Genomic DNA, 57671 nt, shown 5'->3' with positions numbered 1-57671 from the left:
TCGTTTGGCCGAACTGTTGCCCATCTCATTAGCACAACGTCAAGAATTATTGGAATTGCCAGACCCAACCCGACGTTTAGCTATTTTAAAACAAAGCTTTAGGGACTAAATGGAGGTATAGAATGTATAAGTTATTTGCTTATATGCTACTACTGACCACATTGAATACAGTACATGCTAATCCAGAAACACATCGTTTATACATTGATGTATTTCCAGAAGAAGCTCATGCTAAAATTTTTATATGGAATATTAAACCGAAATTTCGTCAAGGTATTGAACTGAAAACAGGTGTCTATGATTTGCGGGTAAAAGCAAAAGGTTATCATACTTTACGCAAGTGGATAAATTTAAAAAATGCTGATATTTTTGAACAAGTTGATTTAGTCCCTTTAGACCAGCCTAAACCTACTAGTGCCAATATTAGCGATGACACGGACACTCCCCCAATAAATCAGGCCGATCCATCAAGTGCCAATCCCACTGCTGATATTCAAATTAGTTTACATCCAAATGATGAACTGTTACCAGATGAATATAGTTTGAGCATTGAGACCATTCCAAGTAATGCAAAAATCAAGTTTCTAAATAGCAAATATATGTTTGAACAAGATATGTTATTAGCCCCCGGTAAATATAAATTATTAGTGAGCCACAGCGGCTATATAAGCCAAGAACATGATGTGAACATCACTAACGATGACATAGAACTCAAAGTGATCCTACCGCCTGTGATAGCTTCAGCGTCCTCATTTTCACCTCAAACTAGAGCTAAACCACTTGCTGTACCTACACTAAAGAATCAATTTATTTTAGATTTAGAAGTCAAACCTGCTGATGCAGTGGTTAAAATTTTGACTACTAATCAACTTTATAGCCCTAATATGGTATTAGCAGCGGGGAAATATGTGATTCGAGTGGAAAAACAAGGTTATATTACACGCCGAGAATTGGTAGAAATAACCAATCAAAACCTCAAAAAGACCATTGAATTATCACAACCTCCAATGTGTTTTTATGGACAATCTCATAAAACAGCATCTAATGGAGAAAAACTTTATTATTTTTATAGTGTTAGGCTTAGTTTTTATCAAAACTTTGTTGAAGTTCACTATTATATCCAAACCATGCCATCAGGCGTAACCAGTCATTATGAGTTCAAAGGGATTCGACGTGGTGATGATTTGGAATTAATCGGATTGCTAAAATATGGCAGTGATACACAAGAAGAACTGAAAACACACATGTCATTGCAAGATGGCAAACTGATTGAAGCCATTAATGGTAATCGACAAGTTTTACAGCCCACTGGTTGTAATTAAGATAGCGATGCATAGCCTATCAAAGGGAGCAGATGATTTTGAAAGCGGTTCTGCTTCTGTAGCCGCTTTTCTATTTGTTCTTTTAGTCCGTTTATTTCTTGGTTAACACCTTTCTAGTCTATTATTTTTGCTTGTTTTTTTCTATTAGAATAATTGAATTAGGTAGTTACAATTTTTCTATAGTTAAATATTATCATGGGTTAATGAGTGCTTATGATTCGATATTTGAGATATAGCTAGAAAGTAATGTGTATTTTTATGAATCAATAATAGATGCAACTCTAATTATCTATTTAAAATAACAGCAAAAAGTTGATTTTATGCTTTGTTACCGCTAAACTTTTCCAGCTCTATTCATAACAATCTTGCAACCATACTATGCTACCCACAATTGCCATTGTTGGCCGTCCAAATGTTGGAAAATCGACTTTATTTAATGTCTTAACTCGTACTCGGGATGCGCTGGTTGCAAATCAATCTGGTTTAACACGAGATCGCCAATTTGGGCGTGGGCGGGTTGGCGATAGAGATTATTGGGTTATTGATACAGGAGGCTTGACTGATGATGCCGATCACATGGCTGAACATATCAGCAGTCAAGTGATGCAAGCCGTTGATGAGGCAGATAGTATTTTATTTCTCGTAGATGGTCGAAATGGTCTTACCGCCGCCGATGAAATGATTGCGCAACAGCTCCGAGTGATTAATAAACCCACTTTTCTAGTGGTCAATAAGACCGATGGCTTGCAAAGCAGCATTGCGATGGCAGAATTTTATGCTTTAGGTTGGGGCAAAACTTACCCTATTTCTTCTACGCATAAACATGGCATTGATGACTTGATGGATCACGTGTTTACAAAGTTGAATTGGCCTGAAGCTGAAGAACTTGAACAAGATGATAGTATTAAAGTGGCGATTGTTGGCCGCCCCAATGTTGGAAAATCAACTTTAGTGAACCGGATTTTAGGCGAAGAACGAGTGATTGCTTACGATCAACCGGGAACAACACGCGACAGTATTTTTATTCCCTTTGAACGCGATGGACAAGATTACACTTTAATTGATACTGCTGGTGTTCGGCGTAAATCAAAAATGTCAGAAACCATTGAAAAATTCAGTGTGCTTAAAACATTAAAAGCCATTGAACAAGCTAATGTTGTCGTTTTGGTTTTAGACGCGCATGAAGGGCCTACTGAGCAAGATGCCAGTTTACTGGGTCATGTGTTAGATATGGGGCGTTCACTGGTGATTGCAGTGAATAAGTGGGATGGATTGGAAAAAGATGAGCGTGAGTGGGTTAAAGTAACTTTAGGCCGAAAATTGCATTTTGTTGATTTTGCAAAGATTCATTTTATTTCTGCTTTGCATGGTACGGGTGTCGGCAATTTGTATAAAACTATTAAACAAGCCTACCAAGCCGCATTTTTAGAAGTCAGCACTTCCCGTTTAAATGTTATCTTGCAAGATGCGGTTGAAGCTCATCAACCACCATCAGTTCGAGGTCGTCGGATTAAATTACGCTTTATGCATCAAGGTGGCAGTAACCCGCCCAAATTTGTGATTCATGGTAATCAAGTGGAATCGTTACCACCTGCTTATAAACGTTATATTATGAATTGCTTACGGCAAAAATTTGATTTTGCAGGCACCCCGATTAGGCTGGAAATGCGTCAGGGGGAAAATCCTTTTGCAGGCAAACGCAATGAGCTCACACCACGCCAAGAACAAAAACGCCGTAGATTGGTCAAACATGTTAAAAAATCAAAGTAAGGCCTAATTTATTCAAGACTGTCTGTTCTGTGATTAAGGCAGTCAAGCGATTATGACTATAAGGATTGGTCAAAAAATCTGCCATCGAAAAAACGGTGTTCAATTCATTTTTAATCGTATTGTAAGTTTTGCTATATTCTAAATCAATGGTTCAGACTTCTGTACTTGACAACAATTGGTGGATTCCAAGTTAAAGCCTCAAGACTTCAAATTAGCTGAAAGTTTCAATATTCCAGCATCATTTATAGGCTTTATATGATATTGGTATTGTTTGCAGACAACACAATAATATAGTTATTGTTTCTAGGCTTTTTAGCTTCAATATTAACAACATACCCCCATGCAGTGACATTCTTTAAACTTCGCATTTTATTTTCTGGATAACCTTGCAATATTTTTCTAATTGACTTGGATTCATTATCCTTTTCAATCAGGGTGTCTTTCTTAATCCTTAAATCAGGGGTTATTTTGTGCTCCATTAACCACCATAACCATTGTTCACTAGGCCAACTGTCAAGAAACTATTCCTGAATTGGAGAAGTATTAAGTCACAGCTAAAAGTGGTTCTGAAGGCCTGCAATTGGTGCATAACGTATAAACGGAGTGATTCATGTAGATACTCTGTTTCAAGTCAAATGAAAAAGTATCGCATTCCATATTTATTTTTCTTTTAGCATGATGAAAGCAGTATTGAGAGCACCGTTTAATTCTTAGAACATGTCTATTTGAAGTCAGGTTAGCAAGAAAAAATGGCTCAAGTTTATAAGTTAATACCTTAATGCTAAATTTAGAAATAGGGAATTCAAAAAATTGATTCTTATCTTTGATTATTAAATATAATTAAATAGATAGCATTATCTTTAATAGTATCCTGATTTATTCAAGCCCAAGCATTACCAAATTAAAATAGTTTGAAAAAGCTGAGTTGTTAATTAGTAACTGTCTCGTTAAAATGTTTGTTTAAAAACCGATAACAATAGAATTGACGAGGGAGACAACCAATGTCAGCCATTCAACGCGCTTTGATTAGCGTGTCAGACAAGACAGGTATTGTGGAATTTGCCCAAGCTTTAGCGAAGCAAAATATTGAAATTTTATCCACAGGTGGCACGGCTAAGTTATTAGCTGATAGCGGTGTCGCTGTCACGGAAGTATCTGATTATACAGGTTTCCCAGAAATGATGGCGGGTCGTGTGAAAACCTTGCATCCTAAAATTCATGGCGGTTTATTGGGACGACGTGGTACAGATGAAGCGGTCATGGCTGAACATGGGATTGATCCAATCGATTTAGTGGTGGTGAATTTATATCCCTTTGGACAAACTATTGCTAAGCCTGATTGTGATTTAGCGACCGCTATCGAAAATATTGATATTGGTGGGCCTGCAATGTTGCGTTCAGCAGCGAAGAATCATGCCGCAGTGACGGTAGTGGTTGATAGCAGTGATTATGCCATTGTCTTAGGTGAAATGCAGGCAAATCAAGGTAGTGTGACTGAAGCAAGCCGTCGTTTGTTAGCACGAAAAGTCTATGCACACACAGCCCGTTATGATGGCGCAATTGCCAATTATTTGGGTGGTTTGGAAAGTGATGATGCACAATTCCCACCTGATTTATCAATGCAGTTTGAAAAACGCCAAACTATGCGTTACGGTGAAAATCCTCATCAAAAAGCCGCTTTTTATGCTGAATTAAATCCAGCTCCCGCCAGCTTATCTACGGCCACTCAATTACAAGGTAAAGCCTTATCTTACAATAATGTAACAGATGCTGATGCCGCGTTAGAATGTGTGAAATCATTCAATGCCAAACCTGCTTGTGTGATTGTAAAACATGCCAATCCATGCGGTGTGGCGGAAGCGGATAATATTATGACTGCGTATGATAAGGCATTCAAAACTGATCCGACTTCAGCATTTGGTGGCATTATCGCGTTTAATCGCCCGTTGGATGCAGAAACAGCAACCGCAATTGTTGAGCGTCAATTTGTCGAGGTGATTATTGCACCGAGTATTGATGAGGCGGCATTGCCTATTTTAGAAAAGAAAAAGAATGTACGTGTGATGACTTGTGGCGAATGGGATACAAGTCCAGCGCAGAGTTTTGACTTTAAACGGGTTTCAGGCGGCTTATTAGTTCAAGAGCGTGACATGGGCATGGTGGGTTTAGATGATTTGAAAGTGGTTACAGAGCGTCAACCGACTGAGCAAGAATTGAAAGATTTATTGTTTGCGTGGAAAGTAGGCAAGTTTGTTAAATCAAATGCGATTGTCTATGTCAAAGAGGGTATGACTATTGGTGTCGGTGCAGGTCAAATGAGTCGTGTTTATAGTGCACGGATTGCAGCGATTAAAGCGGGCGATGAAAATTTAACTGTAAAAGGGGCTGTGATGGCATCTGATGCGTTTTTCCCATTCCGTGATGGTATTGATTCTGCGGCAGAAGTGGGTATTGAAGCGGTGATTCAACCCGGTGGTTCAATGCGAGATAAAGAGGTGATCGCGGCTGCTAATGAGCATGGTATGGCGATGGTATTTACTGGAATGCGTCATTTCCGCCATTAATCGCTGATAAAATCCTTCAAGACACTACACTGGTAATCCTAAGTTTTAAACTGAAGTATCTTAGTTAATTCATAGGGCTACCAGTCCTGATTTGAGAAATCGGTTCAGAGCATTATTAAAACAAACAGGGATTGGATTTTAAAGGATGACATCATGCGTATTTTTAAAACCCCACCCGACATTTTAGATAAAATCCAGCAATGTGCAGAAAAGCAAGACAAGTCTTTGGATTTAACAAATCATGGTGACTTGTATTTACCGATAATCCCGCCCGAAGTTTATCAGCTTAGTCATTTAGAACAACTCATTTTAACCAATAATGCGATTCAAATTGTCCCTGATGAAATTCAGCAATTAACTCATTTAAAACGGCTTGATTTGCGTGGTAATCCATTGCGGCAGGTGGCAGATGTATCGGGTTTGATTGTGCATTATGCGGATTTTAAAAAGTTAGATTTACCGCCTGAAAACATTGTTGGTTTAAAATTGACCTTATTTTCTTATGATGCACCAGATGGGATTTTTGATTTTCCTCATTTAGAACTTTTGGATATTAGCAATCATCGACTTGATAGCATTCCTGACTGGGTTTTGAAATTAAAAAATCTGAGCCGTTTAAATTTGAGCCGTAATAGATTGCAAAGCGTAGAAGGATTAGAACAACTTGAGCATCTGAGCTGTTTAGATTTGGGTCGTAATAGATTACAAAGCGTGAAGGAATTAGGGCAGCTTAAGCATCTGAGCCGTTTAGATTTAAGAAATAACTTGTTACAAAGCATAGAAGGATTAGAACAGCTTAAGTATCTGAGCCATTTATATTTGAGAAATAGTGAGTTACAAAGTGTGGAAGGATTAGAACAACTTAAGCATCTGAGCTATTTAGATTTGAGAAATAACTTGTTACAAAGCGTGGAAGGATTAGGGCAGCTTGAGAATCTGAGCTATTTAGATTTAAGCTTTAATCAATTGAAAAGCGTGGAAGGATTAAGGACGCTTGAGAATCTGAGCAGTTTAGATTTGAAAAATAACTCGTTACAAAGCGTGGAAGGATTAGGGCAGCTTAAGAATCTGAGCCGTTTAGATTTGAGCTCTAACTCGTTACAAAGCGTGGAAGGATTGGGGCAACTTGAGCATCTAAGCCGTTTAGATTTGGGCTCTAACTCGTTACAAAGTGTGGAAGAATTAGAGCAGCTTGAGAATCTGAACAGTTTAGATTTGAGCGATAACTTGTTACAAAGCGTGGAAGGATTAGGACAGCTTGAGAATCTGAGCAGTTTAGATTTGAGCGATAATTCGTTAAAAAGCGTGGAAGAATTAGGGCAGCTTGAGAATTTGAGCAGTTTATATTTAAGTTCTAATCTGTTGCAAAGTACGAAGGGATTAGGACAGCTTAAGCATCTGGGCAACTTATATTTGAGCTTTAATCAATTAAAAAGCGCGAAAGGATTAGGGCAACTTCAGAATCTGAGCAATTTAGATTTGAGCAATAACTCGTTACAAAGCATGGAAGGATTGGGGCAACTTCAAAATCTGAGTAATTTAGATTTGAGCGATAACTCGTTACAAAGCGTGGAAGGATTAGGGCAGCTTCAGAATCTAAGTAGTTTATACTTGAGCGATAATAAGTTACAAAGTGTGGAAGGATTAGGACAGCTTCAGAATCTGAGCAGTTTAGATTTGAGAAATAACTTGTTACAAAGCGTAGAAGGATTAACGCAGCTTGAGTGTCTGAGCAGTTTGTATTTAAGTTTTAATTCATTGAAAAGCGTGGAGGGATTAGAGCAACTTCAGAATCTGAGCCGTTTATATTTGAGAAATAGTGAGTTACAAAGTGCGGAGGGATTAGGGCAACTTCAGAATCTGAGCCATTTAGATTTGAGAAGTAACTCATTACAAAGCGTGGAAGGATTAGGGCAGCTTGAAAACCTAAGCAGTTTAGATTTGAGAAATAATAAGTTACAAAGCGTGGAAGGATTAGGTCAACTTGCGAATCTGAGCAGTTTATATTTGAGCTTTAATCAATTGGAAAGCGTGGAAGGATTGGGGCAGCTTGAGAGTCTGAGCAGCTTATATTTGAGAAATAACTTGTTACAAAGCCTGCCAGAAGAACTATTTTTATTACCAAAACTAGAATGTTTAGACATTGAAGATAATAAAATTACAGAGCCATCCATTGAACAATTAGAACCTGATGATAAATGGGGTTATGTACATTTACTCCGAGTACGCAACTATTTACATCAATTAAAACTGGAACAAACTGATTATTTATATGAAGCAAAACTATTAATTGTTGGCGAAGGCGGCGCGGGCAAAACTACTTTAGCCAATAAAATCCAAAACCCTGATTATCAACTACAAGCGATAAAAAGCACCGAAGGCATTGATGTTATTCCGTGGTCATTTCCATACAACGAACAACAAGATTATCAAGTCAATATCTGGGACTTTGGCGGCCAAGAAATCTATCACGCCACCCATCAATTTTTCCTCAGCAAACGCGCCTTATACATCCTCGTTACCGACAGCCGCAAAGAAGACACAAACTTTTATTATTGGCTCAATATTGTCGAATTACTCGGCGAAGACAGCCCCGTATTTATCGTCAAAAATGAACGCGACAACTGCCAACAGAAAATTGACGAACCCAGTTTAAGATGCACGTTTCAATATTTAAAAGAAATCTACGCCACCAATCTAAAACTCAATAACAAAGATTTTGACAAACTGCTTATAGATTTACCACACCGCTTAAAACAATTACCCCATATCGGTACACCTGTTCCCAAATCATGGAAAACCATCCGCGATATTTTACAAGACGATGAACGCAACCATATTGATCTTAAAGAATTTTTAACTCTATGCGACCAACATGGCTTTAAACACAAACAAGACAAACTCCAACTCAGCGAAACCCTACACGACTTAGGCAGCGTCCTGCATTTTCAACACGATCCATTGCTACAAAAAACCATATTCCTCAAACCCCAATGGGTCACACAAACCATTTACCGCGTACTGAAAAATTCCACTGTTGAACAACAATTTGGTAAATTCACCAAAGCCGATTTAAAAACCATCTGGCATCAATCCGAATACGACTTTATGCACGATGACTTACTGCAATTGATGCTCAAATTCAAACTATGCTATCCACTCAAATATTGTGAAAATACCTACATCGCACCGCAATTATTAGCTGAACAAAAACCCGATTATAAGTGGAATTCAAAAAACAACGTCACCGTCTTATATCAAAACTATGCTTTCATGCCCAAAGGGATTATCACCCAACTGATTGTGACACTTCACGAAGACATTGCAGACCAACAACAATGCGTATGGCGCACAGGCGTTGTATTTGAAAAAGACCAAACCCATGCCGAAGTCATCGAAAGCTATGGTAAACGCAAAATATCCATCAAAGTTGAAGGGCAACACTGCCGCGATTTGATGACCATCGTTAACTACGAACTACAAAAAATTCATAATAGCTATAAAAAGCCATTGGATTATGAAGTCAGCGTGCCTTGTAATTGTGAAGAGCCTGAATATTTTAAATTTGATACTTTAAAAGAATATGCAGGCGTTCAAGCTGATTTTCGATGCCCTAAATTAAGCTGTCGCAAAGATTTCTCAGCTCATCAATTACTAGACGGTATTTTTGATTTACGTAAATTAGAAGAAAAAGAAAGAAAAACTATCAACTACAATTATGGCGGAAATCATTATGATAGCTCCCTTCATGCCAGAGATATAAAAGATAGCAATACCAATACAGGTGATAATGTCACCCAAACATTCAACCAAGGCATTCAAATAGATTTACAAACTTTAATTGATGTGATTTTGACATTGGATTTAGGCGAAAACCAGAAGAAAGTCATAAAATTACTAAATGAAGCCAAAGAAGAAATCAATACGCCTAATCCTGATAAAGAAGACATTGGCAGTGCTTTAGATCGTGTGATTAAACTGGTGAACAAAACAGGTCAATTGGCAGATAGCGTTAAACAACAACTGATTCCTGTAGCCCAAAATATCGGACAATGGCTAGGTGAACATGGCGACACAATCAAACAATTCTTCACAAACACGTAAAGCGATGAATTTTTGTAAATCAATAGTTTAACTAAAAACGGGAATAAATAATCTAAAACTGCCAGCGCAATGTAGCAGCCAACGCAGGGGCATGGGCACGATAATCACCATAAGAATTAAACCCAAACAAGCGTTTATTATAAGTTTTATCAACCCAACCTAAAACATTGTACGCATCTAAACGTAATTTCAATCTGTCATTAAGCTGATGCTGAATCCCTAAATTAACAAAAATCGACGCGCCATAAGGATCATCATTTTCGGGGTCTCGGTTATATGGCGTATTTTGAGCATTGTTATAATCTGAAAAAGCTTGTGCGCCATCAAATCCCCAATAAATCCGTGCTGAACCATCCAATTGCCAACGCGGACTTAAATGATATGAACCCGTTAATTTACTAATATGGCTACTCCACACCGCTAATTGATTACCATAACCATAAGGCTCAGCAGTCAATGCAGTATTGGTATCTGGCGATAAATTAAAATCCAACAACTTATGATACGCATGTGAAAACGTGATTTGTGTCTGCTCAGTGTGATACGCTAATTCAAGCTCAATCCCTGTTTGAGTTAAATTACCGATGCTGCGTGTCCCTGCATCAAAATCCACTCCATACTCACCCGAATCCCAACTGATTAAATCTAAATCCTGATAATAAGTGCTGACTGCCCAAAATAATGCTGAATCATGCTGTGCTTCATAACGTAACTCCAGACTTTTTAACTCTTCTGGATCACTCTTTTCACCTGTTTGCTCAAATGTCCATTGCCGCTCTTCTGCAAACGTCATCCGCACCGACTCTGAATACATCAACTTCCAAGTATCCTTATCATTTGGGGTATAAATAAAAGCGGCTCGGGGAGAATATAACAGCTCCGTATTATCATTTTTATCAATCCGTCCCCCATAAAATAATGTCCAATCCGCTGAAAACTGCCATTGATGTTCCGCCAATAAAGAATAGGTATTAGTAGACCACTCAGGTGAATCACCGCTATAAGGAGGCTGTACCCAAGGCGACAAAACTGCTTGAGAATCATCAGGAAACCCTAAATTATTTTTACCAAACCATTCATGTGACCATGCTACACCCATTGCAATGTGATGTTTATCATTCAACTGCCAGTGCGCTGTTACTTTGGCTAATAATTCATCTTCCCGATGGTTCAATGTCCAATTATCCAATTCAGAACTAAAATCAGCACGTTCATAGTCAGTTAAATCATAGCTCAGGGTATAATCAATTGAAAATATATCGCTAATATGTTGTTTATATTCTGATAATAAAGTGAGTTGCTGATAGCCTGAACCCGGTTGCTCAAAAGATTCATAATTGGGATAAGTATCAACTGCCCAATCATCCAACCAACCATAAGGCCAGCGAGCTGTGGAACTCGGATCAGTCACATATTGTTGGCCACCGCGTGTGTAACGCATCCAAAGACTTAATGAACCATGGGTGTATTCCGTATGCAATTTAATCCGTGGTTTATCTCGCCATGCTGCCCCATCTCGATTAATCGAATATTGTGTATAAGCCTGTTGACCTGCAACCGTATTGCCCCAAAAATCGGTATAACTTGTGCCCAATACATACGGTGCATCGTGTTGATCTGCGCCCACATATTTATCCAAACCCAAATAAATAAAATAGCCTGAATCCTCTGTGAGTTTTTTGCCATGTTTCAACTCAATCCCATAAAATTCATCGATGACACCTGCTCGCGCAATCATTTCCGTGCCTTCAAAACTCAGCCCACTTTCGGTTTCAATACTAATCACCATTGATACAGCACCTGCACCATGAATTGCCGAGCCTGAACCACGAACAATATCAATATGCCGAATATCACCCAACATAGACAAATCTCGCTCACTGATAACACCATAATGTGTATGCTCATTCATCACACGGCCATTCACTAACAGTAAATATTTTTCCTCTCGATCATTCAATATGCCACGCAACCCCAGATGACTGATTTCCCAATGATGTCGCATCATTTGCAAGTTCGGCACATAGATTTCCAATAATTCATTCAGACTACGTGCACCACTGTTTTCAATTTGCTGTTTTGTAATCGTCGTGATCGCTGCGGGGGTTAAGCGTTGAGACGTTTTTGTCAAAGAGGCAAGAGGCGCATCAATCCTAATATTCATCAATTCTTCAAGTGATAAACCAAGTAATGATTTAATTTGAAGGGATTCTTGTAAAACGGGTGGCATTCCGTATTCGTTAGCCATTAACTTGCTGTAATATAATGAAAATAAAATGAATATTGTGTTAACAAATAAATTTAAATTTAATCTTAGCATCAGATACATCTCCCCCATCTTAATAACTTTAAATATCATCCTCTTATTGTTGTTTAGAGTATTATTTAAAGTCAGAGATATTATATTGAATATTGGGCTAAATTATAAAAACTTCTTAATTTAAAGCCAATTATTAATATTTATCAAAACAAAATCAATGATGATTTAAAAATGAATTTATACGTCTATAGATGCTGGCATAATTCAAAGCATCAATCATAGATTTTCTTGAAAGAATGGAGTGTTTTTAAGTGCTTAATAAAACTCCTCAACTCTAGTACCTCAATACTGTGGCCAGTTCTTACAAAATACAAAATATTTCAATCAATTACAAATATATCAACTTTGATAACAGATTGATTTTAAGATGTATTTTAAAGATTCTCGAACCACTGATATTTTAGAGCGAGGAAAAAATATTATTCGGTTTTGACTTCACGAGACAATAAAGAATGTACCGCTTGTTTTGGTGTCATTTGTTGGGTTAATACTTGCTGTACATGGTCAACAATCGGCATTTCAACTTGATATTTTTGGGCTAAATGATGCACTTCACGTGCGGCATGAACTCCCTCAACTACTTGACCAATCTCAGTTAAAATCTCATCATGGTTTTTTTGACCTTGTGCCAAAGCAAAACCAAATCGTCGATTACGTGATTGATTATCAGTACACGTGAGCACCAGATCACCCATACCCGCCAAACCCATGAAGGTTTCGGCTTGACCACCCATCGCAATACCTAAACGTAGCATTTCAGCCAAGCCGCGTGTAATTAAAGCCGCTCGAGTATTTGCGCCAAAACCCAAACCATCTGCAATGCCTGCTGCAATCGCCATCACGTTTTTCACCGCACCACCAATCTGCACCCCAATTAAATCTGAACTGAGATAAGGACGAAAATAGGGGTCATGGAACGCATTAACCCAAAATTGGGCATGATTTTGAACATCTGAGGCAATGGTAACGGCTGTGGGTAATTGCTTAGCCACTTCTTTCGCAAATGAAGGCCCTGATAACACTGAAAAGGCTTGCTGGCCTAATACATTGTGCGCCACTTCATGTAACAATAAACCCGTTTTATATTCAAAACCTTTCGTCGCCCAGCATAAATGGGTATCGGGCTGTAAATAGGGTTTGATTTGGCTTAATGTGCTATGAAACGCATGACTGGGTACAACGATTAAAATTTGTTTGGTTTTGGCCACAAGGACTAAATCATCAACAATTTTAATATGTTCGGGAAAAGGATAATCAGGTAAATATTGACTATTTTGCTGTTCTGTACGCATTTGCGCGACGTGAGCTTGTTCATGACTCCACAGCCAAATGGAATGGCCGTTACGGGCTAACACCAATGCTAGCGCAGTCCCCCAAGAGCCTGCGCCTAACACGAGAATAGGTGAGTCTGCAGACATTTTTACTGTGCAGAAGGAGATTGCATATTTTCAGGTACTTGCAACTTACCATCTTGCTGCAATTTTTGCACGTACATGCCTTCAAAATTCATTAACGGCAAGTAAAGAGGCGTGAATCCACCACGTGTAATCAACTCAGAAACAGTTTCACGAGCATAAGGGAATAAGACGTTAGGGCAAACACCATTAATCATATAAGCCAATTTATCTTTAGGCATATTGGATAAAGTAAACACGCCTGCTTGCTTGATTTCAACTAAAAATGCAGTTTGGTCACCAAGCATTACAGTCACTGTGACATTAAGCACCACTTCATACATTCCAGCTTGTATTTCTTTAGATTCATAAGCCACTTCATATTTTGGACTGGGCTGTTGATCTTGAACTATAAAAATGTTTGGTGCATTGGGCACTTCAAACGAGCAATCTTTTAAATAAATCTTTTGGATGTCAAATTGTTCGCTCTTCTGTCCTTGTGCATTTGCTTCTGCCACAATATTTCCCCTTGTGTTTAAATTATTTACGACCCTTGGTCAATGGTAAACCCGCTGTTTCCCAAGCGATAACGCCACCTTTTAAATTAAAAACCTGTTCAAACTCATTCTTTTTCAAAATATTGCAAGCATGGCTAGAACGGTTACCACTGCGGCAACTGACGATAATCGGGTGTTGGCGGTATTTTTCTAAGTTCTTTATTTTAGCAGATAATGAACCCAAAGGAATGTGCATTGCGTCGAGAATGTGACCTTCCACAAACTCGTTGTCTTCACGCACATCAAGCACAATGGCATCATCATGATTAATTTTGAGAGTGGCTATTTGGGCGGTAATGTTATTAATACCCTGAATAGAATCGCCTAGGATATTCCAAACTAACAGCCCTAATACGCCAGCAAAGGAGGCAAATAAAAGTGGGTGGTTACCTACAAACTCTACAAACTGTTCCATCAAAATTACTCTATCAGTAGCGAGACATCAAAAAGCGTAAGTATAGGCAATGTCGAGGTTAACTACAATAAATCTTTTAAGCTTCGCCACACACGATCAACTGATAAATCTTGGTAACAAGGTGGCAAAGGTGCGGTTTTATACGAACATTGTTTTTTAAGACAAGGCGCGCATGGAAATTGGGCATTTAAATGGATTTGTTGTTGTCCCATCGTACCTGTTAAGCCTGCTTTAGTTGCACCGTACAGTGTCACGCTTGGAATATCTAGTGCTGCGGCCAAATGAGCCAATCCCGTATCAACCCCAACAACCGCTTTTGCTTGAGCTAATTCAGAGGCAAGTTGCTGTAAATTGCCTTTTTCAATGATCTGGATATTGTCATGGCTGGTGGCTATTTTTTCCGCACGTTGCTTTTCAATCTCATTTCCCCAAGGAATACGCACTTGATAGCCTCGATTGGTTACCAATTTTGCTAAATCACTCCAGTTTTCATCATACCAATGTTTGGTTTTCCATGTCGTACCGTGTAGAAAGATGATATAAGGCTGTTTTTCAACTTGAAAGCTGTTTTTAATCCCATAAATAGGTTCAGCCGTGGGTAATTCATAGTTGAGTAAACTGGCAAACAGTAAACGAGTCCGCATCACCGCATGTTGGGCTTTGGAAACAGTAATTTTTTTATGATAAAACCAGCTTGCAATCGGTTCGCGGGCAGAGTTACCATCTAAGCCACAACGAATGCCTCGGGCTTGGGCGGTCAATACGGCACTTTTGAATAGACCTTGTGCATCAATAATATAGTCATATTTTTCTTGTTGAATCACTTGCTTGCATTGTTGCCATTCTTTATTTTTCCACATTTGCCATGGATTTTGTCGCCAGCGGCGGATTGCCACAGGGATCACCCGAGTGATAGCAGGATGCCAAGTAGGAATTTCACTAAAGGCTTCTTCTACAACCCAATCGCAGTGCAAAGTTTGATAGTGTTTTGCCATATCGCTTAGGGCTGGCAAAGTATGAATAATATCGCCAAGTGATGAGGTTTTTATAATTAGGATTCGCATGGGATTAATGAGTCATTAAACGGTAGCACTACTTGTGTTTTGTGCAGCTAAAATATAAGCTTTTTTGATAGGAATACCAGAGAAAACAGTATCTGATAATGTCACAATATTATCTTTCATAATCGTCATTTGGTTTGTAGTATTTAAAATAGAATCATACTCATCTAAAACGACAATTTTTGAAAGCAGAAGTATTTCTTTATCACTGAGTTCTTTACGCAAATATTCTATTAACAAGTTAATGGCTGCAGCCTCGTCTTCCTTTGCCCAGTCTGCCGAAATGAGCAAATCCCATCTATTGGGTGCTTCTTCTCGTAGAAATAAGCCAAATAAATCAAAGCTACCTTTCAAGTCTGATACTTGTTGTGCTGCTTTTTGAAATTTTTTTAGTAATTCTTTCATAATACCTCTAAAAAGGCTTTGGTTGCATCGAACATTTTTGTTGCTTGGATTTGAGTGACAGTACCTACTGCACTATATCTTGTCTCTGGATTCCACTTTGAAACAATTGACCATTCAGTAAACATTTCGTGCTTTACTCTATTTTCTTGTCCCGTTAAATGTAACAGTATATCAAGGTCATGCGTTTTAAATGTTTGATAGCCTTTTGTCGTTGGATATTCATCCCATTGCAAGGTTTTACAAATACACGCTTTCAAACCTAGTTCCACAGCATATCCACATAAATAAACAGAGCCATCAAACCTTGAGGCATCTAATAACACTTTAGCATCTTGCAGACGGGCTTGGATGATTTGTTCAATATCTAATTTTTTCATCGATGATAAATACTTGTGTTTAAAAAAATGATATGAATATACTGCTTTGATAAATCTAAATATATTGATGTTTAAGCAAGCTGAATCAACGATGATAGAGCTTCATTAAACAGATTAGAACTGTTGGAGATATTTTTTTGTTATAACCCCAGAGTCCTGTTAAAAATACTCACACTTCTCGAACCAATCTTGTACCTGAAGCCAAGTCTTGCCACATTCTACGCTGCATATCGAACCAAGGGCTTACTGTATTTAAAAAGAAAATAAGCCATAAGACTGAAGCTAACCACATAATTGGTTCTGAAGAAAATGACCAATAGCAGGCTAAAATAAAACTTAAATAAACCACACTGGCCACGACAAAACGTCTGACAGCTTGCCACCAACTGATTTTAGTCCCCGCATCCCTATCATCTTGAATCAAACGTACCTTCCATGTTGACATCGCTAAAGTTTGTCCTGAACGTCGCCATTGCCATGCAAAATAGACAAAACTAACTATTCCAAGATATAAAGCATAAATTGGGCTATTTTCTGCATGTGAAAGTGGCAATACTAAAATACCTGCAAAAAATAATACGGCAAATAACAGCAGGCTTTCATACAAAACCATGGTGTAATAACGCCATAAACCTAAAGGTAAAAAAGTTTTTTCTTGATACTGATTATCTTGTGTCATACTTGAAATATCCAAAATTATCCACCATGCTGTTAAGCAACGTTTTTATACTATATTTATTTATAAGTTTACAATAAAAGCCTTGAAATACTGTGTTTTTAGCTCAAACTAAACTGTTTTTATAACTTGAAATAAAAAAATTCACTAGGGATTGTCAAAAACACATGAACATTATAACCTTAGCAATAATAGCTTCTAAATAGTGAAAGCATAAATTTTTAAGGTACGGCTGTAACGATGGCAGATTCCCCCAATAGCACCCCAGATTATGATGATAACTTTGTTGTAGAAGAAGCGCGGCCAAAACTAAAAAAACCGCCTCTATACAAAGTGATACTGATGAATGATGACTATACGCCTATGGACTTTGTTGTGCATATTTTAGAAGTGTTTTTTGGTATGCCCAGCGAAGCCGCCAGTCGCGTTATGTGGCAAATTCACACACAAGGAAAAGGGATTTGTGGCACTTATTCGCGTGAAGTCGCAGAAACAAAAGTCGCACAAGTCAATACTTACGCTCGAGAAAATCAACATCCACTCTTATGTACGATGGAGCAAATATGAATCACAGATGGCAGGTTAAAGCGACGAATGAATACCTGTCTATCTTAAAAAGTGAGGTTAGTTATGAGCATGTTAAGTAAAGAATTAGAGCTCACATTAAGTGATGCTTTTAATTCAGCGAAGCAAAAACGGCATGAGTTTATGACAGTCGAACATTTACTCTTAGCCTTGACAGAAAATCCAACTGCGGCTGATGTATTGCGTGCATGTGGTGTGAATTTAGACACATTACGCAAAGATTTAGTGGAGTTTTTAGAAACCACTACGCCAAAATTATCACGCCGTGATGAACGAGAGACCCAACCCACGTTGGGCTTTCAGCGAGTATTACAACGCGCGGTATTCCATGTGCAATCTTCAGGCAAAAAGGAAGTGACAGGCGCAAATGTGCTGGTTTCTATCTTTGGTGAACGAGAATCACAAGCAGTTTACTTTTTAGACAAACAAGATATTGCCCGTTTAGATGTGGTTAATTTCATTTCGCATGGCATATCTAAGGTTGATAACGATAATACGGATATTCCAATTTCGCAAGATGAGGAAGTTGGGGCAGAGTCTGCACCTGCAAAAAATCCGCTAGAAGTCTATACCGTCAACCTGAATGAACAAGCTGTTTTGGGTAAAATTGATCCGTTAATCGGTCGCCAATACGAAGTGGAACGCACATTACAGATTTTATGCCGCCGCCGTAAAAATAATCCATTATATGTGGGTGAAGCTGGCGTGGGTAAAACGGCAATTGCTGAAGGCTTAGCCAAAATGATAGTTGAGGGCAAAGTGCCTGAAATATTGAAAGAAAGTGTTATTTATTCGCTGGATATGGGTTCATTATTGGCGGGGACAAAATATCGCGGCGATTTTGAAAAACGCTTAAAATCCGTGATTGCCCAATTACGCAAACAACCTGATTCAGTATTATTTATTGATGAAATCCACACCATTATCGGAGCAGGTGCGGCTTCAGGTGGTGCGATGGATGCGTCAAATTTGATTAAACCTGTATTGGCTTCAGGGGAACTAAAATGTATCGGTTCGACAACTTATCAGGAATATCGTGGTATTTTTGAGAAAGATCGGGCTTTATCACGTCGGTTTCAGAAAATTGATGTAATTGAACCCAGTGTTGAAGAAACGGTGCAGATTCTAAAAGGTTTGAAATCTCGGTTTGAAGAACATCATGAAATCAAATTTGCTCAACCTGCATTGCGGGCTGCGGCTGAATTATCCAATAAATATATTCATGATCGCCATTTGCCAGATAAAGCAATTGATGTGATTGATGAGGCAGGTGCAAAACAACGCTTATTGCCGCCATCAAAACGCAAAAAAACCATCAATGTGACTGATGTTGAAAGCATTGTAGCCAAGATTGCTCGGATTCCACCAAAAACAGTTTCTCTATCTGATAAAGATGTATTGCGTAATTTAGAGCGTGATTTGAAAATGGTGGTGTTTGGCCAAGACATGGCAATTTCAACTTTAGCCACTGCGATTAAGATGAGTCGTTCGGGCTTAGGTAATCAAGAAAAACCGATTGGTTCATTCCTGTTTGCAGGGCCTACGGGTGTAGGTAAAACGGAAGTGACACGCCAGCTTGCTAAGATTCTTGGTATTGAATTAATTCGATTTGATATGTCGGAATATATGGAGCGTCATACTGTTTCGCGTTTGATTGGTGCGCCTCCAGGTTATGTTGGATTTGACCAAGGTGGTTTATTGACCGAGGCAATTAACAAAACTCCTCATGCGGTCTTATTGTTAGACGAAGTTGAAAAAGCCCATCCCGATGTATTTAACTTGTTATTGCAAGTGATGGATCACGGTAAATTGACTGATACTAATGGCCGTAAAACCGATTTCCGTAATATTATTTTAGTCATGACGACCAATGCTGGGGCAGAAGACTTAAACCGCTCTTCTATGGGCTTTAGTCCACAAGACCATACCAGTGATGCAATGGAAACCATTAAACGTTTGTTTACCCCTGAATTCCGCAATCGTTTAGATGCTATTGTACAATTTGATTCGTTGCCATTAGACATTGTGGCGCATGTGGTTGATAAATTTGTGATTGAATTGGAAGCACAATTAGAAGCGAAAAATGTCACGCTACAAGTGGATGAAGAAGCCCGTCACTGGCTAGCGAAAAAAGGCTATGATCCGAAAATGGGTGCACGCCCAATGGCTCGCTTAATTCAAGACAAAGTGAAACGTGCATTGGCTAATGAGTTGTTATTTGGGCATTTGGAAAAAGGTGGACATGTAACAGTTCAAGTCAAAGATGATGATTTGTTAATTGAATCAACAGAAGGTCAAGATAGTAAGCTAGAAGCATCTGAAGTCTAATTATAATCGTTTTATTTTAAAGTAATACAGGGCTGGCAGTCCTAGATTTCAAAAGTGATTGATATTTAAAGTATAAAAGGACTGCCAGTCCTAACATACAAATCGAAATTGACTATACAAGCTCCTAGTTGTTGTAAAATGACTAGGAGTTCCACTTATTGTTGTTGGCAAAGCAGTGTCGTAGGCTGACAGCAGTCCCTATGTAACCATAACCCATTCTCTCATTTAGATAGATGTGGCTGATTTTTTATCAAACACACATACTTATCCTACTTCCAATCCCTCTTGTAATGGCACATTATCTAGTGACCAGTTATCAATTGCCCAATCCCAAAAAATCTGTATATTCTCATTGATTAAATCTGCGGGTGGGAATTGCCCAAGCATCGCTAGTGCTTGATACAACAATGGTAGAATAGGCTGTTCATCAATGGTGGGTGCATGGTTTTGTTTACTCAGTTTGAGGCCTTTAGCATTGAGCATCACAGGTAAATGAGTGTAATTCGGGCGTGGAAAATCGAGTAATTGCTGTAAATATAACTGCCGTGTGGTCGTATCCAACAAATCACAACCACGTACTACATCTGTCACCCCTTGTTCGGCATCATCAACCACAACCGCTAGCTGATAAGCAAACAAACCATCTTTACGTTTGACAATAAAATCACCAATCTCCGTTAGCATATTTTGGCTGATTTCACCCTGTACATTATCAAAAAAGTGCAATAAGAGCGTATTTACTTTGACACGTAACGCATGAGGCTGATTGGGGATAGAGCTGCTTTGCCTACAGTGGCCATCATACATTTGGCCTTTCAAACGTTGACGGCTACAAGTGCAAGGGTAGATGAGTTGCAGAGATGTGAGAGCGTCAAGGGCATGTTGGTAAGCTAGTTGACGTTGGCTTTGATACATAATATCGCCATCCCAATCCATGCCGAAACGGTGGAGCGTGCTTAAAATTGCTTTATCTGCACCTTTAACAACACGTGGTGAGTCCAAATCTTCAATGCGCACTAACCAACGGCCATTTTGCTGTCGGGCGTGTAGATAACTACCTACAGCCGTGACCAATGAGCCAAAATGTAGTGAGCCCGTAGGTGATGGGGCAAATCTTCCGATGTACAATTTAAAAAAAGCAGTGTTTAAATAATATTAGGCCAATTGTTTTTCACGGATTTCATCTAGTGTTTTGCAATCAATACATTTGGTTGCGGTTGGGCGTGCTTCTAAACGACGTAAACCAATTTCAACGCCACACGCTTCACAATAGCCATATTCACCAATGCCGATTTGATGTAAGGCTTCATCAATTTTCTTAATCAATTTGCGTTCACGATCACGAGTCCGAAGCTCTAAAGCAAACTCTTCTTCTTGACTTGCTCTATCATTCGGATCAGGGAAGTTTGACGCATCATCTTTCATGTGATCGACAGTACGTTTTACTTCATTTACAAGTTCTTGCTTCCAAGCTAACAACATTTGGCTAAAATGCTCAAGTTGTTTGTCACTCATATAATCTTCATTCGACGCAGGTTGATACGGTTTAAAATCAGTAATAGATTGACTGACTTGTTTCATTTGTTCTGCTGCAACAGACATGAGTGTTCTCCTTCATAAAAATAAGCTGCACACCTATACCAAAAAAGAAATCTAATTGCAAGCAAGTATTGTGCGCATTCCCTAAAGAAACTAAATGTATTAACTAACTTAAATTTGTCAAGTCCTGTGTAGGATTAATTCAAGCACTAATTTACTACCAAAATAAGCTAACATAAGAATGAAAAAACCGAGTAAATGCCAACGAATAACCATCCGTCCACGCCATCCATATTGCCAATGTCCCCATAATAAAACAGCAAATAACCACCATGCTGCAATGGATAGAATCGTTTTATGAACCAAGTGTTGTGCAAAAATATCTTGTAAAAATACAAAACCACTAATGAGGCTCAAGGTTAAAAACAGCAAGCCTAAGCCAATCATTTGAAACAACAAACTTTCCATCAACTGTAATGGCGGCAACTGACGCATGACAAAACCAAGACGTTTGTGACGTAACTGATAATCTTGTATGGATAAAAATATCGCTTGTAGTGCTGAAATTGTTAACACACTGTATGCCAAGACTGAATAAAAAATATGAATTTGTACGCCAAATGGAATATTGCTAATCAGCAGAACTGTTGAGTGAAAATAGAGTTCTAATCCAATCGAGAACGCCGCCAAAGGAAATAAAACCACAATAAGGCTTTCAATCGGTTTTGAAGTCAGTGTCAGCATCAATAGCAATGCAATAACCCATGAGACCAATGAGACTGCATTGAAAAACCCTAAATTCAATCCTTCTGGCATCACCATTGTTTGGCGTAGCACCAATGCGTGTAATATGATGGCAATCAGACTTAATGCAAGTACAGCTTGACGACGTAGTGTGTTGGAATGTGAAACAAATAAACCTGAGGAAGTTGCCAGTAAATAAGCCAATATGGCAGAAAAGCCTAGAATATGGTTGCTCACTATATTTTGTCCTGAAAGCTAAAAATCTGCAAAGCGTACAAAATTAACCTTGTTTTGGTAAAACTGCAATAGATTTAGATATATTTGTTTGACAGCTCATCAATCAGATTTTGAAAAATATAAAATACTTCAATAATTTATAAGTATAAAATGCTTTTAAAGTATGGGTTTTATTGTATTTGTTAAAAAATATCTAGGCCATTATTGTTTGAGAGAATTGAATTAAAAGGTAAATTACTCACTGTTGCAGAGAGTCCAGTGTTGGATAAATTGGTTTATACTGAACTACGTCTAAAAATGAATTTTAACTTGTGACAACGCGGTGCATCGCCATCAAAAAATATCAAGACGCAAGTGCGTCTATGGAACATTCCACGCATTGCGTGGAACGAGAAAAAAACAAATTGCAACAGTGTGAAGTATAGGACTGACAATTTTTAAAAGATTAGCAGCCCTGACCTGTGGTATTTCGCTATTTACAAAAAATTAAGGTGCGGTGAATAAGAAAATATCCCAAAAATCGGGTTTAATTTCACCAATATGCTCATAACCCTCGTCAGTAGGTTTAAAGATATGCACTACACCTTCAGGCTTTGGTAAAATCCCTGTCGCTTCTTGTAAATTCACTGAATGTGACACTATGACTGTATTTTTACCTTCTTCAGGTGCAATACTTAGTAATTGTAACAAGGTGTCAGAATATTCAGCACGCTCTTCTTCGGTTTCTAAAGCGGCAGCATAAGTTAGCTCAGGGCGAGAATTCGCTTGACCAAATACTAACTGTGCAGTATCTACACAACGGCAATAAGGGCTGGTATGTACCTCACCAATCGGAATACCTAATTTTTTCACCGCACTACCAATTGTTTTAGCCTGCTTTTTACCTTTTTCAGATAAATTCCGCTGGGTTTTACAATTTTCTAAATCCACTTCATACTCATCATTTTCTTCTTCACTCAAAGCATGACGCATAAAAATCACATAACCACCAGACTTTAACTCCTTAATCAATTGCGAACCTGTTAACTTAGGTGCTGCTTTAGGTTGGCTTAATGCTTCAATTACGGTTTGAACTTCATTGGTTGTTGATGGGGTTGCATCATCATCAGCTTGCACCGTAAAGTTTAGAGCAAAGAGGGGAAGTATAAGCCAATAAGATAAAAGGCCAGTGTAACGCATGATATTCTCCTTATGAAAATCGGTCTCAAATTCTGAGAGTATTAGGGCAATCCAATATTTAAACCAATCGCTATGAGTAGATTTTCTGCTTTGACCTCAATACAATTGTAAACTGCCTCAGATATAATAAATTAAATAACAATATTTTGGAAACCACCATGAAGAATTCAATAACACAAACTGAGATTTGGAAACAATTACAACAACATCAAATCAGCCTGTCATCGATCCATTTACACGATTTATTTCAGCAAAACCCTCAGCGTTTTTCCCAATTTTCATTAGAATCATGTGGCTTATTATTAGATTACTCGCGTAATCACCTCTCTCAAGAAACCGTGGATTTATTGTGTAAACTTGCAGAGCAAACGCAATTAGAAACTTGGATTGAACGCATGTTTCGTGGTGAAAAAATTAATCATACTGAAAATCGAGCTGTTTTACACACCGCGTTACGGAATCGTAGTAATACACCGATTTATATTGATGGCGAAGATGTCATGCCTAAAGTCAACACGGTGTTAAATCAAATGCAACAATTTGCGGAATCGGTACGCAATGGAATTTGGCGTGGTTTTACTGAAAAACCGATTGAAACCATTGTTAATATTGGGATTGGCGGTTCTGATTTAGGCCCTGCAATGGTGGTGCGTGCATTAAAACCTTATCATCATGAGCGTTTAAAATGCCATTTTATTTCCAACGTTGATGCCACCCATTTATCAGAAATATTGGCTGACCTGAATCCAGAAACAACCTTATTTATCATTGCCTCAAAAACGTTTACGACCCAAGAAACAATGCTTAATGCACACAGTGCTAGAAATTGGTTTTTAAATAAGACCGATAATAATGAAATCGCCATTGCTCGACATTTCGTAGCCGTCAGCACTAATCGTGAGAAAGTGATTGAATTTGGTATTAACCCCAATGATATGTTTGAATTTTGGGATTGGGTTGGCGGGCGTTATTCTTTATGGTCAGCCATTGGCTTGTCCATCAGCGTTATGATTGGGATGGATAATTTTAAAAAGTTATTGGCAGGGGCGCATGAAATGGATAAACACTTTCAAAACGCGCCACTAGAACAAAATATGCCTGTATTGTTAGGTTTAATTGGGATTTGGTATAACAACTTTTTTGAGAATGCCCAAACTCATGCTGTATTGCCGTATGATTTTGCGTTGGAATTATTACCACCTTATTTACAACAATTGGTGATGGAAAGTTTAGGTAAGCAGATATCACGTGATGGTGAGACCGTGGATTATGCTACTTGTCCGATTGTGTGGGGTGCACCGGGAAATAATGGCCAACATGCGTTTTATCAATTATTGCATCAAGGAACCCATATTGTGCCTGCTGATTTCATCATTGCCGTTGAAAATGTGTATGACAAAGATTCGCATGAAGCGGCTACTTTATCCAATGCACTGGCGCAAACTGATGCCTTGATGAATGGTCGTTCGGCTGGAATAACGGAAAAGATGCTGGAAGATAAAGGCGAAACCTTAGAGGAAATTGCATTACAACTGCCACACCGTACTTTTATCGGCAACAAACCGAGTAATGTGCTGGTTTATCAACGTTTAAACCCTGAAACACTGGGCGCGTTATTGGCACTGTATGAACATAAAACTTTTGTGCAGGGTGTTTGCTGGAATTTAAACCCGTTTGACCAATGGGGCGTTGAATTAGGTAAGCAAGTTGCAAATACTTTATTGCCTGATTTAGAAGGAAAAACTCATCATATCAATGCTGATGATGCAGTTAGTGGTTTGCTCAATTATATTAAAGCCAAACGATAAAATAACCTGAACTGGCAACCCTTTAGTAAGGGCTGCCAGTCTTACAAATCATGTAAGTGAGCCGTTTTAACCAATCGGGCACACATTATATAAATTGCACATGCCACGCAATACAATATCAGTGAAGCTGACCACGCCAATCACTTCATCATTTTCAACAACGAGACTACGAGACACTTTAAATCGGTTAAACAAACGCGCACAGTAGCGAATATCCATTCTAGGCGATACTGTAATAACAGGTTTGACCATAATTTCATAGACATTGACTCGCTCAGGCGAACGGTCTTTTGCTAACACTTCACGCGCAATTTCAGATAATAACAGCATCCCAAATTCGTCATCTTCATCACGTTTATTCACTACAAATAAGCGCACTTCTGGATGTTGCATCGAAGTCAATGCTTCCGAAACCGTGGTAGTGCCATCAATGCGGTCAAATTCCGTTTTCATGACATCACGTACACGAACAATGCTTTGTTCATCGCTCATATTTCATCCCCTACAACTTGAGTCAATTTACGCATTTGATGTGATATGCCAATCGCATCTTCAACATCAACCTGAAAAGCAATCCCTGCTCCAGCATCTTCTTCAAAGCCGCCAGTTTCAGCGATACTTTCTAAAATCTTACGTGACAAATGCTCTTCAACCAGAAACAGGACAACATCACGTTGGGTTTCCAAACTTAAGCCAAAAAAGGTCTTGGTTGGTTTCAACCCTTCGCCACGAGCGTGATTAATCACAGTCGCACCTGTTGCACCACGTTCTCGTGCAGTTTTTAACACCTTATCCGTCTTATCTTCAGATATAAAAGCAATAATTAATTTAAAGTGCATGGTTTCATCTCTAATCGTCTGATTCTGATAATTTACCACGATATTTTGCTATCGCGAGTCCCATTTGTGCATAGCCCATGACGGTCATCATAGGAAATAAGCTCGCAAAGGCAATTAATCCAAATCCATCGAGTAAAGCACTACGTCCCGGTACGGTTTCCGCTAAACCTAGACCCAAAGCCGCAACTAATGGCACTGTCACAGTTGAGGTAGTGACACCACCTGAGTCAAAAGCCAAGGGAATAATGGAACGTGGTGCATAGAATGTTTGTATCACAACAATAACATAGCCTGCGATAATATAATAATGCAGCGGTGTGCCCGTTACAATCCGAAATGTACCCAGTGCAATCCCAATCGCAACCCCAATCGCCACTGCAATCCGTAAACCCCACAAGGTCACTGTACCACCCGATACTTCTGAAGCTTTCATCGCCACAGCAAGTAATGAAGGTTCTGCAATTGTAGTCGCAAACCCAATCGCAGCAGCAAAGATATAGACCCAAAAATAATCTGGCCAATGCACTATATACTCTTCACCTTCAACCAAATTGGGGACGATAAAGGCAGGATTAGTGAGTTGTTCTGCCATCAGTTTACCCAATGGAAATAAGGCTTGTTCTAATCCTTGTAAAAATAAGGCTAAGCCAAGAATCACATATACAAAGCCCAGCATCACCCGTCCAAAATTAGGAATGCTTTTGCGAATCACAAAAAATTGGAAGCCTAAAATAATCCCAATAATTGGTAATACATCTTTTAAAGTATTAAGGATATTGAAGAAAAAATGGTATAAGAATTCGGTAAGTAATGTCATCAGCTTGTTATCACTCCGTACAACATCACAAAAATCATCGGGGTTAATGAGGCAAAAGCAATTAAGCCAAACCCATCGACCATCGGATTTCGTCCTTTAATACTAGAGGCTAAACCCACACCTAATGCAGTGACCAGTGGCACAGTAATGGTTGAGGTGGTCACACCGCCTGAGTCATAAGCAATACCAATAATCCACTCGGGCGCAAAACCTGTCATCACCACCACGCCAAGATACCCGATGATAATCAGATAATGAATAGGCCAACCTTTAATAATTCTGATAACCCCAATCAGGATTGCAAACCCCACCGATAAGGCAACTGTAAAACGCAGTCCATTTGCATAGTCTGCTTTGGCTTGCTCGGTTTTGCCTATAACGCCACCTGTTGCAGCAACATCAGCCGCTTCAGCCGAGACCGCAATCAATGCGGGTTCGGCAATGGTTGTTCCAAATCCAAGTAAAAAAGCAAATATCAGTAGCCACACCACGCTTCCCTTACGTGCAAAGGCATAGGCCATAGTTTCACCTATCGGGAATAGCCCCATTTCCAATCCTTGTACAAATAAAGTCAGCCCTAGCATGACCAGTGCTACACCCGCAAGAATATTGGCTAAATCAGGAATCGGTTGGCGGAGAATTACGAGTTGAAAAAATGCAATAACGATGATGATGGGGGCTAAGTCTCGAATGCTACCAAGTAATGATTGAATAAATGCACGTACTTGTTTCACAGGCTTTTAGGCTCACTCTGATTAGGAACAATCGGTGCGTAATATAACATAATTTTTATGAAAGTGCTTTTAAGCTATATAATGGATCAAAGATTCACAATTGAACAGAAATTGATAAATAATGAATTATCTTGATTACAAATAAACTTTTAAAAATCAATGAAAACAATGTTTTGATAAAAGTGGTTAGTTTCTCTAAATTTTATTTAATCTATTATTTCACGGCTTTTGGTTTGGGTTCAATTTAGGATAACGATTGTATTTTAACCAAGATAGGCGAAAATAATCTAAAATACCCAATTGGGACATTCACACACAAAAAGGTCAATTGTTTATTATGCAAGCTTATCAGCATAGTTTTTTAAAATTTGCAATTCAACAGCAGGTTTTACGCTTCGGTAAATTTACTTTAAAATCAGGACGTAAAAGCCCTTACTTTTTCAATGCTGGGTTATTTAATACAGGCGATACCATGGCACAGCTGGGCAAATTCTATGCTGATGCGATTGTCGATGCAGGTGTTGAATTTGATGTGTTATTTGGCCCTGCTTATAAAGGTATTCCATTAGTAACCGCGACCGCGATCGCCTTGGCTGAACACCACAATCGAGATTATCCACTCTGCTTTAATCGCAAAGAAGTCAAAGATCATGGTGAAGGCGGTGTAATAGTCGGTGCTGAATTAAAAGGCCGTATTTTATTGATTGATGATGTCATCAGTGCGGGTACAGCGATTCGCGAGTCTATGCACATTATTCAAAATGCAGAAGCGGAATTAGCTGGGGTCATGATTTCACTCAACCGTCAGGAAAAAGGCCAAGGCGATGTGTCTGCAATTACCGAAGTTGAACAGACGTTTAATACACAGGTGATGAGTATTATTAATTTACAGGATGTTGTCGATTATTTAACCGAGCATGGTGAAAATGACGTGCTATTACAAGCAATTGCTGCTTACCGTGAACAATATGGGGTATGAAATGGTTGAAATAGTATGCATATTCTAAAAATTATTTGAACTGTTATAGATTGCATCCTAATTTGTTATCAATATATCTCACTTTCAGATTTTCAGAACTGCCAATTCTTGAAGGGCTGGCAGTCCTAATCTATAAAAACGGCTCAAAATATCACTTTGACTAACGCTCAAATAATGCCATGGACTCCACATGGGCTGTATGTGGAAACATATCCATCACACCCGCTTGCACTAATTTAAAGCCTTTCTCATTCACTAAAATACCCGCATCACGCGCTAGCGTTGCAGGATTGCAAGATACATAAACAATGCTTTTAGTTTGCTTAAGGTCTAAAGCTTGAATAATTTCCATTGCCCCACTACGAGGTGGATCAAGCAATATTTTATCGTAGCTTCGTTGCATCCAAATATGCTCAAGAGGCTGTTCTGCTAAATTCGCCACGTAATATTCCGTATTAAAAATACCTTGAGAGAGTGCATTGTCTTTGGCACGCTTGACTAAACTATCACTGCCTTCAACTCCAATCACATGTTTAGCCCGTTTGGCTAATGGCAACGTAAAATTACCTAAGCCACAAAACAAATCCAATATTTCATCATCAGCTTGTGGTTGCAACCAGTTCATGGCTTGCTGCACCATCATCCGATTAATTGCCATATTTACTTGGGTAAAATCATGAGTTGCAAACTGGAATGAAACATTTTCATCTGGCAACGAATAGGACAAGCTTTCTAATGGCAAATTATGTGGATAAAGTGGATAAACTGAATTAAGGCCTTTAGGTTGCAAATAAATCAGCAAATCATGCACTTCACCAAAGTCACATAGTAATTTTTCATCTTCAGCGGTCAAAGGCTCTAAATTCCGAAACACCAATGCGGTTTTATCATCACCCACCGCCACTTCAATTTGAGCAATTTTATCTTTCACCGTAAGCTGAGTTAACATTTCCCGTAAAGCTATAATCCGTTCACCAACGGAAGGGTGTAGCACTTTACATTGGTTTAATTCTGCAAGAAATCCACTTTGCTGCTCTCTGAACCCAACTAAAACTGATTGTTTTTTAGACACATAACGTACACCTAAACGTGCTTTACGCCGATAGCCTAAGCTATCAGCTTGTAATGGTGACATGATATTTTCAGGTGTAACCTTACCCAAATGCTCAAATTGCTCTAGCAACATATCTTGTTTTAATTGAATTTGGTCAGCAGGTGATAAATGCTGCAAACTACAGCCGCCACAAATTCCAAAATGCTCACAAGGTGGCTCAACCCGTTCTGGTGCAGGTTTTAACACCTCAAGTGTCATACCTTCATCAAAATTCTTTTGCTTATTGGTGTAGCGAAATAAAACCGTTTCATTAGGTAATGCACCAGAAATAAAAATTGTTTTGCCATCAATTTGCGCAATCCCTCTTCCATCATGCGATAAACGCTGTACTTCTGTTTCGACAGGGTCTTTGGGTAATTTTTTTCTATGATAACGCGCCATAAATAGTGTTTAACCTCTTAAAGACGCATCCGCGTCCTATATATTGTAAAATTCCGCCGTTATGGTCACATATTCCAAATAAAAATCAAGTCTTGTATTTATTCTGATTTCAATGAATCTTTTTTTTGAATTCGATGCCACTAAAGAATAAGGCTATATCAATAAACAAGGTTTGCCATTTTTATTTAAATAGGGGAAATACAGAAAAGTTCTATAATAATTATTTGAATTATAGACAGGATTGCAAAAGCATGAATCCTGTTCTGTCAGAGCTGATTCAAAAGCGAGCAGGATTTATCATGATGTTCAATCGCTCACTTTCAAAATAGCACCGCATTAAACAAATTTTGCTAAAAACATCATGGCTAAAATAAAGAATATTGTCACCCAAGTCACCCTATCTTTTAAGGCAAATAATACGGGATCATCTTGTAAACTACGCCGATTAGCCAAAAACCATACCCGTGTTGTCCAATATAAAAGAGCGGGGCAAATCATCCATAAAATAAATGGAGACCCATATCTCTCAGAAGCACCACTATAAATATACATAGCGAAAACCAAAACCGATATATAGGCACTGGTTGTTCCAAAATTAGCAACAAAATCAATATCTAAAACATAGTAATCTCTATTTTTAACCCCAGTTCTATCATTTTTATCTTTTAAACGCAATAATTCAATATAACGCTTTAAGAATGCGAGGCTGGTAAAAAAGAATACCGAGAATAGCAGTAACCAATCAGAAATATAAATACTGGCTGCCATGCCGCCTGCTAAAATTCGGTGGGTAAATAATCCAGCCAATATAATGACATCTAAAATCATTTTGCGTTTTAAATAAAAAGAATAAGTTAGCGTCAATAACAAATACAGCAACAATATGCCCAAAAAGCCTGATGGCAGCCAGATGAAACTAATTAAGCTGCTTAAAATTAATAAGGCAACGAAAAATAATAGGCTGCGCTGAATCGGAATTTTGCCTGCTGCAAACGGACGATTGCATTTTGTAGGATGCTGGCGATCAGCTTCTAAATCCATTAAATCATTGAAAATATAACCTGCTGAAGCAATCAAGCTGAATGAGATAAAAGCTAAAACGCTGGCGAATAATTTATCTGCGACAAGAAATTGATGCGAAACAATCAACGGCACAAAAATTAACAAATTCTTAACCCATTGATGTGCCCGTAATACTTTAAGCCAAGTCATAGTGCTGACGGCTTTTGCAGGGAAAATTTGTTCAGGTGAGGGAAAATTCAGTTTTTTTAGTAATGTTTGAGATGCCGTGACAATATAAGGCATACGCGCTGCTTGAAAAATAGGAATATCTGATTTTGAATCACCAATATAATCAAATCCATGGTAGCCATAACGCTTTTCTAATTCATTGCGTTTATTTACCCCTTTAAGATTGACTTTTTCATTATTTGCAATGACATCATCAAAAATATTTAAATGCTGGGCAACGGCATTGGCAATCGTCTCATGAGCTGCGGTGGCAAGTATTAATGTACGGCCTTGCTGTTTTTGCTGTTTGATAAATTCTAAAATCTCAGCACGATAAGGCAAAATAGCAACATTTAGACTAACGCGTTGGGCAATTTGATGTTTAAAATAGGCTTTTCCCTTTAATATCCAAATCGGTAGCAACAAACAATACAGGGGATTGGTGCGTAATAGAGCAAAAATACTTTCCCATAAGGTATCAGTTGCAACTAAGGTATCGTCTAAATCAACACACAATGGTATATCTTGATTCAAGGTCGTCATAAAGTTTTAATCACTTGAGCTGGAATTCCGACCGCAATATTATTCGCTGGAACATCTTTTGTCACTACTGCATTAGCCCCAATCACTGCATTATCACCAATTTTTACTCCTGATAAGATTGTCACGCCGCGTCCAATCCATACATTTTCGCCAATTTCAATCGGCGCACTATCATGGCCAGAATAGCGAATCGGTTGCTGTGAATTAATCCGATGATTAGCATCTCGGATACTGCTATATTCGCCTATCATGGTGCTTTTACCAATACTAATCCGCTCAAATGCAACGATATGAACGCCACGCGACATCACCACATCATCGGCAATTTCAATTAAACCGTGGGCTTGTGTTTCCCAGTATAGCCCACTCCATAAATACAGATTTTTACCTAATTGAACTTGAGCTGTGCCACTGATTTCTGGACATGCCAATACCACAATACTGCTGTCTATAGGCTGCTTTAGTTTTACGGCTAAGCGAGTATGCGCCCATAAACGGCTTAAACTGGCTGATTTTTCTACAACCCATGCCATTGGTTTTAATAACATGATGGCAAGGGTTTTAACTCTTAACTTCATACAGTCTCTTCTTTAATCGGTGTCCATGCTTTAGGTGTGAATAAAGCAATGCAGCCACGAATTAACCACACAACATCAGAACGGAAACGACGGGTGCGTACATAGTAGGCTTCAGCTAAATGATGTTCTTCTTGTGGTGCAGAACGGGGGACTTCAATTTGACTAGGGCCTATCAGTCCTATCGGTGTAATTTGATGATTGTGTATTGGAGATTGATTTAATGCGCTAGGAGGCCTAATCCCTACAATATGAATATGTCCCATTGCCACTGCAAATAAACGCGGTAAATAACGTAAAATAGGAATTTTAGTTGACCATTCCCAACTGGTGAAACTACATAGCTGAGATTGGCCTTCATCATTGATTTGTTGTTTATTTCCTAGGAGTTTCACTTTGTGAAATAGCGGTTTTGGCATATTGAATAGTGAAAATGAGAATGCAATAAGCCACAGTGGTAGTGATAACAATAATAATATTAAACCCAGTATTCGGCTGGCCGCATTGGAGAGTAATTGACTAAAACGGACTTGATTTAAATCAGCAACAAGTAGTGTATCCATTAAGATCACTTTTGCATCTAAATCAAGACGGATTACTTGACTACCCCATACGATCGCATTGGCTAATTCAACGCCTTCTCCAATGTAAGTATTGTTTAAAACCAAGCTGTCTTTTATCGTTGCATGGCGGTCAATAATGACTTCATGGCCTAACACTGCATTCTCAAGCTTGGTTTGTGGATGAATGTTGCAATAATCACCCACTAAAGCATGTTGGGTCTCAGCCACTTTACTGCGTCGGCCTGTGCGTAATTTTTCATTGATTTGGCGGCCATTAATCACTAAGTGACTGTAAGTTAACTGAGCCACAGCAAAATTAGTCTCAAAATAACTTTGTAAGCTATCCAATAGTGAATATTGACCTTCTAGCTCAATCTGCTCAGCACCATACAATTGTGCTTGTTTGATACTTTCCCAATTTAATAGTTGGCTGTGTTTGCACGCATGTTTATTCAATAAAGCCATTCCTATTGGCTGATTATCAATAGTAGCAACCACTTCGGGTACATCAAGCTGTTTTGCTTGCTCGACAAAATGTTTGAAATTAATGCTTTGCAACATATCAGCCCGCAGTAATAAATACTCATCGTCCTGCAACGTATTACCTAAGCGCTTTAAAACATGAGCAGGGCTTTCATTATTCTGTGCTAATACATATTCAACACTATGTCCCCAGCGTTCGCCACATTTAACGTGTTTTTCTAGGTGTTCTGCATGATAGGAAACAACTAAGATAACCTCTCTAACCTCAGTCATGATGAGGCTTTCTAGTGCGTATTCTATGAGGGGTTTGGCAGCAATGGGTAACATGGCAACACTGGTTTTATCTGTTAGTGGTGCTAAGTCAGTCCCATCACGGTTGGCAAATAGGATTGCTTTCATAAATATTTCCACATAATTCTTTAAAGTTAGAAGTATTATAACTGGCATTGTGTTTTCAATAAATCACTGTAAGCTTAAGCTATTGAAGCCTGCTAAGCTATCAATTGATAATTAATTGGGGTTCGTTGATAATTGTTGGTTGCTCATTGTTCATTGAAAAGGGTTTTTATGGATTTTTCCCAGCGTGTTCATCAACATTTTACAGATAGTATTGAAGCTAAAACTCAAACTATGCAAGTGTTAGCCCAACCCATCATACAGGCAGCGCAACGGATTGCGGATTGTTTAGCCCAGCAACATAAAGTGCTCAGTTGTGGGAATGGCGGGTCTGCAAGTGATGCGCAACATTTTACTGCTGAATTAGTCAATCGGTTTGAAATTGAACGACCCAGCCTTGCTGCAATTGCCCTGACTACTAATATTTCAACTTTAACTTCGATTGCCAATGATTATGAGTACAATCAAATTTTTTCCAAACAGGTACAGGGTTTAGGTCAAGCAGGCGATATATTGCTGGCGATTAGTACTAGTGGCAATTCAAGTAATATCGTACAAGCCGTTAAAATTGCACAACAAAAACAAATGACTGTGATTGCATTAACTGGTGGGGATGGTGGTGATATTGGCCAAATGTTGGGCGAAAATGATATGGAATTAAGAGTGGTTCATAACGTGACTGCACGGATTCAGGAAGTACATATCTTAATCATTCATTGTTTATGCGATATTGTTGACCATACTCTTTATCCACAAGTAGTATGAGTGACAGGTAAATTGAAAAAGCATAATCTAGCGGGAGTTGGGTTGTGTTTTTTTATTTGGCTCGCTCCTAAGCTCACGTAGGGTGGATAAGCGCAGCGTCATCCACCAATTAGTGTGACATGATAGCAATCCTAAGCTCAGTAACGAGATAAATCACAAACCCAACAATTTTTGTTTAGTGATTTGGTTTTGAAGACTTAGATTCAGACAAACAACTTTCATAATTTTGTTTTACAGTTTGTACATGTGGATATTGTTCATCAAAAATATTTTTCAAAATACTTAAAGCCCGCTCAAACAAAGGTAATGCTTGCTCATACTTGCCTTGTGCTTGATAAAGTAAAGCCAAATTATTAAGAGTTTGAGCAGCATCAGGATGCCATTTGCCCAGTGTTTTTTCTCTAATTGCTAAACTGCGTTCATACAAAGGTAATGCTTGCTCATATTTGCCTTGTTCATAATGGAATCCAGCTAAATTGTTGAGACTGGTTGCAACGGAAGGATGATTTTCACCCAGTGTTTTTTCCCTAATCGCAAAACTGCGCTCTAACAAAGGTAATGCTTGCTCATACTTGCCTTGCTCTTGATAAAGTACAGCTAAATTATTGAGACTGGTTGCAACGGAAGGATGCCATTCACTCAGTGTTTTTTCAAAAATTGCTAAACTGCGCTCATACAAGGGTAATGCTTGCTCATACTTGCCTAGCTCTCTATAAAGTTCAGCCAAATTGTTGAGGTTTACAGCTATTTCTGGGTGATTTTTTCCATATACTTTTTCATCTATTGCCAAACTGCGCTCAAACAAAGGTAACGCTTGCTCATACTTGCCTTGTGTTCTATAAAGTTCTGCCAAATCGTTGAGACTGGTTGCGACATCAGGATGCAGTTCACCCAGTGTTTTTTCCCTAATTGCTAAACTGCGCTCAAACAAAGGTAACGCTTGCTCATACTTACCTGCATAATAAAAATCAACTCCTGCCTTATTTAAATATAGAGCCTTATCCTCTGCATAAGCTTCTGGCAACATCTCCGCTGCTTGTTGATAATATTCCCCTGCTTGATAATATTTCAATTGAGTCTGTGCTAACTCTGCTTGTTGGCCTATAATTTCAGCCGCAGATAATTGTTTTTGCTTTATTTTATCCTGAAACTGCTCAATGCTTTTAATTTCCTGCTCATAGGCTTTTTGTAACAATGCCTCTGCTTGAACAAAATCAACCTCTATTGCATTACCTTGTGCATCCTGACCCGTAATAAACTGTTGTGCTTGCTGTAAATAGTCTTGAACCACTTCATCATCAGACTGCTCAAACGAACGCGCGTTTTGTAACAACTGCTTATAATGCTGGGCAATTTCCCGTAACTTACTGTCCAAATCCTCAGGCGATACTTGTTGCTGCTGTAAAATCTTGAAAAAACTGGTTAATGCGCTTTTTGTCACACCCAATTCACCAACATATTTAGCAAACAACTCTGGTGAAACGCCATGATGATGTTCAATATGCTGCGAATTATTCAACCCACCTGCCATCGAATTTGAGCCCGCCACATCACCGCTGACGGAAATAGACTGATCGTTCTCATCCATATTATTCACGCTATCCATTTTATATAGTCATTTTACTTTAAAGTGATACAGGACTGGCAGTCCTTAGTTTTAAAAGTAATTGATATTTAAAGTTTTATAGGACTACCAGTCCTAACACTCAAAACAAAATTAACTATAGTCGCTTGAACAGCTTAAACCCGCCGATAACCCAAACGTAACAAACACGGGGTCAAAACCAAAGTCAACAATGTTGCAAATGCCAAACCGCCTGCAATCGAAGTGGCCAACTGTACCCACCACTGAGTTGACGGTGCACCAAACGTAATTTCACGCGTGACTAAATCAATATTCATAGACAACACCATCGGCAACAAACCCAAAATCGTCGTGGTGGTGGTTAACATCACAGGCCGCAAACGTTGGGCGCAAGTACGCAAAATCGCCTCATCAGAACTCATCCCCGAACGATAGTACAAATTAAACGTATCAATCAACACAATATTGTTATTCACCACAATTCCCGCCAACGCAATCACCCCAATGCCACACATCACAATTCCAAACGGCTGCTGCGTCACCAACAAACCAATCAACACCCCAATCGTAGATAAAATCACCGCACTCAAAATCAACAAAGTCTGATAAAAACTATTAAATTGTGCCACCAAAATCAACATAATACTAAACAAGGCAATCCCAAATGCTTTAGATAAAAAGGCCTCAGCATCACGTTGCTCCTCATCCTCACCTTTAAACTCCAAACTCACCGTTGCAGGAAAATCTTGCTTCTCAAGCCATGCTCGAATCTCAATTAACTTATCATTAACTAAAATGCCTTCCGCCACATCAGTTTGCACCGTATATACTCGTTTCTCATCACTACGCTTAATCGTCCCTGTTTGTTGCTGAGCAATACGCTCAACGAATAAACTCAAAGGCACAACACCTTGTGGTGTATTAATCCGTAACTGATCCAATGTTTCTAAATGGCGATACTGCGCAGGAAAACGAATCCGAATGTCCAGCTCTTCATCTGCATCATTTGGCCGATATTCACCAACAAAAATACCATTAGTCACCAATTGCACAGTACTGCCAACGGCACTGACATCAACCCCAAATCGGCTGGCTTGCTTACGATCAACTTTAATTGTCCAATCAATCCCCGGTAAAGGGCGATTATCTTCAATATCGACTAAATCAGGAATTTGTTGCAGGCCTTGTGAAAGCTTTTCTGTCGCGGCGAACAACTGCTCTGGATAAATCGAACTGACTTGAATTTGAATCGGCTTGCCTTCGGTAGGTCCTCCTTCCTGTTTCCGCACTTCAATGATGACACCTGCTACATGAGCGACACGCTGTCGCACCTCGGTTAAAATATCACTGGCGGGGCGACGTTGCTGCCAATCTGCAAATTCAAGTTGAATCACCCCAATCGCATCAGAAGGCAATTCCCTGCTTCCACCTCCCATCATGCCTGACAAAGTGTAAATACTTTTGAATTCATGCTTTTCATCCTGTAAAGCTAAAATTTCTTGCTCTACCTTTTTGACCACCGCATCACGTTCTTGTACCGATAAATCACCACGGGTTCGAATATTGACGGCGGCGGTTTGAGGTTCAACAGCAGGGAAAAATTCAACCCCTTTACCATATTTGGCATAAACCATATTGACACCAACCAACATTGCAATCGCAAGCAATAGCACTAATATGGGAAAACGCAGCAGCACCCGCATCATACGCACATACAGACCTGTCAATCCGCGAATGGTATCTAATGGCGCGTTATCATGATTACTGACCTTCTGGCTACTGGAGACACCGAAGTGTGCACCTAATGTTGGCATAAAAATCAAAGCCATAAATAGAGACGCGACCAAAGTGGCTAACACGGTCATGGGTAAATATTTCATGAATTCGCCTATCACACCCGGCCAAAATAACAACGGTAAAAACACGGCCAAGGTGGTCGAAGTCGAACCAATAATTGGCCATGCCATACGTTTTGCAGCTAAAGAATAAGCATCAAAGCACGATGCACCTTCAGACATTTTTCGATCAGCAAATTCAGTGACGATGACCGCGCCATCAATCAGCATTCCAGAAGCCAGAATTAAACTGAACAGCACCACAATATTCAAAGTCACACCAATATTGGCTAAAGCTAAAATCCCCAGTAAAAATGAACCCGGAATCGCAATCCCTACCAGCATTGCGGTGGGTAAACCTAAAGCCGCCACAATCACAATAAATACTAAAATAATCGCGCTTAACACGTTATTCTGTAAATCTTTCAAAATGATGCGTACATCATTTGATTTGTCTTGAATCAAGCCAACCGTGACATTATTTTTCCAATGTTTTTTATTTTCACCAACTACATAGCGTACTTTTTCAATGGTGCTGATGATATTAGTACCAATGCGTTTGGAAATTTCTAAGCTTAACGCGGGCTTGCCATTGACACGGGCGAAGGTGGTGACATCTTTAAAAGTACGGCGAATATCTGCAATGTCTTGCAACATCACAACATGTTCACCTTCTGTCTTAATCGGTAAATCTAAAATATCTTGTATGTTTTCAAATACACCGGGGACTTTAATATTAAAACGACCTTGGCCACTGTCCAATGCACCTGCGGCAATTAAAATATTGTTACGCGAAAAAAACTGAAACACTTCATCATAAGAAAGCTGATAGCTCTCCAAACGCAGCGGCTCGATAATAATGTCTAACACTTCTTCACGCTCGCCACCAATGTCTACTTTTAACACTTCGGGAATTGATTCTATCGAGTCTTTTAATTGCCTCGCCAAAGTCAGCAATGTACGTTCAGGCACATCCCCCGACAATGTCACCACCAAAATCGGAAATAACGCCACATTAACTTCGCTCACCACAGGTTCATCTGTTTGTTGTGGTAATTCAGCTTTAGCAATATCCATTTTTTGAATTACATCACGCAATGCCACTTCGCTGTCAAAGCCCGCATCAAATTCCAGCATCACAGAAGCAAATCCTTCACTTGCAGTTGAGGTCATTTCTTTTACGCCCTCAATCACTCGCAACTCCTTTTCCATCGGCCTCACCAATAATCGCTCAGCATCAGAAGGCGAAATCCCTTCATGGGTCATGGAAATATAAATAATTGGAATCGCAACATCAGGATCGGATTCTTTCGGCATATTGATATAAGCTATTGAACCCCAAAATAAAATAAATATCAGCAGTAAAATAACGGTGCGGGAGCTCCGAATCGCGGTATCAATCAGTGCATTTATCATCTTATATTCCAATTCAAAATGGGTTATTGCACGGCATTATAGCCCAGTCATTGTCATTTACTTCATATATGCGTTGTTCTGGAATTAAACTTAGAGCGTATTGGTTAAATGCTACACTATTAGTGTGAAATTCAATTTAAGGAGAATTTATTTAATGCGATTATTATCTTTAGTCTTATTTTTATGCTGCTTGACACCGGTTCATGCACAGCAAGAAAAAGTCGAATTGGTGTACGTTGAATGGTCTGATAGTATTGCCAGCACTCATATTGTTAGCGTGGTTTTAGAAAATATGGGTTATAAAGTCAAAACGATTTCGGTAAGTGCGGCGGTAATGTGGCAATCTGTTGCGAGTGGAGATGCTGACGGCTTTGTTTCTGCTTGGCTACCCACTGCACATGGACACTATTTAACTGCTGTAGGTCATGAAATCGAAGATTTAGGTGCAAATGTGACAGGGACTAAGATTGGACTTGCTGTACCTGATTATGTAGAGATTGAGTCATTGACAGAGTTAAAGGCAAATGCTGACAAGTTTGATGGCAAAATTATTGGTATTGACCCCGGTGCAGGGATTATGAGTAAAACGGAAGAAATGATTAAAAGCTATCAATTGCGACGTAAATTTGATTTGATTGAGGGTAGTGATGCAACCATGGTCGCAGTATTAGCAGATGCCATTGATAATCAAGCGTGGGTTGCGGTAACTGCTTGGACACCTCATTGGAAATTTAATCGTTGGTCACTGAAGTATTTACAAGACCCGAAACAAATTTATGGTGGTGAGGAATCTATTCATACCGTTGTGCGCAAAGGCCTAAAACAAGATATGCCTGAAGTCTATAAAGTGTTAGATAATTTTAAATTAGACTTAAATGATATACAAACTTTAATGAGCCAGAATCAACAGCAACATGCTGATCCTCATGCAAATGCTCAACGCTGGATTGAAGAAAATCCAGATAAAGTGAATAGCTGGAAATAAAATAGTTGAATTGCTTTTTAGAGTCCCATGTTTCAAATAGACCTCTTCAAAGCAGGAGTGTATGTCATTTTGCACAAGTAAGATAAGTCATGCACTCCAATAGCAAAGGCAGGCTTTATCAGACCTGAAAGATGGCCTGTCATATCTATATCGTCGATGACCATATTCCTATCAGTTTGCTTTATTCTTACCCCTCGCACCTTGAAAACGCTATAGTATCCTATACTGTGGTAAACTGAGATTTAATAAACCGCCATATCTAATCCCTGCAAGCCTATTATTTTCAATAACAATTCAATCTAATAATGGTTTGGGCATAAACCCCAGCAAAGCTATAACTCACTTTACGAAAAGGTAAATGGAATGAGTGCAAGACCTCAAGATATTTTCAATTATCAATTAGACCCAATATGTTTTGAAACATTTCCCAACTCCGATAAAATTTATGTACAAGGCAGTCGTCCTGATATTCGCGTGCCAATGCGTGAAATTAAATTGTCTGACACCATGCTTACTGAGGGCGTTGAAAAGAATTCACCCATCACAGTATATGACACCTCAGGTGCTTACACCGACCCCGCGATTGAAATTAACTTACGCAAAGGGCTAGACCCCATCCGTCAAGCGTGGATTAATGAACGAGATGATACTGAACAACTTGCTGATTTAAGCTCTCAATATGGTCAATCGCGCCAGACTGACCCTGAATTATCCAGTTTCCGCTTTGAACATATAGCTCAGCCACGTCGTGCAAAAACGGGTAAAAATGTGACTCAAATGCACTATGCTCGCCAAGGGATTATCACCCCTGAAATGGAATATATTGCTATTCGAGAAAATCAACGTTTGCAAGAAGTTACCGAGCCGAATTTACGCCAGCAACATCCGGGGCAAAATTTCGGCGCGAATATTCCTGAGCAGATTACACCTGAATTTGTACGTGATGAAATTGCCAGTGGTCGTGCGATTATTCCAGCCAATATCAATCACCCTGAACTTGAACCAATGATTATTGGGCGTAATTTCTTAGTCAAAATCAATGCAAATATCGGAAACTCAGCCACAACCTCATCGATTGAAGAAGAAGTGGAAAAAATGGTATGGTCAATTCGTTGGGGTGGCGATACGGTGATGGATTTGTCTACGGGCAAAAATATTCATGAAACCCGTGAATGGATTATTCGTAATTCGCCTGCACCGATTGGTACTGTGCCGATTTATCAAGCCTTGGAAAAAGTGAACGGTAAAGCAGAAGATTTAACTTGGGAAATGTTCCGTGATACTTTGATTGAGCAAGCAGAACAAGGAGTGGATTATTTCACCATTCATTCGGGTATCCGTTTGGCACATGTACCATTAACCGCAAATCGGGTGACAGGCATTGTATCGCGCGGCGGTTCAATCATGGCTAAATGGTGCTTAGCTCATCATCAGGAAAGCTTTTTATATACTCATTTCGAAGACATTTGCGAAATCATGAAAGCCTATGACGTGTCATTTTCTCTCGGCGATGGTTTGCGCCCCGGTTGTTTGGCTGACGCGAATGATGCAGCACAATTTGCTGAACTGGAAACCCTAGGCGAATTGACCAAAGTGGCTTGGGAGCATGATGTACAAGTGATGATTGAAGGGCCTGGCCACGTGCCAATGCATAAAATTCGTGAAAACATGACCAAGGAATTAGAAGATTGTCATGAAGCCCCATTTTACACTTTAGGCCCATTAGTATCTGATATTGCACCCGGTTACGATCATTTCACCTCAGGCATTGGGGCGGCGATGATTGGCTGGTATGGTTGTGCAATGTTGTGCTATGTCACGCCAAAAGAACATCTTGGTTTGCCTGATAAACACGATGTGCGAGAAGGGATTGTAACTTATAAAATTGCGGCTCATGCTGCGGATTTAGCCAAAGGTCATCCCGGTTCACAAGTCCGTGACAATGCCTTGTCAAAAGCCCGATTTGAATTCCGTTGGGAAGATCAGTTTAACTTAAGTTTAGACCCGTTGAAGGCCAAGGAATTTCATGATGCCACCTTGCCCAAACAGTCTGCTAAAACAGCACATTTCTGCTCGATGTGTGGCCCACATTTCTGCTCGATGAAAATCACTCAAGATGTCCGTGAGTATGCAAAAAACAAAGGGATTGAGGAACAAAAAGCAGTTGAAAAAGGCATGACTGAAATGTCAGTCGAATTTAAAAAACAGGGAAGTGAAGTTTATCACTAAATCAGACCTGAAAAACACCTAAGACCAAGGGTTGGCAGTCCCGAAAATATATTAACAGACATCGTTAAATATCCAGATTGCCAGCCCTTATTCCACTACTCTACATACTTTTGTTCAGAAAAATCCCAATCAAATTTTCGGTCAAACATGGCTTCCAACTTAGCCACATCTTCTAAAACAAACTGCAATATTTTCCGATATAACTCAGGCTTAAATTTAGGCTTAGGCGCAGACTGCTTTGAATGAGATGAATTATGTTGCACATTGCAAGATTGACAAACAAAGTGACTATCAACATCTAGGAATTCAAAGGTCTTTTTTAGGGTTTCATGGGGTTGTTGCTTAAGTTCTTCTGTGGTCAGAATTAAAAATTGTGATTTTGAAAATTTAGGTAAAAAGCTTGAAAGCTGTAAAGCATATAAACTGGTAGGAATAAAGTTTTCTTGTCTTTTTTCTATATATTCACTGAAATCAATCTCCCCTATTTTTGCTTGAGGGTGATGACTATTAAATTGAGCTATTTTGGCAGCATCATCCAGATGATAAAAATAATGCGAGATAATCCGTTCAATAGGATGTCTTAATATATAAATAAACTTCATATTAGGTTGAACCGTATGGATAATCGCGTGTGAACCTTGTCCTTTTGAGGGTAATTGAGTGTAATATACCGAAGCATCGCCCACCCTTTTTTGTCCCTGATAATCAGGCATTAATAATTCCATAGCCTGTTGACGGGAATGTATCTTTACCCCCATATTCGTTTTAATTCGCTTCTTATAGGCCGCATAAGGTAAAAAATGCCCCGGTTCTTTCTCCTTGCTGGAAAAATAAATCTCTGGATGTTCTGAAAGATATTGATACAAACTGGTTGTGCCTGCTTTCATCGCCCCGATAATGGCAAAATTAGGAATTTGTGATTTTGAGATGCCACGCCATTCATCTAATAAACTCTGATTTTTAAACTGGCTGTATCTGTGTTTATATAATTGATCTTGTTCTTTTTTAATCCCTTTTCCAGCCCAAATGCAAGAGTTATCAGAAAAATCCCAATCGGCATATTTTAGTGCAATATCTTGAATTTTGAGATTAGGGGTATTTTTAGCCGCTTCATAAAAACTAATTTGATCTAAATACCATTCGGCTGTACCCATTTCCAGTGCTTTAAAAATATTGTTGGAAACATGGTTAAAAAAAGATAAAATTTTTGGAGTGGGTTGTAAATAGACTGTGCCCGTTAAGAGCTTATGTTCAATTTTTTTAGCATTTAAACGTATTCTTAACGCCAATTCATTCAGGCCTACATCTGTAGCTAAACGATCCAAAGGACACATAATTAAGCTGTCAGCATCTAAAGACAACATCGGTCTTTTGAAAATAGAAATCAATTGAGTCAAGCGAATAAATCGCACACAAGAGCAATAAACCGCTTTTTCATCTCTAGTTGGAAAATCAATCTGTTCATAACTCCATGTAATTCGAGTGCGTTGCAAACATTGTTGCAGCATTCGAATTTGATCCACTACAGCTTGCCTATGACCAAAAATATGCAGGTGTAGCGCATGGTGGGGAGAATGGGTATTTAGAGAATAGGCTAGGGGAATCGCGTGCTCATAAAAATAACTGGGATCACAGGCAACAAAAACCTGAACTCCTCTTACACTAAGCTGTTGATCTTTTGGAATTAATAACTGAGGTAATGTAAATGCTGGTGTTTGATTTGACATGATATATTCATTGGCTCAATGCAATCTTAAGGGATGTTGATAGTTTATTTTTTTTGATCTTTTTTATGCTTTGTGTAGTGAAAATGCGTTTGCAGTGTTGACCAAGGCAATAAAGCCAAGCTAATGGGATTTTTTTCAAGACAGTAATTAAAACTAAGTTGGTCTCGATGTGAAAATGCTTGTACTTCGCTATCCCACATTTTCATGAGTTTTATTATTTTCTCATTGTGGTAACGAAATATAAACGTTGATGCAATTAGCCCATTATCGGCAGGATAGCCATCAGCTTGATATCGACTCACTTGTTTATACATTGTTTCTCGTGTATCCAAGCCTCTTTGTTCACATGCTAAGACTTCCTGATAAAGACAGTTTCTATCAGGGTGCTTCATTGTCACCATGTCGTATTGGGCTAAATTGGTGAGATCGTTGATATTGCAAGCTTGGATCACATTGCCGTCCAGCCATACGCTGAAATCATAGCCATTCAAATATAAATCAGGTCTGATTTTGATGTGACGCGCTAATTTAACGCCACTGCCTCCAACTTTAATCACATTCCAAAAATCACTTTTCACATGATCCATATTGGTAAATAGAAAGTAGTCATAGTCTTCATTGATATAGCGAGGTGGTGCAATATCATCGTAACCATCAATAATTGCAGTATAAATGGCTTTTTTCATCAAAGGAGTATCATGCCCAAGCAGTTGATAATGTCTGGTTTTATCTATTTTCGTTTGTAAATTAATATGACTTAAAAAATATTCACTAAAAATACTTTCAGACACGCGATCACAATCATGTACAAAAATATCACAGGGTTGGCCATGCGAATTTTTATACGCGAGTTTGGAAGCCGCTTGAATACTTTGAAGTCGCCCCGGCATTTTATCTGAGTATCCCGGCGGTGCATCCACAATAATATATCGCCAATCTGTTGAACAGACTTCAGCAGGTAGAAATAATTCCAATGAATTTGGATTGATGCTTACAGCCGCCAAATCTGTCGCCCAATTTTTTAAGCGGGTTTTATATTTAACCAGATACGCATTAATGTCTGGATTTTGTTCTTGAACCGTATTAAGCCATTTTTTATCATGTTCTATAAAAATGGTTGTCCCACCTGCATTTATCTCTTGCCAAAGAGGGCTATCATTTCCCAAGCCAAAGACCAGAATATTACACGGCACATTATTAGCAATTTGTTCAGCAATATGAGTATATTCATTTTGTGACATCTGTCCTGGATTTGATGTGGCGAGTGCTTCAATTTTTGCAATCCATTTTGCATCTAACGACATACTGATTCCTTTGTTAACAATAGGTGCGATTTTAAATGATTTATACTCAATGGGTTAAATGAGGCTCATGAGGTGAATTGACCTTAATCAAGATTCATTTTTGAATATGCTGCAACTAGCCACAAAAATTATCACGTTCGGTTTTAGCCCGTGTAAAAACTTGCATAATGGTTTCACTATCTTGCCGTTCAATCGCATCGGTCAGTATTTGCAAATCGGCGTTGAATTGGGCTAACACATCAAGCACTGCAGCTTGGTTTGCAAGACAGATGTCATGCCACATTTTGGGGTTACTTGAAGCAATACGAGTAAAATCACGAAAACCACCCGCCGCATTTTCAAAAATAGCAACGCGCTCATTCATAGACGCTAAAGTATCAACAAGGCTATAGGCCAATACATGGGGGACATGGCTGGTTGCAGCTAATACTTGGTCATGGTTTTGAATATCCATATCAACCACATTTGCACCTGCTAACTGCCACATTTGTTTTATTTTTTCATGGGCTTGGGGGTTTGTATCCGCAGTAGGGGTTAAAATCACGCGGCGATTATCATAAAGTTCGGCAAAAGCTGCTGTTGCGCCACTTTTTTCTGTACCTGCGATGGGATGGCCAGCAACAAAGTTCGGATATTTATCACCTAAATATTGCTGTGCATCTGATATTACACACGCTTTGGCACTGCCACCATCGGTAATAATGGTATTTTCAGACAGATGAGGTTGAATTGTTTCAAACACTTGCGCCATCATACTTAAAGGTACGGCAAGCATAACGACATCGGCATTTTGCACGGACTCTGCTAAATCTGTGGTGTATTGGTCAATAATGTTTAATTCAATCGCTTTTTTTAAGTTTTCGATACTGCGTCCACAACCTATAATTTCACCGCAGGCTTGTTTACGTTTGAGAGCAAGAGCAAGTGATCCTCCAATCAGTCCGACACCAATAATAGTTAAGCGTTGAATCAACATAAGCGTATGTATTTACCTTTTATTCTCGTTCTAAAATACGGGATAAAGCTATCCTTACCAATACTTTCAAAAACTCATTATGACTATATTGACAATTAAATGGATTTGAAGCAAGTCTGTATTTTTGAATTTTTCTGGTTTTTATAAAGCGGTTATCATTTCACAATGGGCAGACATAAAAAAAGCAGCCCCTGTGATTTGCCTTTTCATAATATAGTTGTTTTATTTTAAAGTGATACAGGACTGGCAGTTCTCAAATTTGAAAGTGTTTGATATTTAAAATATTAAAGGACTGCCAGTCCAATGCATAACAAGAAATTCACTATAGATTCAATACTAGGTCAAACTTAGAAACCATCTCTCGAAATTCATACTGAACCTTCCATTAAGACACCTGCGCTACGGCTCATAATGGCTATCAAAATTTTTAGAACTACGATAACATTATATGAAAAAGCAGCGATGATTCAACGCTTTATGAATAACGCTTGATGTGGAATGAATTTTCAAGTAGTTAAATATAAGTCAAACAGGGTTTTAAATTAAATACTTCCTTTTCAATTGTTTGTTTTATCAACACTATTTCAACTCCACATCAGCCATAACAAGGTAACAATGGTATGTATAATCTTCTCACACGTTTTTATCTCTTATTATTTCTATCTATTAATTCACTATCGGTTTTTGCTTATTCGTATGGTGATCCGACAAATTCTGAACAGTTTTTTTTAGAACTGCTTAATCGAGCACGGGCAAATCCAACCACAGAAGCAGAGCGACTCGATATAGCGGATGCGATAAATGAAGCTTCACTGCCAGCTTTAGCATTTAATTCACAATTGTCTCAAGCAGCGGGTGATAATAGTGGTTTAACTTATATTCAGCGCGTAGAAAATGCAGGCTATGAATATCAATCGATTCAAGAAAGCACTGCAACTTATAGCTTTTCTTTTTCAGTACGTCCTCCTTTCAATCAAGCACCAAGTGCTTCAGAACCGTATAAAAATTTATTTAAAAATCCTAATGATAGAGCGAATATCTTATCAAGTAATTTCAAAGAAATGGGCATTAGATTCAGTTCTAATTTAATAGGAGGAGGAATAGGTGTACAGTCAAATTTAACGGCTATTTTTGCAAGTTCTTCAAATGAGTCTCGTGGTTTTATTTTGGGAGTTATTTATAGTGACAGAGATAAAGATGGCTTTTATTCTGTTGGAGAAGGGATTGCTGATGTGCAAATCACTGTGGTTGAAACAGGTGAGCAGACATTGACTGCCAGTGCAGGAGGATATGCTTTACCTTTGAATGCAGGTGAATATAACCTTGAATTTTCCCATCCCAAATTTCAAATCACCCAAACAATAAGTCTTGCCGACAACAACGTCAAAATTGATATTATTAATCCAGTGCCTTACATCACAGGCTATGTTTTCAATGATGGCGAAAGCTTGAAGGATGTGCAAATTACTGTTGTTGAGACAGGAGAGCAAACAACAACAGATAGCAGTGGTTATTATGATTTAGCTTTGGCTTCAGGTCATTATACGCTTGAATTTTCTCATGAAAAATTGGATAAAATAACTCGAAATGTGGATGTTGAAAACAGTAATATTAATATGAACGTGCTGGAGGGTAAACCAGAACCTGGACTTTTGACAACCACCGCAAATGCAATCGAGATTGCTCAAAGCTCTGCTATTCTAACCGTAGAAGTTCAGCCTTCATCAAGTGATAGTGTCTATTTTCAGTATGGTTTATCTAGTTCTTATGGCAAGGAAGCGAGTCCTAATATTGAAATAGGTAATTTGCAATGTGGTACGCTTTATCACTATAGAGCTGCTTATCTATCTCGAACATTTTATTCTGCGGCTTTGTATGATACAACTATTGAATATGGTAATGATAAAACATTTACCACCCTTCCTTGCGTAGTTTGCGATACACCACCAATATCCACACAAACCTGTAACGATGCTGGCTGTGTATGGTCAACTCTAACCGAATTAGATACTGATATCGAGTCAGATACATGTAACTATATTCCAATCGATAGATTTAGAGATGTCGATGGAAACCTTTGGAAAAATCCTGTGCGCTACTTTGATGCAAGCAATTATAGTCAATCTGACGGAACACCATTTGACACAACCCAATTTGCACCTCTCAGTTATCAAAATGCGATAGAAGGTCTTTTCCAAATACGTCACGCCTGTCAAGCAAGTTGGTATAGTGGTCAGAAAGATTTAGACTGGATTCCTGCTAACATAGTAGGTGCTATTAATTACTGTGCTTATCCAGATAAAATTTCAGAAGTGGTGACACTTTTGCGTGAAGTTGCAAATCAATTGGCTTGTGAAAATAATTTGCCAGAATGTAATCCATAGCGATCTATAGTCATTTTATTTTAAAAGGATATAAGACTGGCAGCCTTAAATTTCAAAACTATTTGATATTTAAAATATTTCAGGACTTCCAGCCCTCACATCTAAGATAGAATTGACTATAAAACTTAGTCTTTTTCAGGAGCTTCAGACAGTCAAAAGCTGAAGCTACTTGTTATATAAGTAATATCAAATATTAGAAGCTATCACCTGGAATACGCACTGTACCTTCCATTAATACCCGCGCACTACGGCTCATAATCGCTTTATCAACTGCCCATTCGCCACCTTTTTGACTGGCTTCCGCACCCACGCGTAATGTACCTGATGGATGTCCGAATCGTACCGCATTACGTTCTTCTCCACCCGCTGCAAGATTGACTAAAGTACCGGGAATTGCCGCCGCTGTACCAATCGCCACGGCGGCTGTTCCCATCATTGCATGGTGTAATTTACCCATTGATAAAGCACGAACATTAATATCAATATCATCAGTTTTGATTTGTTTGCCACTGGACGCGGTATAATCAGCAGGAGGCGCGACAAAAGCCACTTTCGGTGTATGTTGACGATTGGCGGCTTCTGCTACATCACTGATTAAACCCATGCGTAATGCACCGTAAGCGCGAATGGTTTCAAAACGTTCTAATGCCGCAGGGTCGCCGTTGATGGCTTCTTGTAATTCTGTGCCTGTATAGCCAATTTCATCGGCATTTAAGAATACAGTGGGGATGCCCGCGCTAATCATGGTAGCTTTGAATGTGCCGATGCCCGGGACTTCTAAATCATCCACTAAATTACCCGTTGGGAACATTGCACCGTCGCCATCAGAAGGGTCTAAAAATTCCACTTCCACTTCAGCGGCTGGGAAGGTTACGCCGTCTAGTTCAAAATCACCTGTTTCTTGTACTTCGCCGTTAGTGATAGGGACGTGGGCAATAATGGTTTTTTTGATGTTGACTTGCCAAATACGCACAATCAAGACTCCATTTTCAGGAATACGATCTGCATCGACTAAACCACTGGAAATTGCGAATGAACCCACCGCAGCGGTTAAATTGCCACAATTGCCACTCCAATCAACAAAGGCTTTATCAATCGCGACTTGTCCGAATAAGTAATCAACGTCGTGGTTGGCTTGAGTGCTTTTGGCGAGAATGACGGTTTTGCTGGTACTGGAGGTCGCGCCGCCCATGCCGTCAGTGTGTTTGCCGTAAGGGTCAGGGCTACCGATAACGCGTAGTAATAAGTTGTCACGTGCTTCACCTGCGACTTGTGCTGATTCAGGTAAGTCGGTTAAATTGAAAAATACGCCTTTGCTTGTGCCACCACGCATATAAGTGGCTGGGATTTTAATTTGAGATACGTGAGGCATGTTTGTGGTTTCCTTTTCAAGAAATAAATTTGGAAGGGTTAAATGTAAATATTTAGTAAATTAATCTATTATGGTTTCTTTTATCATTTTTCTCTTTAAAATCTTTAATTTTTTTAGTTATATAAATTACTAATCCACTTGAAATAAAAACACTTATGAATAAGCTGAAATTGTGAAAAAATATAGCAAACACCCCTAAAAAAATTAAAATAACAGTTGAACCTTGTATCAATTTTATTCTTATATAATAATCATCATTATCGTCTAATGAAACAAATAAAGAGGAAAAGACCAATAAATAAAAGAGAGGAACAAGATAAATAGCTCTATCAAAATCACACTCTAGTTCAAACAAAAATATATTTGGCAAAACTATTAACATTGGTGTTGCAAAAATTAGTAGATTTTTTAAAAAGAATAGTCGTTTTCTCATTGATATTACCCAATACTCGCGTGGTCTGCTGCTGCAGCAATAAAAATTTATTTATAATTAGCAAATTAACCTATCACGACTTCTTTTATCATTTTTCTTTTTAAAGTCTTCGGTTGCTCGGGCGACTTGAACTATACATATTCCTGAAAAGAAGAGAATTTCGGAAAACTCTGTAAATGCGCTTTGTGTTACCATTGTGTAGTGAAACACTATATCAGATATACCTAAAGTAGCTAAAGCAATACCCATAACATATATAAGTTTTGCTTTTATGTAAAAGCTATGGTTATCACTTAGTGATGCAAATAAAGAGACAATAGCTAATAAGCAGAAAAATGGTATAAAATAAACAACTCTATGAAAATCACATTCATTTAGATCAAACAGCAATAAATATAAAAGAATTGCTGGAATTGGCACAACAAAAAACATTAAACAATCTAAAATAAATAATAGCTTTTTCATTGTGTTATCCAAATATATAAGTTAATCATGACGCGGAGCGTCAAAGCTGAGTTACCACGCTGAGCGTAGTAACTAGAGGGTTGTTCTTATATCTCTCGCTCTCTCGTTCCAACGGTCTCCGTTGGAATGCAGCCCAGACGCTCCGCGTCACAAAAAAACTACTGATTACCCGCCAAGAAATCTTGTGCAAAGCGTTGTAATACACCACCCGCTTCATACACAGACACTTCTTCAGCCGTATCTAAACGACACATAACAGGCACTTCAACCGTTTCACCATTTTTACGATTGATAATCACAGTCAACTCAGCGCGTGGGGTTAAATCACCAATGACATCAAACGTTTCTGTACCATCGATGCCGTAAGTTTCACGGGTTTCACCTGCTTTAAACTCTAAAGGCAATACACCCATGCCCACCAAGTTTGTACGGTGAATACGCTCAAAGCCTTCTGCCATAATCGCCTCAACACCTGCTAAACGCACACCTTTCGCCGCCCAATCGCGTGAAGAACCTTGACCATAATCCGCACCTGCCACAATAATCAATGGCTGTTTACGTTCCATATAAGTCTCAATCGCTTCCCACATACGGGTTTCTTGACCTTCAGGCTCGATGCGAGCAAGTGAACCTTGTTTAATGTCGCCTTTTTCATCACGACACATTTCATTTAATAATTTAGGATTGGCAAATGTCGCACGTTGCGCGGTTAAGTGATCGCCACGGTGGGTTGCATAAGAATTAAAATCTTCTTCAGGTAAACCCATTTTATGCAGATAAGCCCCCGCCGCACTTTCCAACATAATCGCATTAGAAGGAGACAAATGATCGGTGGTGATGTTATCGCCTAAAACCGCTAAAGGACGCATCCCTTTCATAGTCCGTTCACCTGCCAACGCACCTTCCCAATAAGGCGGACGACGAATGTAAGTGCTTTGTGGTCTCCAATCGTATAAGGGGCTTTCCGCTTCTTCAATCACACCCAAATCAAACATAGGATTATAGACTTGTTGGAACTGCTCAGGCTTGACACTGGCAGCAACAATCGTGTCGATTTCTTCATCAGAAGGCCAAATGTCTTTTAAATAAATCTCTTTGCCATTGGCATCTTTGCCTAACACATCTTGCTCAATATCAAAACGGATTGTACCCGCAATCGCATACGCCACCACCAATGGAGGAGAAGCCAAAAATGCTTGTTTTGCATAAGGATGGATACGACCGTCAAAGTTACGATTACCAGACAACACCGCTGTTGTATATAAATCGCGGTCAATAATTTCTTGTTGGATTTTAGGATCAAGCGCACCACTCATACCGTTACAAGTTGTACATGCAAACGCCACGATGCCAAAGCCTAATTTTTCTAATTCAGATAATAAGCCTGCTTCTTTTAAATACAATTCCGCGACTTTAGAACCCGGTGCAAATGATGATTTGACCCAAGGTTTACGGATTAAGCCCAATTCGTTGGCTTTTTTCGCAATTAAAGCCGCCGCAACCACATTACGAGGATTTGACGTATTGGTACAAGAGGTAATCGCAGCGATGATGACCGCGCCATCTGGCATTTTGCCTTCGGCTTCTTCCGCTTGGGCTTTATCCAAATCAACCGCAATACCGCGTGAGGCTAAATCACTCGTTGGTAAGCGACGATGAGGATTAGAAGGACCCGCCATGTTGCGTACAACTGTTGATAAGTCAAATTTTAATACACGTTCATATTCCGCATTTTCTAAGTCATTCGCCCATAAACCTGTGGTTTTCGCATAATTTTCAACTAATGCCACTTGTTCCGCGTCACGACCTGTTAATTTTAAATAATCAATGGTTTGCTCATCGATGTAGAACATGCCCGCTGATGCGCCGAATTCTGGTGTCATATTAGAAATCGTTGCACGATCACCAATGGTTAAGTTTTTCGCGCCTTCGCCAAAGAATTCTAAATAAGCAGACACAACACGCTCTTTACGTAAAAATTCTGTAATCGCTAACACAACGTCAGTCGCTGTGATACCGGGTTGACGTTTGCCGACTAATTCCACCCCGATAATGTCTGGAAGACGCATCATAGATGGACGACCTAACATCACGGTTTCAGCTTCTAAACCACCAACACCAATTGCAATCACGCCTAAAGCATCAACGTGCGGGGTATGGCTATCTGTACCAACACAGGTATCAGGGAATGCAACACCTTCACGCGCCTGAATCACAGGAGACATTTTTTCCAAGTTGATTTGGTGCATGATGCCGTTGCCCGCTGGAATCACGTCGACGTTTTCAAATGCGGTTTTTGTCCATTCGATGAAGTGAAAACGATCTTCGTTACGACGGTCTTCAATTGCACGATTTTTTTCAAATGCGTCTGGGTCAAAGCCCGCTGCTTCAACGGCTAATGAATGGTCAACGATTAATTGGGTTGGGACAACGGGGTTTACTTTAGCTGGGTCGCCGCCTTGGTCTGCAATCGCATCACGTAAGCCTGCTAAATCAACTAATGCTGTTTGTCCTAAAATGTCATGGCAGACCACACGTGCAGGATACCAAGGAAAATCTAAATCACGTTTATTTTCAATTAATTGTTTAAGCGAATCAGTTAACACCGCAGGGTCGCAACGGCGTACTAATTGTTCTGCTAATACGCGAGAGGTATAAGGAAGTTTTGCATACGCGCCTGCTTGAATCGCTTCAACGGCTTCACGGGTATCAAAATAATCAAGTTGTGTATCTGGGAGTTGTTTACGGTATTCGGTATTCATTTGTTAATCTCTTTAACTTAAGTAGGGTGCATAAATGAAACACCATGCACCTTTGATGTATCGAGCTTTTGGTGTATGACGCTTTGCTTATACACCCTACAATCTGTCTGAAATATTAAAAATCTGTTGATTTAGAGTTTTTGGTATATGACGCTTTGCTATATACACCCTACAATCTGTCTGAAATATTAAAAATCTGTTGATTTAGAGTTTTTGGTATATGACACTTCGTTTATACATCCTACAATCTGTCAGAATTAGTTCGGATTGGCATCACTGATTAATTTTTGTTCTAGGGTATTTTTTGTATACAGAATATGACGGCGCATTAGGATTTCGGCGAGTTCTGCATCACGGTTGGAGATGGCTTGCACAATGTGTTTATGCTCATCAAATGCAGTGCTAACGCGCGGGCCTGCCATGCCAAGTTGGACACGATACATACGAATCAAATGGTAAATACTGTCAAGCAGCATTGACACCAATTGATTGTTTTTGCTGCCTAAAATCACCCGATAGTGAAAGTCTAAATCACCCGCTTCTTGATAATAGGTTTCACCTGTTTGCACTGTTTCTAAATGGGTGTTGAGCAGTTCGTGTAAATCCGCGATTTCGGCATCACTCATGTTCATTGCCGCAAGACGCGCCGCCATGCCTTCTAATGATTCACGGACTTGATACAGTTCGGCTAAGCCTTCAAGGGTTAAGGTGACAACCCGTGCGCCGATGTTGGCTTTACGCTCGACGAGGTGACAGGATTCTAAACGGTTAATGGCTTCACGAATCACGGCACGACTGACCGCGTATTTTGTCGACAATTCAGTTTCACTTAATTTTGAACCTGACAAAATAATGCCTTCAACAATGTCTTTTCTTAGTTGAATAAAGGTTTTATCTGTAATAGTGACAGGTTGAGCAGTGAAGTTAACCGAAGGAATCATAGTTCATTTCCAAAAGGCTGGAGGGGTTAGCCGTAATGTGAAGTTGTCACTGACATAAAGAAGTGTGTCTGTATCAAAAAATGTTTTTTAATCAGTAAGATATTTAATAATGGCGCGGAGCGTCTGGGCTGCATTCCAACGGTCTCCGTTGGAACGAGTGGAGAGTAAAAATTATCCTCTAGTTACTACGCTCAGCGTGGTAACTCAGCTTTGACGCTCTGCGTCATATATCAATTAACGCTCGTCAAGGCTTTTATATCTTAACCCTTCAGGGCCAGTATAATTCGCAGAAGGACGGATGATTTTGCCATCTTCACGTTGTTCAATCACATGTGCACCCCAACCTGTGACACGCGCAATCACGAATAACGGCGTAAACATATCAGTCGGTACACCCATTTGATTGTAAGAAACCGCAGAGAACCAATCTAAATTAGGGAACATTTTCTTAATATCCCACATCACAGATTCTAAACGTTCCGCAACATGATACATTTTGGTATTACATGCTTCTTCAGATAACTGTCTCGCAACACGTTTAATCACTTCATTCCGTGGATCGCTGACGGTGTAAACAGGATGACCGAAACCAATGACGATTTCTTTACGTTCGATACGTGCGCGAATATCTGCTTCAGCTTCTTCAGGCGATTTATAACGGCTTTGGATACGGAATGCGACTTCATTTGCGCCACCGTGTTTAGGCCCGCGTAATGCACCAATCGCACCTGTAATCGCGGAATACATATCAGAGTTTGTGCCTGCAATCACACGACCTGTGAACGTAGACGCATTAAATTCATGCTCTGCATATAAAACCAAAGACGTGTGCATCGCGCGAACCCAAGATTCTTTTGGTTTTTCGCCATGTAATAAATGCAAGAAGTGACCGCCTAATGATTCATCATCGGTTTCAACTTCAATACGTTTGCCATTAATGGTGAAATGATACCAATACAATAATGCAGAACCCAAGCTCGCCATTAAACGATCAATAATATCACGTGCTTCTGCAATTGGATGGTCTTCACTTTCTGGCATACAACTACCCATAATTGAACAGGCGGTACGCATCACGTCCATAGGGTGGGCTGTTGGTGGTAATGCTTCCAATGCCACTTTAACCGCATGAGGTAACGCACGGAAGTTTTTCAAACGTTTTTTATACGTCTCTAATTCTGAACGATTTGGTAAAAAGCCATGTACTAATAAGTGGGCAATTTCTTCAAATTCTGCGGTTTCAGCAAAATCTAAAATGTCATAACCACGGTAGTGTAAATCGTTACCTTTTTTACCTACAGTACAAATCGCTGTATTACCCGCTGCTGTACCTGATAAAGCAACTGATTTCTTCGCTTTTGGCAAAACTTGCTCACTCATGAATTACGCTCCTTCAGAAGAAAATAAAGAATCTAATTTTTGTTCAAAACTATGATAATCAAGATAGTCGTATAATTCGGCGCGGGTTTGCATAGTGTCGACAACATTTTGTTGTGTACCTTCAGCAACCAATTTTTTGTAGACATTTAACGCCGCTGCATTCGCTGCACGGAAAGCCGATAATGGATATAAAGCAATGCTCACGTCAGCCGATGCTAATTGTTCAGTGGTGAATAATGGCGTTGAACCGAATTCAGTAATATTCGCTAATACAGGTACTTTTACAGCCTCGACGAATTTTTTATACATGTCTAAATCGGTTATCGCTTCAGGGAAAATCATATCTGCACCCGCTTCAACACAAGCACAAGCACGGTCGATGGCAGATTGTAAACCTTCAACCGCTAAGGCATCCGTACGCGCCATAATCACAAAGTCAGGGTCTAATTTCGCGTCAACTGCTGCTTTGATACGATCAACCATTTCACCTTGAGACACAATGGCTTTGTTAGGGCGATGACCACAACGTTTTTGCATTACTTGGTCTTCAATATGTACCGCAGCCGCGCCTGTTCTGTCCATCGCACGAATTGCACGCGCAATATTGAACGCACCACCCCAGCCCACATCGATGTCGACTAATACAGGTAAGTTTGTTACGTCAGTGATACGGCGTAAATCGATTAATACGTCTTCTAATGTGGTGATACCTAAATCAGGGATACCACAAGAACCAGCAGCCACACCGCCACCTGAGATATAGAGGGATTTGAAGCCTTCGGCTTGTGCAAGACGTGCGTGGTAGGCATTGATTGCACCCACACATTGCAATGGCTTTTCGGTTGCCACTAACTCGCGGAATTGTTTTCCAGGTGAAGAAAGACTCATAGCTTTTCCTTTCGATTTTAGTGTGTTGCACAAATGGCTAGCAATACTATTTTAGGAAGTCCAAATAGAATGCCTTATGATATTGATAAAGTTTTCTTATGGGGATTGTCGACAATATAACCTTGAATCGCCTTTGCGTCAATATGTAGATTAGTGAATTGTCGACAATATATTGAAGAATATAA

General features: G+C 39.2%; 46 protein-coding genes (1 of these 46 running past the window's edge). 13 read left to right on the top strand and 33 right to left on the bottom strand.

Annotated features, from left to right (window positions below; translation table 11 throughout):
- The 3 genes from ABXH34_RS00475 to der form a co-directional block, all read left to right on the top strand.
- Nucleotides 1-109: the final stretch of an LON peptidase substrate-binding domain-containing protein gene (locus tag ABXH34_RS00475; RefSeq protein ID WP_353569885.1), read on the top strand. The gene continues 473 nt to the left of window position 1, outside the view; the window shows 109 of its 582 coding nt (coding positions 474-582); its start codon lies beyond the left edge, outside the window; it ends in the stop codon at nucleotides 107-109.
- 13 nt (nucleotides 110-122) lie between these two features.
- A complete protein-coding gene (locus tag ABXH34_RS00470; protein WP_353569884.1) occupies nucleotides 123-1322 on the top strand; it encodes a peptidase associated/transthyretin-like domain-containing protein in 1200 nt (399 codons plus the stop codon).
- A 378-nt stretch (nucleotides 1323-1700) separates the two neighbouring features.
- Complete coding sequence (der, locus tag ABXH34_RS00465) at nucleotides 1701-3092, top strand: ribosome biogenesis GTPase Der (protein WP_353569883.1); 1392 nt, start codon at nucleotides 1701-1703, stop codon at nucleotides 3090-3092.
- Nucleotides 3093-3343: 251 nt separating this feature from the next.
- On the opposite strand, the gene ABXH34_RS00460 is transcribed toward der, so the two are convergent.
- Nucleotides 3344-3571, bottom strand: a complete 228-nt coding sequence (locus ABXH34_RS00460; RefSeq protein WP_353569882.1) for a hypothetical protein — start codon at nucleotides 3569-3571, stop codon at nucleotides 3344-3346.
- A gap of 522 nt (nucleotides 3572-4093) precedes the next feature.
- Here ABXH34_RS00460 and purH point away from each other — a divergent pair.
- Together purH and ABXH34_RS00450 are read left to right on the top strand one after the other, a co-directional pair.
- On the top strand, nucleotides 4094-5656 hold the full coding sequence (purH, locus tag ABXH34_RS00455) for a bifunctional phosphoribosylaminoimidazolecarboxamide formyltransferase/IMP cyclohydrolase (protein WP_353569881.1): 1563 nt from the start codon (nucleotides 4094-4096) through the stop codon (nucleotides 5654-5656).
- Between the two features lie 153 nt (nucleotides 5657-5809).
- Complete coding sequence (locus ABXH34_RS00450) at nucleotides 5810-9760, top strand: leucine-rich repeat domain-containing protein (protein WP_353569880.1); 3951 nt, start codon at nucleotides 5810-5812, stop codon at nucleotides 9758-9760.
- Between the two features lie 52 nt (nucleotides 9761-9812).
- Here the strand turns inward: ABXH34_RS00450 and ABXH34_RS00445 are convergent, their stop codons facing one another.
- The 8 genes from ABXH34_RS00445 to ABXH34_RS00410 form a co-directional block, all read right to left on the bottom strand.
- Nucleotides 9813-12008, bottom strand: a complete 2196-nt coding sequence (locus ABXH34_RS00445; protein ID WP_353569879.1) for a TonB-dependent receptor plug domain-containing protein — start codon at nucleotides 12006-12008, stop codon at nucleotides 9813-9815.
- Between the two features lie 491 nt (nucleotides 12009-12499).
- Complete coding sequence (locus ABXH34_RS00440; RefSeq protein WP_353569878.1) at nucleotides 12500-13498, bottom strand: NAD(P)H-dependent glycerol-3-phosphate dehydrogenase; 999 nt, start codon at nucleotides 13496-13498, stop codon at nucleotides 12500-12502.
- Nucleotides 13499-13500: 2 nt separating this feature from the next.
- Complete coding sequence (gene secB, locus ABXH34_RS00435) at nucleotides 13501-13992, bottom strand: protein-export chaperone SecB (protein WP_353569877.1); 492 nt, start codon at nucleotides 13990-13992, stop codon at nucleotides 13501-13503.
- 22 nt (nucleotides 13993-14014) lie between these two features.
- On the bottom strand, nucleotides 14015-14446 hold the full coding sequence (locus ABXH34_RS00430; protein ID WP_353569876.1) for a rhodanese-like domain-containing protein: 432 nt from the start codon (nucleotides 14444-14446) through the stop codon (nucleotides 14015-14017).
- A gap of 62 nt (nucleotides 14447-14508) precedes the next feature.
- Complete coding sequence (gene waaC / locus ABXH34_RS00425) at nucleotides 14509-15510, bottom strand: lipopolysaccharide heptosyltransferase I (protein ID WP_353569875.1); 1002 nt, start codon at nucleotides 15508-15510, stop codon at nucleotides 14509-14511.
- 15 nt (nucleotides 15511-15525) lie between these two features.
- Nucleotides 15526-15912, bottom strand: a complete 387-nt coding sequence (locus tag ABXH34_RS00420) for a hypothetical protein (RefSeq protein WP_353569874.1) — start codon at nucleotides 15910-15912, stop codon at nucleotides 15526-15528.
- A complete protein-coding gene (locus tag ABXH34_RS00415; RefSeq protein ID WP_353569873.1) occupies nucleotides 15909-16289 on the bottom strand; it encodes a HEPN domain-containing protein in 381 nt (126 codons plus the stop codon). The genes ABXH34_RS00420 and ABXH34_RS00415 overlap by 4 nt, the downstream gene beginning before the upstream one ends.
- Nucleotides 16290-16458: 169 nt before the next feature.
- Nucleotides 16459-16968 carry an RDD family protein gene (locus tag ABXH34_RS00410; protein WP_353569872.1) on the bottom strand — a complete coding sequence of 170 codons (510 nt, stop codon included), beginning with the start codon at nucleotides 16966-16968 and terminating at the stop codon, nucleotides 16459-16461.
- A gap of 237 nt (nucleotides 16969-17205) precedes the next feature.
- Between ABXH34_RS00410 and clpS the strand changes: the two genes are divergently transcribed.
- Together clpS and clpA are read left to right on the top strand one after the other, a co-directional pair.
- Nucleotides 17206-17532, top strand: coding sequence for an ATP-dependent Clp protease adapter ClpS (gene clpS, locus ABXH34_RS00405; RefSeq protein ID WP_353569871.1), 327 nt, complete (start codon nucleotides 17206-17208; stop codon nucleotides 17530-17532).
- Nucleotides 17533-17601: 69 nt separating this feature from the next.
- Nucleotides 17602-19878, top strand: a complete 2277-nt coding sequence (gene clpA / locus ABXH34_RS00400) for an ATP-dependent Clp protease ATP-binding subunit ClpA (protein WP_353569896.1) — start codon at nucleotides 17602-17604, stop codon at nucleotides 19876-19878.
- A gap of 264 nt (nucleotides 19879-20142) precedes the next feature.
- Here the strand turns inward: clpA and gluQRS are convergent, their stop codons facing one another.
- The 4 genes from gluQRS to ABXH34_RS00380 form a co-directional block, all read right to left on the bottom strand.
- The gene (gene gluQRS / locus ABXH34_RS00395) at nucleotides 20143-21006 is read right to left on the bottom strand and encodes a tRNA glutamyl-Q(34) synthetase GluQRS (protein WP_353569870.1); all 864 of its coding nucleotides are present in this window, start codon (nucleotides 21004-21006) and stop codon (nucleotides 20143-20145) included.
- Between the two features lie 27 nt (nucleotides 21007-21033).
- Nucleotides 21034-21480, bottom strand: coding sequence for an RNA polymerase-binding protein DksA (dksA, locus tag ABXH34_RS00390; RefSeq protein ID WP_353569869.1), 447 nt, complete (start codon nucleotides 21478-21480; stop codon nucleotides 21034-21036).
- Nucleotides 21481-21597: 117 nt separating this feature from the next.
- On the bottom strand, nucleotides 21598-22398 hold the full coding sequence (locus tag ABXH34_RS00385) for a cytochrome C assembly family protein (RefSeq protein ID WP_353569868.1): 801 nt from the start codon (nucleotides 22396-22398) through the stop codon (nucleotides 21598-21600).
- 486 nt (nucleotides 22399-22884) lie between these two features.
- The gene (locus tag ABXH34_RS00380; protein ID WP_353569867.1) at nucleotides 22885-23577 is read right to left on the bottom strand and encodes a histidine phosphatase family protein; all 693 of its coding nucleotides are present in this window, start codon (nucleotides 23575-23577) and stop codon (nucleotides 22885-22887) included.
- 158 nt (nucleotides 23578-23735) lie between these two features.
- Here ABXH34_RS00380 and pgi point away from each other — a divergent pair, with 158 nt between their 5' ends.
- Entirely contained in the window at nucleotides 23736-25385 is a 1650-nt protein-coding gene (pgi, locus tag ABXH34_RS00375; RefSeq protein ID WP_353569866.1) for a glucose-6-phosphate isomerase, read from the top strand.
- Nucleotides 25386-25451: 66 nt separating this feature from the next.
- Here pgi and ABXH34_RS00370 read toward each other — a convergent pair whose 3' ends face one another.
- Genes ABXH34_RS00370 through ABXH34_RS00355 form a run of 4 tightly spaced genes read right to left on the bottom strand, consistent with a single transcriptional unit; the run spans nucleotide 25452 to nucleotide 27775 of the window.
- Nucleotides 25452-25877, bottom strand: a complete 426-nt coding sequence (locus ABXH34_RS00370; RefSeq protein WP_353569865.1) for a CBS domain-containing protein — start codon at nucleotides 25875-25877, stop codon at nucleotides 25452-25454.
- Nucleotides 25874-26224: a P-II family nitrogen regulator gene (locus ABXH34_RS00365; protein WP_353569864.1), complete on the bottom strand. Its 351-nt coding sequence runs from the start codon at nucleotides 26222-26224 to the stop codon at nucleotides 25874-25876. Before ABXH34_RS00365 ends, ABXH34_RS00370 begins: the two co-directional genes overlap by 4 nt.
- Nucleotides 26225-26234: 10 nt before the next feature.
- Nucleotides 26235-27041, bottom strand: a complete 807-nt coding sequence (locus ABXH34_RS00360; protein ID WP_353569863.1) for a DUF1538 domain-containing protein — start codon at nucleotides 27039-27041, stop codon at nucleotides 26235-26237.
- Nucleotides 27041-27775 carry a DUF1538 family protein gene (locus tag ABXH34_RS00355; RefSeq protein WP_353569862.1) on the bottom strand — a complete coding sequence of 245 codons (735 nt, stop codon included), beginning with the start codon at nucleotides 27773-27775 and terminating at the stop codon, nucleotides 27041-27043. Before ABXH34_RS00355 ends, ABXH34_RS00360 begins: the two co-directional genes overlap by 1 nt.
- 337 nt (nucleotides 27776-28112) lie before the next feature.
- Here ABXH34_RS00355 and pyrE point away from each other — a divergent pair, with 337 nt between their 5' ends.
- Nucleotides 28113-28754: an orotate phosphoribosyltransferase gene (gene pyrE, locus ABXH34_RS00350; protein WP_353569861.1), complete on the top strand. Its 642-nt coding sequence runs from the start codon at nucleotides 28113-28115 to the stop codon at nucleotides 28752-28754.
- A gap of 160 nt (nucleotides 28755-28914) precedes the next feature.
- Here the strand turns inward: pyrE and rlmD are convergent, their stop codons facing one another.
- From rlmD to ABXH34_RS00330, 4 genes are all read right to left on the bottom strand, one after another.
- Complete coding sequence (gene rlmD, locus ABXH34_RS00345; RefSeq protein ID WP_353569860.1) at nucleotides 28915-30249, bottom strand: 23S rRNA (uracil(1939)-C(5))-methyltransferase RlmD; 1335 nt, start codon at nucleotides 30247-30249, stop codon at nucleotides 28915-28917.
- 336 nt (nucleotides 30250-30585) lie between these two features.
- Nucleotides 30586-32022 (bottom strand): UbiA family prenyltransferase, encoded by a 1437-nt coding sequence (locus ABXH34_RS00340; protein ID WP_353569859.1) that lies wholly within the window; start codon nucleotides 32020-32022, stop codon nucleotides 30586-30588.
- Nucleotides 32019-32600 carry an acyltransferase gene (locus tag ABXH34_RS00335; RefSeq protein WP_353569858.1) on the bottom strand — a complete coding sequence of 194 codons (582 nt, stop codon included), beginning with the start codon at nucleotides 32598-32600 and terminating at the stop codon, nucleotides 32019-32021. The genes ABXH34_RS00340 and ABXH34_RS00335 overlap by 4 nt, the downstream gene beginning before the upstream one ends.
- Nucleotides 32597-34042 carry a sugar phosphate nucleotidyltransferase gene (locus ABXH34_RS00330; protein ID WP_353569857.1) on the bottom strand — a complete coding sequence of 482 codons (1446 nt, stop codon included), beginning with the start codon at nucleotides 34040-34042 and terminating at the stop codon, nucleotides 32597-32599. Before ABXH34_RS00330 ends, ABXH34_RS00335 begins: the two co-directional genes overlap by 4 nt.
- A gap of 168 nt (nucleotides 34043-34210) precedes the next feature.
- Between ABXH34_RS00330 and ABXH34_RS00325 the strand changes: the two genes are divergently transcribed.
- A complete protein-coding gene (locus ABXH34_RS00325) occupies nucleotides 34211-34804 on the top strand; it encodes a phosphoheptose isomerase (protein ID WP_353569856.1) in 594 nt (197 codons plus the stop codon).
- Between the two features lie 175 nt (nucleotides 34805-34979).
- Here the strand turns inward: ABXH34_RS00325 and ABXH34_RS00320 are convergent, their stop codons facing one another.
- Nucleotides 34980-36410 carry a tetratricopeptide repeat protein gene (locus tag ABXH34_RS00320; protein WP_353569855.1) on the bottom strand — a complete coding sequence of 477 codons (1431 nt, stop codon included), beginning with the start codon at nucleotides 36408-36410 and terminating at the stop codon, nucleotides 34980-34982.
- Between the two features lie 134 nt (nucleotides 36411-36544).
- Nucleotides 36545-39640 carry an efflux RND transporter permease subunit gene (locus ABXH34_RS00315; protein WP_353569854.1) on the bottom strand — a complete coding sequence of 1032 codons (3096 nt, stop codon included), beginning with the start codon at nucleotides 39638-39640 and terminating at the stop codon, nucleotides 36545-36547.
- 154 nt (nucleotides 39641-39794) lie between these two features.
- Here ABXH34_RS00315 and ABXH34_RS00310 point away from each other — a divergent pair, with 154 nt between their 5' ends.
- Together ABXH34_RS00310 and thiC are read left to right on the top strand one after the other, a co-directional pair.
- Nucleotides 39795-40625: a glycine betaine ABC transporter substrate-binding protein gene (locus ABXH34_RS00310; protein WP_353569853.1), complete on the top strand. Its 831-nt coding sequence runs from the start codon at nucleotides 39795-39797 to the stop codon at nucleotides 40623-40625.
- A gap of 363 nt (nucleotides 40626-40988) precedes the next feature.
- Nucleotides 40989-42854: a phosphomethylpyrimidine synthase ThiC gene (gene thiC, locus ABXH34_RS00305; RefSeq protein ID WP_353569852.1), complete on the top strand. Its 1866-nt coding sequence runs from the start codon at nucleotides 40989-40991 to the stop codon at nucleotides 42852-42854.
- A gap of 95 nt (nucleotides 42855-42949) precedes the next feature.
- On the opposite strand, the gene ABXH34_RS00300 is transcribed toward thiC, so the two are convergent.
- From ABXH34_RS00300 to ABXH34_RS00290, 3 genes are all read right to left on the bottom strand, one after another.
- Nucleotides 42950-44581: a sulfotransferase domain-containing protein gene (locus ABXH34_RS00300; RefSeq protein ID WP_353569851.1), complete on the bottom strand. Its 1632-nt coding sequence runs from the start codon at nucleotides 44579-44581 to the stop codon at nucleotides 42950-42952.
- Between the two features lie 44 nt (nucleotides 44582-44625).
- Nucleotides 44626-45885: a glycosyltransferase domain-containing protein gene (locus ABXH34_RS00295; RefSeq protein ID WP_353569850.1), complete on the bottom strand. Its 1260-nt coding sequence runs from the start codon at nucleotides 45883-45885 to the stop codon at nucleotides 44626-44628.
- A gap of 115 nt (nucleotides 45886-46000) precedes the next feature.
- The gene (locus ABXH34_RS00290) at nucleotides 46001-46861 is read right to left on the bottom strand and encodes a prephenate dehydrogenase (RefSeq protein ID WP_353569849.1); all 861 of its coding nucleotides are present in this window, start codon (nucleotides 46859-46861) and stop codon (nucleotides 46001-46003) included.
- A 620-nt stretch (nucleotides 46862-47481) separates the two neighbouring features.
- Here ABXH34_RS00290 and ABXH34_RS00285 point away from each other — a divergent pair.
- On the top strand, nucleotides 47482-49245 hold the full coding sequence (locus ABXH34_RS00285) for a carboxypeptidase regulatory-like domain-containing protein (protein ID WP_353569848.1): 1764 nt from the start codon (nucleotides 47482-47484) through the stop codon (nucleotides 49243-49245).
- 193 nt (nucleotides 49246-49438) lie between these two features.
- Here the strand turns inward: ABXH34_RS00285 and prpF are convergent, their stop codons facing one another.
- The 7 genes from prpF to prpB all read right to left on the bottom strand — a co-directional run bounded on the left by prpF (nucleotide 49439) and on the right by prpB (nucleotide 57486).
- Nucleotides 49439-50617, bottom strand: coding sequence for a 2-methylaconitate cis-trans isomerase PrpF (gene prpF, locus ABXH34_RS00280; protein WP_353569847.1), 1179 nt, complete (start codon nucleotides 50615-50617; stop codon nucleotides 49439-49441).
- A gap of 52 nt (nucleotides 50618-50669) precedes the next feature.
- A complete protein-coding gene (locus tag ABXH34_RS00275; protein ID WP_353569846.1) occupies nucleotides 50670-51050 on the bottom strand; it encodes a hypothetical protein in 381 nt (126 codons plus the stop codon).
- 57 nt (nucleotides 51051-51107) lie between these two features.
- Nucleotides 51108-51515: a hypothetical protein gene (locus ABXH34_RS00270; RefSeq protein ID WP_353569845.1), complete on the bottom strand. Its 408-nt coding sequence runs from the start codon at nucleotides 51513-51515 to the stop codon at nucleotides 51108-51110.
- A 158-nt stretch (nucleotides 51516-51673) separates the two neighbouring features.
- The gene (gene acnD / locus ABXH34_RS00265; protein ID WP_353569844.1) at nucleotides 51674-54277 is read right to left on the bottom strand and encodes a Fe/S-dependent 2-methylisocitrate dehydratase AcnD; all 2604 of its coding nucleotides are present in this window, start codon (nucleotides 54275-54277) and stop codon (nucleotides 51674-51676) included.
- A 257-nt stretch (nucleotides 54278-54534) separates the two neighbouring features.
- Entirely contained in the window at nucleotides 54535-55218 is a 684-nt protein-coding gene (locus ABXH34_RS00260) for a GntR family transcriptional regulator (protein WP_353569843.1), read from the bottom strand.
- A gap of 234 nt (nucleotides 55219-55452) precedes the next feature.
- Nucleotides 55453-56598 carry a bifunctional 2-methylcitrate synthase/citrate synthase gene (gene prpC, locus ABXH34_RS00255; RefSeq protein WP_353569842.1) on the bottom strand — a complete coding sequence of 382 codons (1146 nt, stop codon included), beginning with the start codon at nucleotides 56596-56598 and terminating at the stop codon, nucleotides 55453-55455.
- A 3-nt stretch (nucleotides 56599-56601) separates the two neighbouring features.
- Nucleotides 56602-57486, bottom strand: a complete 885-nt coding sequence (gene prpB, locus ABXH34_RS00250; RefSeq protein WP_353569841.1) for a methylisocitrate lyase — start codon at nucleotides 57484-57486, stop codon at nucleotides 56602-56604.
- Nucleotides 57487-57671 lie beyond the last annotated feature (185 nt).

Source organism: Candidatus Albibeggiatoa sp. nov. BB20, assembly GCA_016744725.1.
GTDB lineage: Bacteria > Pseudomonadota > Gammaproteobacteria > Beggiatoales > Beggiatoaceae > Albibeggiatoa.
The sequence above is the reverse complement of the archived record's forward strand: the minus strand, read 5'-3'. Positions and strand labels throughout refer to the sequence as shown.

Coding starts and splice junctions, on each gene's coding strand:
- ABXH34_RS00470 (WP_353569884.1), top strand. CDS start 123: ATGTATAAGTTATTTGCTTATATGCTACTACTGACCACATTGAATACA.
- der (WP_353569883.1), top strand. CDS start 1,701: ATGCTACCCACAATTGCCATTGTTGGCCGTCCAAATGTTGGAAAATCG.
- ABXH34_RS00460 (WP_353569882.1), bottom strand. CDS start 3,571: ATGGAGCACAAAATAACCCCTGATTTAAGGATTAAGAAAGACACCCTG.
- purH (WP_353569881.1), top strand. CDS start 4,094: ATGTCAGCCATTCAACGCGCTTTGATTAGCGTGTCAGACAAGACAGGT.
- ABXH34_RS00450 (WP_353569880.1), top strand. CDS start 5,810: ATGCGTATTTTTAAAACCCCACCCGACATTTTAGATAAAATCCAGCAA.
- ABXH34_RS00445 (WP_353569879.1), bottom strand. CDS start 12,008: ATGGCTAACGAATACGGAATGCCACCCGTTTTACAAGAATCCCTTCAA.
- ABXH34_RS00440 (WP_353569878.1), bottom strand. CDS start 13,498: ATGTCTGCAGACTCACCTATTCTCGTGTTAGGCGCAGGCTCTTGGGGG.
- ABXH34_RS00430 (WP_353569876.1), bottom strand. CDS start 14,446: ATGGAACAGTTTGTAGAGTTTGTAGGTAACCACCCACTTTTATTTGCC.
- waaC (WP_353569875.1), bottom strand. CDS start 15,510: ATGCGAATCCTAATTATAAAAACCTCATCACTTGGCGATATTATTCAT.
- ABXH34_RS00420 (WP_353569874.1), bottom strand. CDS start 15,912: ATGAAAGAATTACTAAAAAAATTTCAAAAAGCAGCACAACAAGTATCA.
- ABXH34_RS00415 (WP_353569873.1), bottom strand. CDS start 16,289: ATGAAAAAATTAGATATTGAACAAATCATCCAAGCCCGTCTGCAAGAT.
- ABXH34_RS00410 (WP_353569872.1), bottom strand. CDS start 16,968: ATGACACAAGATAATCAGTATCAAGAAAAAACTTTTTTACCTTTAGGT.
- clpS (WP_353569871.1), top strand. CDS start 17,206: ATGGCAGATTCCCCCAATAGCACCCCAGATTATGATGATAACTTTGTT.
- clpA (WP_353569896.1), top strand. CDS start 17,602: ATGTTAAGTAAAGAATTAGAGCTCACATTAAGTGATGCTTTTAATTCA.
- dksA (WP_353569869.1), bottom strand. CDS start 21,480: ATGTCTGTTGCAGCAGAACAAATGAAACAAGTCAGTCAATCTATTACT.
- ABXH34_RS00380 (WP_353569867.1), bottom strand. CDS start 23,577: ATGCGTTACACTGGCCTTTTATCTTATTGGCTTATACTTCCCCTCTTT.
- pgi (WP_353569866.1), top strand. CDS start 23,736: ATGAAGAATTCAATAACACAAACTGAGATTTGGAAACAATTACAACAA.
- ABXH34_RS00370 (WP_353569865.1), bottom strand. CDS start 25,877: ATGAGCGATGAACAAAGCATTGTTCGTGTACGTGATGTCATGAAAACG.
- ABXH34_RS00365 (WP_353569864.1), bottom strand. CDS start 26,224: ATGCACTTTAAATTAATTATTGCTTTTATATCTGAAGATAAGACGGAT.
- ABXH34_RS00360 (WP_353569863.1), bottom strand. CDS start 27,041: ATGACATTACTTACCGAATTCTTATACCATTTTTTCTTCAATATCCTT.
- pyrE (WP_353569861.1), top strand. CDS start 28,113: ATGCAAGCTTATCAGCATAGTTTTTTAAAATTTGCAATTCAACAGCAG.
- rlmD (WP_353569860.1), bottom strand. CDS start 30,249: ATGGCGCGTTATCATAGAAAAAAATTACCCAAAGACCCTGTCGAAACA.
- ABXH34_RS00340 (WP_353569859.1), bottom strand. CDS start 32,022: ATGACGACCTTGAATCAAGATATACCATTGTGTGTTGATTTAGACGAT.
- ABXH34_RS00335 (WP_353569858.1), bottom strand. CDS start 32,600: ATGAAGTTAAGAGTTAAAACCCTTGCCATCATGTTATTAAAACCAATG.
- ABXH34_RS00330 (WP_353569857.1), bottom strand. CDS start 34,042: ATGAAAGCAATCCTATTTGCCAACCGTGATGGGACTGACTTAGCACCA.
- ABXH34_RS00325 (WP_353569856.1), top strand. CDS start 34,211: ATGGATTTTTCCCAGCGTGTTCATCAACATTTTACAGATAGTATTGAA.
- ABXH34_RS00320 (WP_353569855.1), bottom strand. CDS start 36,410: ATGGATAGCGTGAATAATATGGATGAGAACGATCAGTCTATTTCCGTC.
- ABXH34_RS00315 (WP_353569854.1), bottom strand. CDS start 39,640: ATGATAAATGCACTGATTGATACCGCGATTCGGAGCTCCCGCACCGTT.
- ABXH34_RS00310 (WP_353569853.1), top strand. CDS start 39,795: ATGCGATTATTATCTTTAGTCTTATTTTTATGCTGCTTGACACCGGTT.
- thiC (WP_353569852.1), top strand. CDS start 40,989: ATGAGTGCAAGACCTCAAGATATTTTCAATTATCAATTAGACCCAATA.
- ABXH34_RS00300 (WP_353569851.1), bottom strand. CDS start 44,581: ATGTCAAATCAAACACCAGCATTTACATTACCTCAGTTATTAATTCCA.
- ABXH34_RS00295 (WP_353569850.1), bottom strand. CDS start 45,885: ATGTCGTTAGATGCAAAATGGATTGCAAAAATTGAAGCACTCGCCACA.
- ABXH34_RS00290 (WP_353569849.1), bottom strand. CDS start 46,861: ATGTTGATTCAACGCTTAACTATTATTGGTGTCGGACTGATTGGAGGA.
- ABXH34_RS00285 (WP_353569848.1), top strand. CDS start 47,482: ATGTATAATCTTCTCACACGTTTTTATCTCTTATTATTTCTATCTATT.
- prpF (WP_353569847.1), bottom strand. CDS start 50,617: ATGCCTCACGTATCTCAAATTAAAATCCCAGCCACTTATATGCGTGGT.
- ABXH34_RS00275 (WP_353569846.1), bottom strand. CDS start 51,050: ATGAGAAAACGACTATTCTTTTTAAAAAATCTACTAATTTTTGCAACA.
- ABXH34_RS00270 (WP_353569845.1), bottom strand. CDS start 51,515: ATGAAAAAGCTATTATTTATTTTAGATTGTTTAATGTTTTTTGTTGTG.
- acnD (WP_353569844.1), bottom strand. CDS start 54,277: ATGAATACCGAATACCGTAAACAACTCCCAGATACACAACTTGATTAT.
- ABXH34_RS00260 (WP_353569843.1), bottom strand. CDS start 55,218: ATGATTCCTTCGGTTAACTTCACTGCTCAACCTGTCACTATTACAGAT.
- prpC (WP_353569842.1), bottom strand. CDS start 56,598: ATGAGTGAGCAAGTTTTGCCAAAAGCGAAGAAATCAGTTGCTTTATCA.
- prpB (WP_353569841.1), bottom strand. CDS start 57,486: ATGAGTCTTTCTTCACCTGGAAAACAATTCCGCGAGTTAGTGGCAACC.